The following is a 57,671-nucleotide window of genomic DNA, read 5'->3' as shown; positions in this document are numbered from 1 at the left end:
CCCTGAACTGACCGCCGAACAGGTCCGACGACAGGCCGGAAAAAAAGCCGGCCGGCGCGCCGAGCCGGCCAAGCGCGATGGCCGTGTTGAACACCGCGCCGCCGACATAGGGGGCAAAGGCCGGCTCGCCCGCCGTCGTGGTGCGCGGCAGCATGTCGATCAGGGCTTCGCCGCAGCAGAGGATCATGGTTTCCTGGTCTCCGGCGGATAGATCACGCCCTTACGGATGATGATGTTGGCGTAGAGCCGCGGCTCGCTGGTCGCGACGATGGCATGCGCTGATTTGACCCGTGCATAGAAGTCGGCACCTGCCAGCGCAACCACCTTGCGGCCCGGAGCGTGTTTTGCGCATAGCGCCTCGATCTCGTGGTGCACGGGATCGGCAAGCGAGGGGTCGCCCTTGACCGAGGCACGAAACAGCGCCTCTGGTACGGCATCGTCGACCGGCAGCACGCTCAAGATCGCGTCGAGCACCGGCAGGAGATGATGGCCATCGGCTCGGACGAGCCGGTTGGCCTGTTGCTCTGCCGGATAATTTCCGTCGACAAGGGCGATCTCGTCGCCATGGCCCATGGCGCGCAATATCGCCAGAAGTTCCGGACCAAGCAGTGCCGGGATTCCGATCAGCATCAGGCGCTCCTGGAAATCGTCGTCGAACCGATCAGGAAGCGTTCGGAAAGCGGCAGGCTGGCGCCGCCGAGGGCGCGGGCATGGATGCCGACGGTTCCCTCGCGAACGGCGGGAAGTTTCAGCCCTTCGCCGTCGATCGTGGCGATGGCCTCGATGACGGCGTCAACCAGCCGGCGGCGCACGGCCTTCGGCATCCATCCGTCGATCACCGCCGCTTCGAAATCGATGACCGACGATGCGGCGACGATGGCATAGGCGAGCGCCTGCGAGGCGCTGGCGATCCAGTCATCGAGTTCGGGGCCGATCTCGCCCCAGTCTTCCGGCGATGTCCACAGATGCGAAGCCTCGACGCCGCGCGCATTGAGCGCCCTTTCGAGCATGGCGATGGACGCCACGTCGATCAGCTGGGTCGGCATGCCATCCGGCCCCGGCACAGGCATAGAGCCGAGTGCTCCGGCATTGCCGGTTGGCCCGCCAAAAAGCCGGCCATTCAGCACGATGCCACCGCCGGCAAAGGCCCCGATGTAGAAATAGACGAAGTCACGCGCGGCACCGGTCTGGCCGAAGACGAGTTCGGCGCCACAAGCCGAAGTCGCATCGTTCTGCAGGTAGACCGGAAAATCGCACTGCGCCTGGATGTCGGCCCTGATGTCGCGGTGACGCCATTCGTCCATGACGTCGCGCGGGGCGCCGGCGGTATCGGCCCAGTTCCACAATTCGAACGGCATGGCGATGCCGAGGCCGGCAATGCGTTTGTCTTGCGCAGCCGTCAGCTCGCCGCGCATCTGCCGCATGCCGTTGCTGACGAAGTCCACCGTCTCGCGCGGTGCAGGATAACGATAGGAATGCTGCAGCATCGAGCGGACATGGCCAAGGAAGTCGATCAGCACGAGTTCGGCGCTGCGGCGGCCGATCTTCAGGCCGATGAAATAGGCGCCGTCGGGATTGAGCGCCATTGGGATGGAGGGTTGGCCGATCTTGCCGCGCAACGGCGCCTGACGCAGCAGAAGGCCTTCTTCCTCCAGTTCGCGCATGATGACCGAAACCGTCTGCGCCGAAAGCCCGGTCATGCGGGCGATGTCGGACTTCGCCAGGCTGCCGTGCTGGCGCACCAGCGAGAGCACCAACCGCTCGTTGTGGTCCCGCATGCCGCTCTGGTTGGTGCCGCGGTGAATGAGACTGTCATTCACCTCGGGCGAACCGTGCCTCGCAATGGCGGTCTCCACCCTGTTCCTCCCGTCGTTTCCCCGCAATGCTTTTGGGCTAGAATGGGTGAACGAAGCAAGGCTGTCAATAATAAATAAGAGTGATTTAATTATTGACAGAGACTTCGCTCTGGTGTCTGTTGAGGCAGCGTCCACGCTGGGAGAAATTCGTTGGATGCGCTGCAGATGCCGGTTGGCCGGCATCCGGATAGTTCCATTGGGAGGAAAATCGTGACCAATATTAAACTGTTGAAATCGACCGTGTTTGCCGCCGCTGCTCTGGGTCTGATGGCGTTTGCGTCGTCTGCATCCGCGGCCGGTGTCGGCGCCTGCCTGATCACCAAGACCGACACCAACCCCTTCTTCGTCAAGATGAAGGAAGGCGCCACGGCAAAGGCCAAGGAACTCGGCGTCGACCTCAAGACCTACGCCGGCAAGATCGACGGCGACAGCGAGAGCCAGGTGGCGGCAATCGAAAGCTGCATCGCCGACGGCGCCAAGGGCATCCTGATCACCGCATCCGACACCAAGGGCATCGTGCCGACGGTGAAGAAGGCGCGTGATGCCGGGCTGCTGGTGATCGCGCTCGACACGCCGCTCGATCCGATCGACGCCGCCGACGCGACCTTCGCCACGGACAATCTCGAAGCCGGCAAGCTGATCGGCGCCTGGGCTGCCGCCACGCTCGGCGACAAGGCCAAGGACGCCAAGATCGGCTTCCTCGACCTGACGCCGTCGCAGCCGACCGTGGACGTGCTGCGCGACCAGGGCTTCATGATGGGCTACGGCATCGACGTGAAGGACCCCAACAAGATCGGCGACGAGACCGATCCGCGCATCGTCGGCCACGACGTCACCAACGGCAACGAGGAGGGCGGCCGCAAGGCGATGGAAAACCTTCTGCAGAAGGACAACACCATCAACGTCATCCACACCATCAACGAGCCCGCCGCTGTCGGCGCCTACCAGGCGCTCAAGGCCGTCGGCCTCGAAAAACAGGTGCTGATCGTCTCCGTCGATGGTGGCTGCCCAGGCGTGAAGTCGGTGACCGAAGGTGTCATCGGTGCAACATCGCAGCAATATCCGCTGCAGATGGCTGCGCTCGGCATCGAGGCGATCGCTGCTTTCGCCAAGGACGGAACCAAGCCGAAGCCGACCGAAGGCAAGAATTTCTTCGATACCGGCGTCAACCTGGTGACCGACAAGCCGGCCACTGGCGTGAAGTCCATCGACACCAAGGAAGGCCTCGCCAAGTGCTGGGGCTGATGCCGGTCTGACAGGCATCTACGGAACCTGAGCGGTTGGGGCTTGATCCCCGACCGCTTCGGGTGGACGATGGGTCGCGTGACCGCGAACAATCCCGGCAGCAGACCGGAAAGGCGTGGACGGGCGTCAGCGTTTGGCTGAAGTCTACGGGGAGGAAACATGGCTCAAGCTCAGGAATTCGAAAAGGTTCTCTCAGGCAGCGACACAAGCGTTGCCGCGTTCGACGAGCACAAATCGGCCGTCAAGCGCATCCAGCATTTCCTGCATTCAACGCCGGCCGCGGTGCCGCTGATCGTGCTGGTTCTGGCGATCATCGTCTTCGGCATCACCATCGGCGGGCGATTCTTTTCGTCCTACACGCTGACTCTGATCCTGCAGCAGATCGCCATCGTCGGCATTCTGGGCGCTGCCCAGACGCTGGTCATCCTGACTGCCGGCATCGACCTGTCGATTGGCGTGATCATGGTGATTTCAGCCGTGATCATGGGCAATTGCGCGGTCAACTACGGTATGCCGGCAATTCTCGCCGTGGCGATCGGGCTTGCCGCCGGCGCGGCCTGCGGGCTGCTTAACGGCGTGCTGGTCGCCTACATGAAACTGCCGCCCTTCATCGTGACGCTTGGCACCTGGAACATCGTCATGGCCACGAACTTTATCTATTCGGCCAATGAGACGATCCGCGACACCGACGTCGACACCCAGGCGCCGCTGCTGCATCTCTTTGCAATGAGCTTCAAGATCGGCACGGCGGTGCTGACGCTCGGCGTCATTGCCACGGTCGTGCTCGTCTTAATCCTCTGGTACGTGCTCAATCACACAGCATGGGGCCGCCATGTCTACGCCGTTGGCGATGATCAGGAGGCGGCGAAGCTGTCGGGCATCCAGACCAAGAAGGTGCTGATGACGGTCTACACCCTTGCTGGGCTGATCGCCGCCTTCGCTGCCTGGGTCTCCGTCGGCCGAAACGGCTCGATCTCGCCGTCAGCCGCCGTCACCGACTACAATCTCCAGGCGATCACCGCGACGGTGATCGGCGGTATTTCTCTGTTCGGCGGACGCGGCTCGATCCTGGGCACGTTGTTTGGGGCGATGATCGTCGGCGTCGTCTCCATGGGTCTCAACATGCTGGGCGCCGACCCGCAATGGAAGGTGCTGCTCACCGGTGTGCTGATCATCGGCGCCGTGGCGATCGACCAATGGATCAGAAAGGTTTCGGCATAGTCATGACCCAGGAACCCATCCTTACCGCGCGCGGTCTGATCAAGCGCTATGGCCGCGTCACCGCTCTCGACAATGCCGACTTCGATCTTTATCCGGGCGAAATCCTTGCCGTCATCGGCGACAACGGCGCCGGCAAGTCGTCGCTCATCAAGGCGATTTCGGGCGCGGCCGCGCCCGACGAAGGCGAGATCCGGCTTGAAGGCAAACCCGTCGCCTTCAAATCGCCGATGGAGGCCCGCGAAGCCGGCATCGAAACCGTCTACCAGAACCTGGCGCTATCGCCGGCACTGTCGATTGCCGACAACATGTTCCTCGGCCGCGAGATACGCAAACCCGGCTTCCTCGGCCAATGGCTGCGCATGCTCGACCGGCCGGCGATGGAAAAGCGCGCCCGTGACAAGCTCACCGAACTTGGACTGATGACCATCCAGAACATCAGCCAGGCGGTGGAGACGCTCTCGGGCGGCCAGCGCCAGGGCGTCGCCGTGGCGCGCGCCGCCGCCTTCGGCAGTCGCGTGGTGATCATGGACGAACCGACTGCCGCCCTTGGCGTCAAGGAGAGCCGCCGCGTGCTCGAACTGATCCTCGACGTCAAGAAACGCGGCCTGCCGATCGTGCTCATCTCGCACAACATGCCGCATGTCTTCGAAGTCGCCGACCGCATTCACATCCACCGGCTGGGTCGTCGCCTCTGCGTCATCGATCCCAAGCAATATACGATGTCGGATGCCGTGGCCTTCATGACGGGAGCCAAGGTTCCGCCGGAGGCGGCACTGGCGGCCTGAACTGTCAAATTGCCGCAGGGTAACTCCGCGCGGGTTCATCTAAATCGATTGAACATGTGGGAGTATCGGCTAGCATGGGCTGGGAGGAACGATGAAAGCCGGTATGATCATGGCAACCGCACGAGAGGCAGCATGACGCGCGCTATGACATCCGAACCCCTCCCGCCACTGCTCAAAAATCCTGACCCGGAGACGCTCGCAAGGGAAGTCTTGATGGCCCTCAAATACAGGGTCGGCAAGGATACCACCGTCGCGACCCAGTACGACTGGCTCACCGCCTCGATCAAGGTCGTGCGCGACCGCATTGTCGATCACTGGATGCAGGCGACGAAAGAGGCCTACGACCAGAAGGAAAAGCGCGTCTACTATCTGTCGCTGGAGTTCCTCATCGGCCGTCTGATGCGCGACGCCTTCTCCAATCTCGGCCTGATGGACAATATGCGAGAGGCCTTGTCCTCGCTTGGCGTCGATCTCGACCTCATCGCCGCACTCGAGCCGGATGCCGCACTTGGCAATGGCGGCCTTGGCCGGCTCGCTGCCTGCTTCATGGAAAGCATGGCGACCGTCGATATTCCCGCGCATGGCTACGGCATTCGGTACGCCAATGGCATGTTCCGCCAGGAGATTCACGACGGCTGGCAGGTCGAACTGCCCGAGACCTGGCTCGATCACGGCAACCCCTGGGAGTTCGAACGGCGCGAACGCTCCTTCGAGGTCGGGTTCGGCGGTTCGGTGGAATCGATCACCTCGAAGGACGGCCGGCTCGAGCGCCATGTCTGGAAGCCGACCGAGCATGTTCTGGCCGTCGCCTATGACACGCCCGTCGTCGGCTGGCGGGCCAACCGCGTCAACACGCTGCGGCTGTGGTCGGGCATGCCGGTCGATCCGATCCTGCTCGACAAGTTCAATGCCGGCGACCATATCGGCGCGCTTGCCGAAAGCAACAAGGCCGATGCCCTGTCACGCGTGCTCTATCCCGCGGATTCGCACAAGGCCGGGCAGGAGCTGCGGCTCAGGCAAGAGTACTTCTTCTCCACCGCCTCGCTGCAGGACATCGTCCAGCGCCATCTCAGCCAGTATGGCGATCTGAAGTCGCTGCCCGACAAGGCTGCGATCCATCTCAATGACACCCATCCGGCCATCGCTGTGCCCGAGTTGATGCGCCTGTTGATGGACGTCCACGGCATGGATTTCGATCTTGCCTGGAGCATCACCAAGCGTACCTTCGGCTACACCAACCACACGCTGCTTCCCGAAGCGCTGGAAAGCTGGCCGGTGCCGCTGTTCGAGCGGCTGCTGCCGCGCCACATGCAGATCGTCTACGCCATCAACGCCGAAGTGCTTCTGGAGGCGCGTGCCTCCGACCAGTTCTCGGACGAACAGATCAGCCGCATCTCGCTGATCCAGGAAAATGGCGACCGCCGGGTGCGCATGGGCAATCTGGCCTTTGTTGGCTCGCATTCCATCAACGGCGTTTCGGCTCTTCACACCGATCTGATGAAGGAGACGGTGTTCGCCGACCTGCACAAGCTCTATCCCGATCGCATCAACAACAAGACCAACGGCATCACGCCGCGGCGCTGGCTGATCCAGTGCAATCCCGGGCTGACGTCGCTCGCCCGCGAGGCGATCGGCGACCGCTTTCTCGATGACATCGACGCCATCAAGGATCTTGATGCCTTCGCCGACGATGCCGCCTTTCGCGACAAGTTCGCCGCCGTCAAGCGCGCCAACAAGACGCGGCTGGCCAATCTCGTCGCCGACCGGCTCGGCATCAAGGTCGATCCCTCGGCGCTGTTCGATATCCAGATCAAGCGCATCCACGAATACAAGCGCCAGCTCCTGAACATCCTCGAAGCGATCGCGCTCTACGACCAGATCCGCTCGCACCCGGAACGCGAGTGGATGCCGCGCGTGAAATTCTTCGGCGGCAAGGCGGCGCCCAGCTATCACAACGCCAAGCTGATCATCAAACTCGCCAACGACGTCGCCAAGGTCATCAACCGCGACCCGGCCGTGCGCGGTTTGCTGAAGGTGGTGTTCGTGCCGAACTACAATGTCAGCCTGGCCGAGATCATGATGCCGGCTGCCGACTTGTCCGAGCAGATATCAACCGCCGGCATGGAAGCATCGGGCACCGGCAACATGAAGTTCGCGCTGAATGGCGCGCTGACCATCGGCACGCTCGACGGCGCCAATGTCGAGATCAAGGAGTGTGTCGGCGACGACAACATCTTCATCTTCGGCCTCACCACCGCCGAGGTCGCCGAGCGGCGCAACAATGGCTACAACCCGCGCGCCGTCATCGAGGCTTCACCGGAACTGTCGCAGGCGGTGGCCGCTGTTTCGTCGGGCGTCTTCTCGCCGGACGATCCGGAGCGTTACCGTGAGTTGATCAACGGTCTCTACACCAGCGACTGGTTCATGGTCGCCGCCGATTTCGATGCCTACGCCGCCGGGCAGCGCGAAGTCGACGCCGTCTGGCGCAACAGTCCCGACTGGTACGCCAGGGCAATCCGCAACGTTGCGCGTGTCGGCTGGTTCTCCTCCGATCGCACGATACGCCAATATGCGAAAGAAATCTGGAACGTGCCCGTCTGATGTGATTGCATGGGACCGCGACCAATGTGGTCCAGGTTCATGTCGCCCAAAAGTGTGTAGCGGTTTTGGGACAACGACATGAACAAAAACAAAGCGTCGTGCCCGGGGAGGGACACTGCCTGATGAAGAAGCCGCGCGTGACCGCTGCGACAAGCGGGCCGGACGGACTGGCGACAGCCGGCGATGTCGCGGCGATTGTTGCCGGCACGCATGGCGATCCGTTCGCGGTCCTTGGCGTCCATGAGGTCGGCAAGAGCCTGTTTGCCCGCTGCTTCGTTCCGCATGCGGAGTTCGTCACCGCCTACACGCTGACCGGCATCATCGCCGGCGAACTATCTAGGCGCGACGATGGCGGTTTTTTCGAAGGCAAGCTCTCGATCAGGAAGCGGCAGCCGCTGCGCTATCACGCGCGCAATGCCGGCGGCGACTGGTGGCTGACCGATCCCTATTCGTTCGGTCCGGTGCTTGGCCCGATGGACGACTACTACATCGCCCAAGGCTCACACCTCAGGCTGTTCGACAAGCTCGGCGCCCATGTTGTCGAGCACGAGGGTGCCACGGGCGTGCATTTTGCTGTCTGGGCGCCCAATGCACGTCGCGTCTCGGTGGTCGGCGACTTCAATGAATGGGACGGTCGCAGGCACACGATGCGCGATCGCCGCGACACCGGCATCTGGGAACTGTTCGTGCCCGACATCGGTGCCGGACGGCCCTACAAATACGAGATCATCGGCCCCGATGGCGTCAGGCTGCCGCTGAAGGCCGACCCGTTCGCCTTCAAATCTGAATTGCGTCCGGCCACCGCTTCGGTCGTTGCCGTGCCACCGGCGCATGAGTGGGGCGACGAGGCGCACCGCAATTTCTGGCGCAATGCCGATCACCGGCGCGAAGCCATCTCGGTCTACGAGGTCCATGCCGGTTCGTGGCAGCTTCGCGACGACGGGACCTTCCTGTCATGGGACGAGATGGCCGACCGGCTGATCCCCTATGTCGTCGAGACGGGCTTCACGCATATCGAATTCATGCCCATCTCCGAACACCCCTATGACCCGTCCTGGGGCTATCAGACGACTGGGCTCTACGCGCCGTCGGCCCGATTCGGTGATCCGGACGGCTTTGCTCGTTTCGTCGATGGCGCCCACCGCGCCGGCGTCAGTGTCATTCTCGACTGGGTCCCGGCGCATTTTCCGGTCGACGCGCATGGCCTGGCCAATTTCGACGGAACCGCACTCTATGAGCATGCCGATCCGCGCAAGGGCTTTCATCCCGACTGGAACACCGCGATCTACAATTTCGGTCGCCGCGAGGTGGTGTCGTTCCTCGTCAACAATGCGTTGTTCTGGGCCGAAAAATATCATGTCGACGGTTTGCGCGTCGATGCGGTCGCCTCGATGCTTTACCTCGACTATTCGCGCAAGCAGGGCGAATGGATCCCGAACGAAAAGGGTGGTCGCGAAAACCTCGAGGCGGTCAGCTTCCTGCAGAAGATGAACAAGGAGGTCTACGGTCACCATCCGGGTGTGATGACCATCGCCGAGGAATCGACCTCATGGCCGAAGGTCTCGGCACCGGTGCATGAAGGTGGGCTGGGCTTCGGCTTCAAGTGGAACATGGGCTTCATGCACGACACGCTGGAATATTTCTCCAAGGAGCCGATCTTTCGCAAGCACCACCACAACGATCTCACCTTCGGCCTGACCTACGCCTTCTCGGAGAATTTCGTGCTGCCGCTCTCGCATGACGAGGTCGTGCACGGCAAAGGCACGCTGCTTGGCAAGATGGCCGGCGACGACTGGCAGAAATTCGCGACCTTGCGGGCCTACTACGCCTTCATGTGGGGGTATCCCGGCAAGAAGCTGCTGTTCATGGGGCAGGAGTTCGCGCAGCGCCGCGAATGGAGCGAGGCACGCGCGCTCGACTGGAACCTGCTCGAGTTCCGCCCGCATCGTGGCGTCTGGCAGACGGTGCGCGATCTCAACTATCTCTACCGTTCGCGCCCGGCGCTGCATGGCCGCGATTGCGAACCGGAAGGGTTTTCCTGGCTGATCGTCGACGACAGCCAGAATTCGGTTTTTGCCTGGCTGCGCAGCGCGCCGGGAGGCAGCCCGGTGGCCGTCATCTCCAATTTCACGCCGGTGCCACGCGACAATTATCGCGTGCCGTTGCCGAAGGCCGGAAACTGGCGCGAAATCATCAACACCGACGCTTCGGAATATGGCGGTTCCGGCAAGGGCAATGGCGGCCTGGTCGAGGCGCGGGCGGAGGGAGGAAGCATCTTCGCGACGATGCTTTTGCCGCCGTTGTCGACGATCATGCTCGAGCTTGTCGCAGACTGAGTAACTTGGGAGGGTAGAAATGGCAGACTTGAAACGGACCCAGCCGCTGGCGCGCGATGCCATGGCCTACGTATTGGCCGGCGGCCGTGGCAGCCGCCTCAAGGAACTGACCGACCGGCGCGCCAAGCCGGCTGTCTATTTCGGCGGCAAGACGCGCATCATCGACTTCGCGCTCTCCAACGCGCTCAATTCGGGCATTCGCCGCCTCGGCGTCGCCACCCAGTACAAGGCGCATTCGCTGATCAGACATCTGCAGCGCGGCTGGAACTTCCTGCGGCCCGAGCGAAACGAGAGTTTCGACATCCTGCCGGCCAGCCAGCGTGTCTCGGAAACGCAGTGGTATGAAGGCACGGCCGACGCCGTCTACCAGAACATCGACATCATCGAGGCCTACGGGCCCGAATACATGGTCATCCTCGCTGGCGACCACATCTACAAGATGGACTACGAGCTGATGCTTCGCCAGCACGTCGACGCCAATGCCGACGTCACCGTCGGCTGCCTCGAAGTGCCACGGATGGAGGCCACCGGCTTCGGCGTCATGCATGTCGATGCCAAGGACAACATCATCGCCTTCGTTGAAAAGCCCGCCGATCCGCCTGGCATTCCTGACAAGCCGGAGTTCGCCCTGGCCTCGATGGGCATCTATGTGTTCAAGACCAAGTTCCTGATGGAGCAACTGCGCCGCGATGCCGCCGAGCCGGGCTCGAGCCGCGACTTCGGCAAGGACATCATTCCCTATATCGTCCAGCACGGTAAGGCGATCGCCCACCGCTTCGCCAAATCCTGCGTGCGTTCGACCGCCGAGAACGAAGCCTACTGGCGCGATGTCGGTACGGTCGACGCCTATTGGGAAGCCAATATCGATCTCACCGATATCACGCCGGAGCTCGACCTCTACGACCGCGACTGGCCGATCTGGACCTATGCCGAATTGAAGCCGCCGGCAAAGTTCGTCCATGACGAGGATGGCCGCCGTGGCTCCGCCGTCTCCTCGCTCGTCTCGGGCGACTGCATCGTCTCGGGCGCCTCACTGAAAAGAAGCCTGATCTTTACCGGCGCGCGCATCAATTCCTATTCGACCCTCGAAGAAGTCGTCATGCTGCCCGACGTTCATGTCGGCCGGAACGCAAAGTTGAAGCGCGTCGTCATCGACCACGGTGTTAGGATACCGGAAGGGCTGGTGGTCGGCGAAGACCCCGTCCTCGACGCCAAGCGTTTCCGCGTTTCCGAAAAGGGCATCTGCCTGGTCACACAGGACATGATCGACAAGCTGAAGCTTTAGAGCAATTCCAGGCAAGGTCTGAAACGGTTTTCCGTCCGGAATTGTGCCAAACAAAGAACTCTAGAACGGACAGGATCGGATTGTAGGCGCATGCAGGTTCTGTCGGTCACGCCCGAGATCTTCCCGCTGATCAAGACCGGCGGGCTTGCCGACGTGACCGGCGCGCTGCCCATCGCGCTGGCGGCCAAGGGCGTGACCATGCGCACGCTCATCCCCGGCTTTCCGACCGTGATGGCCGCCTTCAAGAAAAAGAGGGCGGTTCTGCAATACCCCTTGTTGCAGGGCGGCAAGGCTTCCGTCCATTCTGTCCAGCTCGCCGGGCTCGAACTCTTCGTGCTCGACGCGCCGCATCTGTTCGACCGTCCCGGCGGCCCCTATGGCAATGCGACCGGCGTCGACTGGCCGGACAACTGGCGGCGCTTCGCGGCGCTGAGCCAGGTCGGCGGCGACATCGCCGGCGGTGCCATCTCGGGCTACCAGCCTGACATCGTCCATGCCCATGACTGGCAGTCGGCGATGACCCTGGCCTATATGCGCTACGGCAAGGCGGTCGGCATCCCGTCGATGATGACCGTCCACAACCTCGCCTTCCAGGGCCAGTTCGGCGCCGGCATCTTCGGCGAGCTTGGCTTGCCGGCGGTGGCGATGGCGCTCGACGGCGTCGAATATTACGGCGGTGTCGGCTTCCTCAAGGCCGGGCTGCAGGCGGCCTGGGCGATCACCACCGTCAGCCCGACCTACGCGCAGGAGATCCGCTCGGCGGAATTCGGCATGGGCCTCGACGGCCTCATCAACATGCGCTCCAGCGATCTCTATGGCATCGTCAACGGCATCGACACCGGCATTTGGGATCCGGAAACCGACAAGCATCTGGTCTCCGCCTACTCAGCCGGGACGCTGAAGGCGCGCGCACCCAACAGGGCTGCCGTCGAGGACCGTTTCAGCCTCGATCGCGACGACAGCCCGATCGTCTGCGTCGTCAGCCGCCTGACCTGGCAGAAGGGCATGGACATACTGGCGCTGGTGATCGACGGCATCGTCGCGACGGGCGCGCGTCTGGCCATCCTGGGCTCGGGCGATGCCGGCCTCGAAGGCGCGCTGCTTGCGGCCGCGGCGCGGCATCGCGGCCGCATCGGGGTCGTCGTCGGTTACGACGAGGGGCTCTCGCACATCATGCAAGGCGGATGCGACGCCATCGTGGTTCCCTCGCGCTTCGAGCCCTGCGGCCTGACGCAGCTTTACGGCCTGCGCTATGGCTGCGTGCCAGTGGTCGCCCGCACCGGTGGCCTGGCCGATACCGTCATCGACGCCAACGAGGCTGCCGTCTCGGCCGGTGTCGCCACCGGCTTCCAGTTCGCGCCCAACAATGGCGGCGCCTTGCTGCACGCCATGCGCCGCCTCGTCGATGCCCATGCCAGTCCGGCGGTCTGGGAATCGCTGCAGCGCCAGGGCATGAAAGCCGATGTGTCGTGGGACAAGAGTGCCGAAAAATACGTTGAACTCTATCGCTCGCTGCTTTCGAAAAGGGTTGCCTGAAGCATGATACGGACCGTCCCCACCAAGCCCTATTCCGATCAGAAACCCGGCACGTCGGGCCTGCGCAAGAAGGTGCCGGTGTTCCAGCAGGAGCACTACGCCGAGAACTTCATCCAGTCGATCTTCGACGCCCTGGACGGTTTCAAGGGCAAGACCCTGGTGATCGGCGGCGACGGCCGCTTCTACAACCGCGAGGTCATCCAGAAGGCGATCGCCATGGCCGCGGCCAACGGCTTCGGCAAGGTGATGGTCGGGCAGGGCGGCATCCTGTCGACGCCGGCCGCCTCCCACGTCATCCGCAAATACAAGACCTTTGGCGGCATCATCCTGTCGGCAAGCCACAATCCGGGCGGCCCGCACGAGGATTTCGGTATCAAGTACAATGCCGGCAATGGCGGCCCGGCGCCGGAAAAGCTGACCGACGCGATCTTCGAAAAGACCAAGACGATTGCGAACTTCAAGACCACTGACATCGCAGCGATAGACATCGACAAGATCGGCACGGTCGAGGCCGGCGGCATGACGGTCGAGATCATCGATCCGGTCGCCGATTATGCCGAACTGATGGAAAGCCTGTTCGATTTCGACGCCATCCGCGCCAATTTCAAATACGGCTTTCGCATGCGCTTCGACGCCATGCATGCGGTGACCGGCCCCTACGCCAAGGAGATCCTGGAAAACCGGCTTGGCGCGCCCAACGGCACCTGCCGTAATTTCAAGCCGCTGCCGGATTTCGGCGGCCACCATCCGGACCCGAACCTCGTCCATGCAAAGCATCTCTATGACGAGATGATGGGCCCGGACGCGCCGGACTTCGGCGCCGCCTCCGACGGCGACGGCGACCGCAACCTGATCATCGGCAAGGGTATCTTCGTCACCCCGTCGGATTCGGTCGCCATGCTTGCCGCCAACGCCCGTCTGGCGCCCGGCTACAAGGAAGGCCTGAAGGGCATCGCCCGCTCGATGCCGACCAGCGGCGCGGCCGACCGTGTCGCCGAAAAGCTCGGCATCGGCATCTATGAAACGCCGACCGGCTGGAAGTTCTTCGGCAACCTGCTCGACGCCGACATGGCGACGATCTGCGGTGAGGAAAGCGCCGGCACCGGCTCCAACCACGTCCGCGAAAAAGACGGTCTTTGGGCGGTGCTGCTGTGGCTCAACATCCTCGCCGCGCGCGGCAAAAGCTGCAAGCAGATCGTCACCGAGCATTGGGCGACCTATGGCCGCAATTACTATTCGCGCCACGACTATGAGGAGGTCGAGAGTGACCGCGCCAATGCGCTGGTCGACGAACTCCGCGCCAAGCTTGGCGCGCTGCCCGGCACCAGCGTGCGCGGCATGACCATCGCCAGTGCCGATGACTTCGCCTATCACGATCCGGTCGATGGTTCGACCAGCGAACACCAGGGCATCAGGGTGTTGTTCGAGGGCGGCTCGCGCGTCGTCTTCAGGCTTTCGGGCACCGGCACGTCTGGGGCTACGCTGCGCGTCTACATCGAACGCTACGAGCCGGACAAGTCGAGGCACGATCTCGACACCCAGGTCGCTCTTGCCGATCTGATATCGGCGGCCGATGATATTGCCGGGATTCGCAGCCATACCGGCCGCTCCAAGCCGAGTGTCATCACTTAATGAAATCTGCGATGCCGGCCGATCAGCGGCCGCGATTTGGCGGACTTGTTTCGGAGGGCGGCATTCGCTTTGCCGCATGGTCGCAGGCCGCCCGTCGGTTGTGGGTCTCGATTTTTGACGAGCAGGGCAACCGGGAAATCGAACGGCTTGAGCTGCAGGCGGAAGGCGAGGGCGTGCATGCGCGGTTCGTCGCTGGCCTTGGCCCGGGCACTCGATACGGGTTTCGCGCCGATGGCGACTACGCACCGGAGCGCGGGCTGTGGTTCGATCCCGACAAGCTCCTGATCGATCCCTATGCCGTCGGGATCGACAGGCCCTACGCCTATGACTGGCGGCTGGCCCAGCGCCGGGGCGAGGGGGCCAATACCGCGCCGCTGATGCCGAAGGCGATTGCCGCTGCCTTGCCGAACCCTGTGCAGGCTGCGCCGCCGCTCTTCCGAACCGGTGGTCTGATCTACGAAATCCCGGTGCGCGCCTTTACCATGCTGCATCCGGACGTTCCCGAAAAGCTGCGCGGTACGGTCGCTACGATCGCTCATCCGGTGGTTATCGAACACTTGAAAAAACTCGGCGTCGGTGCTGTCGAACTGATGCCGGTGACGGCGTCGATCGATGAGCGGCATCTGCCGCCGCTCGGACTGCGCAACGCCTGGGGCTACAATCCCGTCACCTTCATGGCGCTTGATCCTCGCCTTGCGCCGGGCGGCATCATGGACTTGCGAAACGCGGTCGCCGCGCTGCGCGAGGCCGGCATCGGCGTCATCCTCGACCTCGTCTTCAACCACACCGGCGAGAGCGACCGGCTCGGGCCGACGCTGTCGTTGCGTGGCTTCGACAGCCAGGCCTATTACCGGCACACACCGGACGGCAGGCTGGCCAACGACACCGGCACCGGCAACACGGTGGCTTGCGACCACCCAATCGTCCAGGAAATGGTTCTCGACACGCTCCGCCATTTTGTCCGGGATGCCGGCGTCGATGGCTTCCGCTTCGACCTGGCACCCATTTTGGGGCGGGTCGAAGGGACATTCGACGCCGAGGCGCCGTTGCTGAAAGCGATGCGCGAGGACGCGCTGCTGGGCGATCGCGTGTTGATCGCCGAGCCCTGGGACATTGGCCCGGACGGCTATCAGCTCGGCAATTTTCCACCGCCTTTCCTCGAATGGAACGACAAGTACCGCGACGATGTCAGGCGCTTCTGGCGCGGCGACGCCGGCAAGATCGGCGCGTTGGCAACCCGGCTTGCCGGTTCGTCCGATGTGTTTGCCACGAAGCGACAAAGCGCCAGCCGCACGGTCAATTTCATCGCCGCCCATGACGGCATGACGCTGGCCGACATCGTGCGCTATGAGCGCAAGCACAACGAGGCCAATGGCGAGCAGAACCGCGACGGCCACAACGAGAACCTGTCCTGGAACAATGGTGTCGAGGGCGATGCGGGCGACCCGGCCGTGGTGGCGGCTCGCCGGATTGATCAGCACGCGCTGCTCGCCACGCTGTTTGCCTCGCGCGGCACCATCATGCTGACTGCCGGCGACGAATTCGGCCGCACCCAGAAGGGCAACAACAACGCCTATGCGCAGGACAACGAGATCACCTGGCTCGACTGGGCAGCGCGCGACCAGGCGCTGGAGCAGTACACGGCGCGGCTCTCGACGCTGCGCCATGCGGTGCCGGCGCTCTCCGGCACGCGCTTCCTCACTGGCCTGCCACCAGTTGGTGCCGACATGCCTGATGTCGCATGGCTGACCGAGACAGGCGCGCCGCTCGACGAGCAGAGCTGGCAGGATCCGCAGCGGCACCGCCTTGTCATGATTCTGGGCGCCGCCAGCGATGATCAGCCCCGTCTTGCGGTGCTCATCAACGGTGATCGACGAGCCTGCATGTTCTCCTTGCCCGAGCGCGATGGGTCTTTTTGGGCGCCAGCCCTCGAAACAGGCGAGACGATGGACATAGCGCGGCCGGTGCCGGGGCGGACGGTGATCTTCATGATCGAACGGATAGCCACGCAGGCCGGCACAAGGGAGAAGCGCAATGGCGGCAGCTGACAAGGCCGGATGGTGGCGCGGCTGCGTCATCTACCAGATCTATCCGCGCTCTTTCCAGGATACGACCGGTGACGGCAGCGGCGATCTGCGCGGCATCACGTCGAGGCTGGCTCATGTCGCCTCGCTCGGTGTCGACGCCATCTGGCTGTCGCCCTTCTTCAGGTCGCCGATGGCCGACATGGGCTACGACGTGTCGGACTATCAGGATGTCGATCCGATGTTCGGCACCATTGCGGACTTTGATGCGCTGGTGGCCGAGGCGCACCGGCTCGGCCTGAAGATCATCATCGACCAGGTGCTGTCGCACTCATCCGACAAGCACGACTGGTTCGTCGAGAGCCGCGCCAGCCGCGACAACCCCAAGGCCGACTGGTATGTCTGGGCCGACACGAAGCCCGATGGCGGCGCGCCCAACAACTGGCTGTCCGTCTTCGGCGGCCCGGCCTGGGAATGGGATTCGACCCGCCGGCAATATTACATGCACAATTTCCTTGCCTCGCAGCCGGACCTGAACTTCCACAATCCGGAGGTCCAGGACGCACTTCTGGAAACGGTGCGGTTCTGGCTCGAGCGTGGCGTCGACGGTTTCCGGCTCGATACGGTCAACTACTATGTCCACGACCGCTGGCTGCGCAGCAATCCACCCCTGGCGTCAAGCGTCGCCGGCACCAACAGCGAGACCAACACCTACCTCTATCAGGAACATCTGTTCGACAAGACGCAGCCGGAAAACCTGGCGTTCCTCAAGCGTTTCAGGGCGTTGCTCGACGAATACGAGGACCGCGCCGCCGTCGGCGAGATCGGCGATGAAGGCCGCTCGCTGCAGACGCTCGCCGCCTACACCACCGGCGGCGACAAGCTCCATATGTGTTACACCTTCGATCTGCTTGGCGCACAATTCTCGGCGGCGCATGTGCGTGGCTGCATCGAAGCCTTCGAGGCAGCCGTGTCCGACGGCTGGGTCTGCTGGGCGTTCTCCAACCATGACGTGGTGCGCCATGTCAGCCGCTGGACAAGGTCGGGCAGCGATCCCGACACGGTCGCAAGATTCTCGATCGTGCTGCTCTCCTGCCTGCGTGGATCGATCTGCCTTTACGAGGGCGAGGAACTCGGCCTGGAGGAGGCGGAACTCGCCTTCGAGGATCTGCGCGATCCCTTTGGCATCCGCTTCTGGCCGGGCGTCAAGGGCAGGGATGGCTGTCGCACGCCAATGGTCTGGGAGGCCGGCGCCGACAATGCAGGCTTCTCCACGGCCAAGCCGTGGCTGCCGATACCTGCCAGCCAACGCGCCCGCGCGGTCGACGTCCAGAACACTGACGACGCCTCGGTGCTCGCGTCCTATCGGGCCGCGCTGGCGTTGCGCAGGGAGCATCCGGCGCTGGTCAGCGGTTCGATCCGGTTTCTCGATGCAGAGGGCGAAATTCTCGCCTTCATCCGGGAAGGCGGCGGCGAGAGGCTGCTCTGCGTCTTCAACTTCGCCGAGGAGCCGGGGAATTGGCCATTGCCGGCGGCTATCGGAGCTGTCGCTTCCATTGTCGGCGGCACGGCGGTTGGTGAAGAGAGCAAGCTCGCGCTGCCCGAGCTCGGGTTTTTCCTTGGTCAGCTCGGTTGAATCAGTGCTTCGGCCGCGGCTTGCAGGCAAGTGATCCCACTTGGCTGCAAGTGCCCTATTGAACGAGAACCGAGCGTCCACAGGTCGCGCCGGTGACACGCACATCGGCTTGGCCGACGCCGACTCCCAGCGCCGAAAGCACGTTATAGAGCAGGTCGTCGACCGGCGCCGATACGCCGTTCAGCACCGCCACGACTGCTGGCTTGACCGTTCCGAGCAGGGCGGTCAGATCGATCCCGAGACCAAGCGCATTGACCGATAGCGACAGGTTGTTGACCAGCGATGTGGTGAGCGACTGCGAGATGTTGCGCGTCGAAACGGTCTTGATCGTCTTGTTGGCGATGTCGGTCGCATCGAAGGTCAGCGTCGTCGGGCTGTTGTTGGTGATCGCGGTCGCGGCGGAACCCATCACCTGTATCAGCGGAATGTTGATCAGCAGCAGTCTGAGGCTGACATCCGCGATCTCCGCGTCGGTGAAGGTCTGCGGCTGGCTGAAGTCGGCGAAGCCTGAACTGTTGCTGTTGGCCAGATGCAGTGAGGCAATGCCTGGATGCGCGGCGATGGAAACCTTGATGCTGGAGGGCCCGGTCGGACAGGTGATGTCGGTCAGTTTGGCTTCGGCATACGCGACTTCGACATTGAGTGGCAGATTGACGGCCAAAAGGCTGATACCGCCGCCGAGACCGGGCGAGCCGACACCGACGGTGGCTACCAGCTTGATGCGCGTCTGGGCGGTGCGCACCACGGTTCCGATGCCATCGACCGCGAGCCACGGCGAAGATTGCATAGGCTCGCCAATGGCAATGGTAAGTGCGGTGGACAGAAGCCCGGGTACGGTGGCTCCGAGATTGACCTGAGCCTGGCTGGTACCGTTCGCCAGCACGGCGGCAGCGGTCAGCATGCCCATGGCGCTGGCGTCCACTCCAAGGCCGGCTGGTCTTTGCCCAAGCGCCAGGCTGCCGACGGAGCCGAGATCGACGAGTTTGTTGAGCGGGATCTTGAAAGTGCTGGTCGACTTGGACGCGATCGACTGCAGCGCCACCTTGGCCGTATTGCCAAGCCCGGGCACGTTGGCCATGGCCGTGGCGATCTGGCCGACGGTCGCCTTCGATGCCAGCACATCCGAATAAGTGACGCCGGTCAGGCTCAATTGTGTGGCAAGGCCGTCTATAAACGAGAACACGCTGACATCGGCCGAGATCAACCCGTTGTAATCCATGACACTAAGCGAGATGTTGCCGCCGAGAAGTCCACTGAGCAGCGCGTTGAGAATGCCGCCATTGACGCTGGCGAGCCTCGACCCGACCGAGAACGTCGCCTGCGGTGTCATGCTGGCGGTGGCATCGGTGCCGATCACGGGAGAGGGGATCAGCGAACTCGCAAAATAGCGGACGGGGATCTTTTTCAGCGTGACATGCACGGCATTGTAGGGTGTCACGCCGGCCTGGAAGCGCTGGCTGACATTGGCGCCGGATGCTGCGTAGCGCCCGCGCGTGACCGACACGACCGTTTTGCCGACGGCTGGCGCGATCGTCTGTCCCGAGCCCTGCACGACAACCCCCGGCATGCCGTTGTCGGTCAGCGTGGTCACGACAGCGGTCTCGACGTTGGTGATGTTCGAGGCAGCGGTGATCGCGGCCAGGTCCACCATGGCCTGTGCTTCGCGGCGCTCGGTGTAGATCGAGGCTTCGTCGATGGCCACTGCGGCCAGCGCCAGCGCGACCGGCGCGCTCAATGCCGTCATGACGGTGAAATTCGCTCGTCTGTCGCCCAGCATCAACCGGGCGAGCCGGCCGATCCCATCGCGCGCCCGCAGCAGCATTCAGATGCCCCCGACCCGTATCGTTGACTGGCGCTTGATCGTGCTTCCCGGCATGGCTATGCCCGGGAAGAGGTTCCAGATCGGCAGGTTGCGGGCATCGTACTGGATGGACACCACGAACTGGCTTCCGTCGGCCGTGCTGTCATTGGCCTGGTAGGTCAACTTGCTGACATCCACGAAGGGATATCCGCCGGCATTGTTGGTGACGAAGCTGGCTACGAGCGTCTGGCGCTCGGTCTGGTTCAGTCCGGCAATTGCAGTGCGGGCTGCATCGGCCGCGATCTGCTGGACCGAGTTGGCGGCGCCGAAATATATACCGTATGCAACCATTCCGAGCAGAAGGACGACGAAAACGGGAGAGAGCAGGGCGAATTCGACAGCCGAAGTTCCTGATTCTTCTTGAAATTTCTGCGTTGCTTGGCGAATTTTGGACAATTTACTTGCCTTGTTACTCATGACCGCCATGCGTCTGAGATAGAAGCGTATAGAAGGTAGTCGTAATGTAACCTATGGTTGCTTAAGAACGCATTAACACATTCCGGCAAACTGGCGCGGCCACGGATTCTCGCCGCAAAATGGCGTCGAGGTGAGGAAACCAAGTCAAGCTTCTGGTTTCGGCTGGTATTTCGGCCGTCACGGCACAGCTTTCGTCCCGCCTTACTTTGGGTGACCCAGAGAGTCTGTTGAAATAAAAATTCTCCGCGTTAGTGTTTGGCCACCAGCCGCGGGAAGGGAACCGGCGGCGCGCTCAAAGGGGTCAGATATCGGCTCCGGGGCGTCAACACGTAAAGGCGCGCCGACGGCTGCGCCAACAGGGAGAACTTCATGCTGAAAAACATGCTGAAGGCGACGGTGTTCGCCACCACCATGACGCTGGCCGCCGGCACGTTCTACACGCAGGCTTTCGCCGAGACCGTCTACAACCGTGGCACCGCCGCCGAATCGGAGTCCGTCGATCCGCACAAGACCTCGACGGTCTACGAAGCCAATGTCTTGCGCGACCTGTTCCAGGGCCTGGTCATGCAGGATGAGAAGGCCAACCTCATTCCAGGTGCCGCCGAGAGCTGGACAGTATCGGATGATGGCACCGTCTATACGTTCAAGCTGCGCAAGGACGGCGTGTGGTCGGATGGCAGCCCGGTGACGGCAGAAGACTTCGTCTACGCATTCCACCGACTGGAAGATCCGGCGACCGGTGCCGAATACGCCTCCATGCTCTATCCCGTGAAGAACGCCGAGGAAGTCAACACCAAGAAGGGCAAGCCGGAGGATATGGGCGTCAAGGCGATTGACGCAAATACTCTCGAAGTCACGCTGAAGGCACCGACGCCATACTTCCTGGAGATGCTGACCCACCAGGCGACCTATCCGGTCAACAAGGCCTCCATCGAAAAGCTTGGCGCCGACTGGATCAAGCCGGGCAAACTGGTCTCCAACGGCGCCTATACGCTCGCCGAGTGGGTCCCCAACGACCACATGAAACTGGTCAAGAATCCGAAATTCTGGGACGCCGCGAGCGTCAAGTTCGACGTGGTCAACTACATTCCGACCGAAGATCGCTCATCGGCGATGAAGCGCTTCGAGGCCGGCGAACTCGACAGCTATGACGATCTCCCGACGGAACAGCTCGCCGACCTCAAGACCAAGTTCGGCGATCAGATCCACGTCGGACCGTATCTCGGCACCTACTATTATGCGATCAAGACCGACAAGGCGCCTTGGGATAATGTCGAGCTGCGCAATGCCATCTCAATGGCGATCGATCGCGACTTCCTGGCCGAAAAAGTCTGGCAGAATTCGATGCTGCCCGGCTATTCGATGGTGCCTCCCGGCATCGAAGGCTACACGCCGGCACTGGCCAAATATGCCGACATGCCGCAGATCGACCGCGAGGACGCAGCCAAGAAGATCCTCGAGAAACTCGGCTATACGCCCGAGCATCCTTTGAAGATGGAGATCCGCTACAACACCTCGGAAAACCACAAGAACACCGCCGTGGCCATCCAGGAACAGTTGAAGCCGCTCGGCGTCGACGTCACCTTGCTCAACACCGACACCAAGACCCACTATTCCTTCCTCGAGCAGAAGGGCGACTATGACGTGGCGCGTGCCGCCTGGATCGCCGACTACAAGGATCCCGAGACCTTCCTCGGCATCTCCCGCAAGGCCAGCGGCAACAACTATTCGGACTACAACAGCCCGAAATACGAAGCGGCCATGGACAAGGCTGCCGCCGCCGGCGGCAAGCCCGAAGAGCGCATGAAGGAGCTCGCCGAGGCCGAGCGCATTCTCGTCGACGATGTCGGCCAGATCCCGCTTCTCTACTACAGCTACCACGATATCGTTTCCTCGAAGCTGCATGGCTTCGTCGACAATGTGATGGACGTGCATCCGTCGCGCTTCGTCAGCAAGGACTGATCCCTGGCCAAGCCGCCGCGCACTGAGTGCGCGGCGGCGCTGGTTTGCCATCGCATCGGCCCGGGAAGCGGAATCGATTTTCGGAAAGTTCGGTGCGAAGATTTGAAGGCTAGAGCGCAATCGTCCAGCTGGACGCGCGCTGCTCTGGATCAAGCGGGGCACCGATGCTGCGATATGTATTAAGGCGGCTTCTGACCGCCATTCCGACGCTGTTCGTCATCGTGACCATGGCGTTTTTCCTGATGCGCGTCGCGCCAGGCGGCCCATTCAACCAGGAGCGGGGGCTGAGTCCCGAGATCAGGGCCAATCTCGAAGCCCAGTTCGGGCTCAACGACCCGCTCTGGCTGCAATTCGTTCACTATCTCGGCAATCTGCTGCGCGGCAATTTCGGTCCGAGCTACAACATGCCGGATTTCACCGTCACCGAACTGTTCGCCAAGGGCCTGCCCATTTCGGTCCAGCTCGGCGCCTCGGCACTCGTCCTTGCACTTCTGCTCGGTTCCGTGCTCGGCACCATAGCCGCGCTCAACCAGAACAAGCTGGGCGACTATACGGTGATTGCGCTGGCGACCGCCGGCAGCACCATCCCCACCTTCGTGATCGCGCCGGTGATCCAGCTCCTGTTCGGGCTGACCTGGAAACTGTTGCCGATCGGTGGCTGGGGTGATGGCGCCTTCATCAACAAGGTCGGTCCGGTGCTGACGCTTGCCTTGCCGCAGATCGCCATCGTCGCCCGGCTGATGCGTGGCTCGATGATCGAATCCTTGCGATCCCACCATATCCGCACGGCACGCGCACTCGGCCTCTCCGACTGGTCGGTGGTGGTCAAGCACGCGTTGCGCGGCGCCATCCTGCCGATCGTCTCCTTCACCGGCCCGGCGGCGGCGGCACTGCTGACCGGCTCGGTCATCGTCGAGACCATCTTCTCCATACCTGGCGTCGGCCGCTATTTCGTCGATGCCGCGCTCAACCGCGACTACACGCTGGTGATGGGAACGGTGGTGGTGATCGCCATCTTCACCATCGTCTTCAACCTGATCGTCGACGTCATGTACGCGGTCGTCGACCCGAGGGTGCGCTATGACTGACATTGCAGCCACAGCTCCCGCCGTCGTCGGCCGCTCGCTCTGGGGTGATGCCTGGGCGCGCCTCAAGGCCAACCGCGCCGCCATGTTCAGCCTCTATTACCTCGCCCTGATCGGTATCGTCAGCGTGTTCGGGCCATGGTTCGTGCCGCATCAATACACGACCATCTATGCAGATTATGTGCGCATGCCGCCAAGCTTTTCGGCATACCCAAAACCCGACATGATCGAGACGGCGCTCACCGAAGCGATCAAGCGCATGCGGGTCGACATCAAGGAGTGGCGGCAGGAAGGCAATCAGGTCTTCGTCACCGTCAAGTCGACCAAACCGATCGACGACCGCAATATCCGCTATCTCGACCGTTCCGACGCCTTCGACGACACCAAGATCGAGAGCAAGTCGCCCGACGGCCTCGAAGTGACGATGAGCGCTTCGGTCAAGCAGCAGTATTTTCTGTTCGGCACCGACAACACCGGCCGCGATCTGCTCTCGCGCACGTTGATGGCCGGGCGCATCTCACTGGCCATCGGCCTGCTTGCCGGCGTCGTGGCGGTGGTCATCGGCGTGGTCTATGGCGCCGCCGCCGGCTTTTCTGGAGGCAAGATCGACGAGGTGATGATGCGCATCGTCGACGTGCTCTATTCCTTGCCCTTCATCTTCTTCGTCATCATGCTGGTGGTGTTCTTCGGCCGCAACTTCGTGCTGATGTTCCTGGCCGTCGGCGCCGTGCTGTGGCTCGACATGGCGCGCATCGTGCGCGGCCAGGCGCTGTCGATCCGCCGCCAGGAATATGTCCAGGCGGCGGAAGCCATGGGTGTCGGCCAGCGCGGCATCCTGCTGCGCCACGTCATTCCCAACCTGCTCGGCCCGGTGGTGATCTACATGACGCTGCTGGTGCCGCAGGTCATCATCCTCGAGAGTTTCCTGTCGTTCCTCGGGCTGGGCGTGCAGGAGCCGATGACCAGCTGGGGTGTGCTGATCTCAGTCGGCGCCAAGAACATCGGCACCGCCAACTGGCTGCTGCTGTTCCCCGCCTTCTTCCTCGTCTCGACGCTGTTCGCCCTGAATTTCGTTGGCGACGGCCTGCGCGACGCGCTCGACCCGAGAGATCGATAAAGATGGGAATCGCTAAGATGGCTGCTTCCGAAACGATCCTCAGCGTCAAGGACCTGCGCGTCCGCTTCCGCACGCTCGACGGCGCAGTCGAGGCGGTGAAAGGCATCAACATCCACGTCAACGCGGGCGAGACCGTCGCCGTCGTCGGCGAATCCGGGTCCGGCAAGAGCCAGACCATGATGGCGGCGATGAGCCTGCTTGCATCGAATGGTGAAGCCACCGGCAGTGTCGACTATCGCGGCCGCAACCTCCTGACATTGAGCAAATCCGACTTGAACAAGGTCCGTGGCGCCAAGATCAGCATGATCTTCCAGGAGCCGATGACCTCGCTCGATCCGCTCTATTCGATCGGCAACCAGTTGATCGAACCGATCCGCCGGCATCAAGGCTTGAATGCCGCCGCGGCGCACGAAGAGGCGCTCAAGCTGCTGCGCCTCGTGCATATCCCCGATCCCGAGCGGCGGATGAAATCCTATCCGCACGAAATGTCGGGTGGCCAGCGGCAGCGCGTCATGATCGCCATGGCGCTCGCCAACGACCCCGACATATTGATCGCCGACGAGCCGACGACGGCGCTCGACGTCACCATCCAGGCGCAGATCCTGATGCTGTTGGCCGAACTGCAACGCAAGCTCGGCATGGCGATCGTGTTCATTACCCACGATCTCGGAATTGTCCGGCGTTTCGCCGACCGCGTCTATGTCATGCGCCAGGGCGAGGTTGTCGAAGAGGGAGAGGCGGAATCCATCTTCGTCAACCCGCAGCACGCCTATACGAAAATGCTGCTGGCGGCCGAGCCGACCGGCAGCAAGGCGCCACCGCCTGCCAATGCCCCCGTTCTGCTCGAAGGCAAGAATGTCGAAGTGACATTCAGGATCGGCGGCGGGTTTCTCGCTGGCGAGCCGCTGGTGCTGCGCGCCGTCGACCACATTTCGATCAGGCTGCAACGCAACCAGACCATCGGCATTGTCGGTGAATCCGGCTCGGGCAAATCGACGCTCGGCCGCGCTTTGTTGCGGCTGTTGCCGAGTGACGGGCTCATTCGTTTTGGTGATCGCGACATTTCCCAGGCCGACCGACAGGCGATGAGGCCGCTGCGGCGCCAGATGCAGCTCGTCTTCCAGGACCCGTTCGGCTCGCTGTCGCCGCGCATGACCGTCGGCCAGGTCATTACCGAAGGGCTTTTGGTGCATGAGCCGGACCTTTCGGGCAAGCAGCGCGATCAACGCGCGGTCGAGGCCTTGAACGAAGTCGGCCTCGATCCCAACGCACGCAACCGCTACCCGCACGAATTTTCCGGCGGGCAACGGCAGCGCATCGCCATTGCACGGGCCATGATCCTGAAGCCCAAGCTGGTGGTGCTGGATGAGCCGACCTCCGCGCTCGACCGCTCGGTGCAGAAACAGATCGTCGAATTGCTGCGCAAGCTGCAGGCCGACCACGAACTGTCCTACCTGTTCATCAGCCACGATCTGTCGGTCGTGCGCGCCATGGCCGACTACATCATCGTCATGAAGCAAGGCAAGATCGTCGAGGAGGGGCCGACCGAAGCGATTTTCAGCAACCCGCAGCACGCCTACACACAGACGCTGATGGCCGCTGCGATCGACGTCACGCGTTTTCGCCTGAGCGCCTGAGCGCCTCTATCGGGTTGAGATGAGGCTCATTGCGACAGCGACGTGCATCTGCGCGCTCTTGTGCTGGCAATAGCCTCTTCCTGCTGTTTCAGCCGCTCGATCCTGGCCGTTTCACGGTCGGTGACCGCGCCCTTCACGCGCGAGCCGCCTAGCAGCCAGCGCGGTACGTTGGTGCTCGCGACCTTGCCGCGGGTGATCGCGGTTTGCGAAATGTTACGGGCGATGTCTCCCAGCGCGCTGTTGAGCTCGGTGCAGCTCATGCTGTCGTATTTGGCCGGATCGACGGTTCTGCCGATCGATGAACAGCCGGCGACGAGAAACAGCGCGATCACAAGAGCCGGTAGCGAGGCTGCCGTTGAATTCAAATTCATGTCCACACTCCGGCATCGCCGTTTCACTGGCTCTATCATATGCATCGACCTACCTAGAGCCGACGGCCACCTTCGTCAAAGTTTCCGATCGCTCCGGAACCCATGAGACGAGCCCATGGTCGCATCAACTGACGCCGGGTTTCCTGCCCAGCGGGAACGCTCTCGATCATTCGTAGTTAGTGTCCGTCGAGTGCTTCAAATCAACCACTGGCAAACGGAGAGAGCCCGTCTCAGCTGACGCCGGGGCGGGCTTTTCCTTTGCTGGTCTGCGACTTGGAGAAGGTCGTTCAGTGGTCCGCCGCGGTCTGCTGGTCCACGAGGCCCGACTCCCAGGAGCCAGGCCGGCGGTCGGCGATCAGTAACCGTCGTTTTCGATCACCACGGGGTGGTGGCGGTGGTAACGATGAGTGGAAACGGAGCCTGTCACGACGACGGTGTCTCGGCGATGATGCCGGCTTACGACGACGGTGTCTTGACGATGATGCCGGCGCCCATGGTCATAGAACGCAATTGCGCCGTGGCGGCGGTGGTGCAAGCGCTGGCCGTCCTCGTTGATGATCTTGACGTTGTTGTGGTGTCGATGGTGGGTTCTGATGACCACATCGGCTTCGGCGGCCGAAGCCATGGCCGGCAATCCCATGGAAAGCGCCAACGCGCACATGACCATTGTTTTCATTGCAGTTTCTCCATTTTCTCAATTTGCCCTTCGTCTGGATAACTGCCTCTGGTCACTTTGGTTCCGGTCCTCCCATGGCCAGCCAGAACACTTTTCGCAAGTCGAAGAACGCGCGATCGCACCGCCTAGGGCTGGGCAGGGGCTGCCTCTCGCTTGTGGTATTTGCAAAGAACGATGCGTCTAGACGCATCGTTCTCGCTCACATCAGGCAGCACAACGATCTGCCCCCAAAAATCGCAATATCTGGCTACTGCATCCGGCAGTTCTTTGCTGCTCATGCCAGAGATAGCAGCGACATCGCCTTCGCTACAGTTGGTCTTTCCAGAGAGCTGCGCTGCCGCCGCCACTATTTTGCATGAACGCTCGTCGTCCGCCTGGGAGGGCGCGCAGGTGCAGGCAAGCGCAACTGCTGTTGTGAGAACCAATTTATGCATGATGCTCCGGGCGTGGCCGGCATTCCTGTTACCGCCGTCGGCATAAGCATGCGCCGCAGCTAATACAAAGGCAAATCACCAGGCCATCTCTTGATCTCGCCAACCCGTGGAACATTAGGCCTGCCTAACGGTTCTATTCCTCACAGGCGACATCATGGCTTGATGTCCGCTGAAGATCAGCCGGCAAAGGCTGGTCGGGCTCGCATTCTCCGCCGGAGGCGCGGGCTTTCTCAAGGCAACAGGAGATAGATCATGAACAATATCATTTGGCTTGTTGGCGCGGTGGTCATCGTGATAGCGATATTGAGCTTTTTCGGACTCCGATAAGCGCGACGCGAACTCTGACCCGAAGCGACACCACGAAAGCGCCGCGGGGGTGTCGGCCGAAGATGGACACGGTGGCAGGAAGATCACTGCTGCTGTGGCAATGCGTAGCGTTCTCAAGCTCGTCGGCAACGGATATGTGCGTCACAAGACAACGGCTAGGCCTGTGTCACCGGGAAAGTCATCTCACGATTGTTTCAGGTGGGGGCGCCAAAGTCGGGATGCGCTAACACATTGTTTTTTCTGGTCGGAGTGGCAGGATTTGAACCTGCGACCCCCTCGTCCCGAACGAGGTGCGCTACCAGGCTGCGCTACACTCCGTGACCAGACCGCGGGCTTATAGCCGCCGTACTTCGTTCCTGCAAGCGGCAATGGCAGCACTTCTGTCGCATTTCATCAGCTTTCGCCGCGCGCCTTGCCGGCGGCCGGATTTTCTTTAGGGATAAACACGACTTAAAGGCTTGTGTGGTAACCACCGTTCCGACAAACCGTGTTCCAGCCGCTTGGAGTTTTCAGTCTTGACCCCCAGGATCGTTGGCGAGGCCCGACCCAACAGCTTCGAGTTTGAAACCTCGGCGCTGATCAAACAGTCCGGGTTCCGCGAATATGATGCGCGCTGGTGGTTCGGCCATCCGGGCTCGGAGATACCACCCGAACTCAACCTGATCGGCGTCCAGGCGCTCGGCATGGGGCTCGGCACGCTGATCCGCCGCCTTGGCGTTGGGCCGGATATCGTCACCGGACATGACTTCCGTTCCTATTCGCTGTCGATCAAGCTGGCGCTGGTGTCCGGGCTGATGGCGGTCGGCGCGCGAGTTAGGGATATCGGCCTGGCGCTGTCGCCGATGGCCTACTTCGCCCAGTTCGCGCTGGATACGCCGTCCGTCGCCATGGTCACCGCCTCGCACAACGAGAATGGCTGGACCGGCGTCAAGATGGGCGCGGCGCGGCCGCTGACCTTTGGCCCGGAAGAGATGAGCGCGTTGAAGGCGATCGTGCTGGCCGGCGACTTCGATCTGGCCGGCGGCGGCTCCTATGATTTCGTCCGCGATTTTCGCGCGACCTATCTCGACGACCTGACCCGCGAAAAGCGCATCACCCGAAAGCTGAAAGTGGTCGCCGCTTGCGGAAACGGCACCGCCGGCGCCTTTGCCCCGGAAGCGCTGCAGCGCATCGGCTGCGAGGTGATCCCGCTCGATGTCGAGCTCGACCATACCTTTCCGCGCTACAATCCCAACCCCGAGGACATGCGGATGCTGCATGCGATCAGGGACAAGGTGCTGGAAACCGGGGCCGATGTCGGGCTCGGATTCGACGGCGATGGCGACCGTTGCGGCGTTGTCGACAATGAAGGCAACGAAATCTTCGCCGACAAGGTCGGTGTCATGCTCGCGCGTGATATTTCGCTGCTGCATCCCGGCTCGACCTTCGTCGTCGACGTCAAGTCGACCGGCCTGTTCAACACCGATGCAGTGCTGCGCGCCAACGGCGCCGTCACCGACTATTGGAAGACCGGCCACTCCTACATCAAGCGCCGCGTCGCCGAGCTCGGCGCCGTCGCCGGTTTCGAAAAGTCAGGCCATTTCTTCTTCAACCCGCCGATCGGGCGTGGCTATGACGACGGTCTGGTCACCGCCATCGCCATCTGCCAGATGCTGGATCGCAGTCCCGGCAGCTCGATGGCCGATCTCTACCGCGCCCTGCCGCTGACTTTCGGCACGCCGACCATGTCGCCGCACTGCGCCGACGATGTGAAGTATGGCGTGGTCGAACGGGTGGTCACCGATTTTCAGGCGATGAAACGGGACGGCGCAAGCTTCGCCGGCCAGAAGATCATCGATCTGATCACCGTCAATGGCGTGCGCGTCGTCGCCGAGGACGGCACCTGGGGGCTGGTGCGCGCCTCGTCGAACAAGCCGGAGCTTGTCGTCGTCGTCGAAAGCCCGGTGTCGTCGCAGCGCCGCCGGCAGATGTTCGACGCCGTCGATGCGGTGCTGCGCCGCAGTCCCGAAGTCGGCACCTACAACCAGACGTTCTAGAGCATCCCGAAAAACGGTTTCGGAACAGATCATGCTCGAACAATAAGAAAGGACCCCATCCCAATTCCATCGGGATGGCGCAGGCTCTCGCTTCAGCGGTCGCCCGCCGAAGCTGTTTGTTTCATGGCGCTCCAGTTGAACGCTCGCGCCCAGTCGGCAAAACCGTGCCAGCGGACCTCAGGAAAATCCCTGCGCAAGCCGGCGATATCGACGTCGTAGCCGACGCGGTCGAACCATTCGAACATCAGTGCCGCATCCTCGCTTTGCTGGCGGGCCACGGCGATCGGGATTTCCTGGTAGCCAATCGGGCGGCCGATGGCCTCGGACAGGATTTTCGCCTGCTCTTCGCCGGACACTTCGTCCCCGGCGAAATCGAAGCGCTTGCCGAACACCTGTTCTCGCCGCTCGGCCAAGGCGGCGACGAAGCCGCCAATGTCTGCAAGGGAGACCAGCTGGAGGACGCGCTTGGGAGGCACCGCGAAGGCAAGGGTGCCCTGGCTGAGCGCGCCGATCGACCATGGCGCGACGATATTCTCCATGAACGCGACGGGCGCGCTGATTGTGTAGGGGATGCCCAGCCCGACGACATGTTTCTCGACGAGATATTTGCTTTCGAAATGCGGGATGCCGGTCATCTTGTCGGCATCGGCAACGGATGAATAGATCAGATGTCCGACGCCGGCAGCCTTCGCCGCATCGGCGGCGATGATGCCCTGGCGGGTTTCCTCCTGCAGGCCGGCTTCATAGCTGTTGCCCATGAGGAACATGGTGTCGACGCCTTTTGCGGCCGTCACGACGGAGCCTGCGTCAGCGAGATCGCCGGCCACGAGATCGGCGCCCGCTGATGCCAGTTGCCGTGCCGCCTCGCTGTCCGGTTTGCGCGTTAAAGCCTTGACGCGGTGTCCCTTCGACAACAGCGCGCGCGCAACTGCGCCGCCCTGCTGGCCCGTAGCGCCGGTCACTAGAATGCTTCGTTTGCTGGTCATGGGTATCTGCTCCTTGTTTCTCTGCAGCAAAGTTAGGAGCTTTTATATTGATGCATAATTGGCTATAATCGGGAAACGTCGTCCCAATTTTGGATACAATGCTCGACCTCAATGATATCGTCGTGTTTGCTCGCGTCGTCGAAGCCGGCAGCTTCACCGCAGCCGCGCGCCTGCTCGCCATGCCCAAGACGACGGTCAGCCGCCGCATCGCGGTGCTTGAGCGCGAGGTCGGCGTCCGGCTGCTGCAGCGCACGACACGTAGCCTCAGCATGACGGCTGCCGGGCGCCTCTACTATGAGCAGAGCAGCCAGGGGCTGCGGGCCATCGAGGATGCTAATCTGCGCCTCGCGGAGGCGAGGGCGGAGCCGTCGGGCACGATACGCATTTCTGCCCCGGTTGGCTTTGGCGGCCATTTCCTTATCCGCGCCGTGGTCGACTTTCTGGCACTGTATCCAAAAACCAATGTCGAGTTGCGTCTCACAGACGACAGGCTCAACCTGGTCGAGGACGGCATAGACCTCGCTTTTCGCACCGGGATCCTTCAGGATTCGACCCTGATCGCCCGCAAGCTCGGCTCCACGCACAGGCTGCTCTGCGCCAGCCCGGATTATCTCGCTCGGCACGGCATGCCGGAAAGCCCCGCGGACCTGACAAACCACCAATGCGCCATCGCGGGCCCTTCGGCCTCAGGGGCTCATTGGGTGCTGGACGGGCCGCACGGCGAGGAAACGGTCATGGTGGCCGGGCGCTTTGCCGCCAATGAAATGCAGGCGGTCGTTGCCGCCGCGCTCGCCGGCTTCGGCATCGCCCAGGTGCCGCAGGCAATCGCCGAAGGGCTGATCAATGACGGGCGGCTGCGGCGCGTTCTTGGGGACTACAGGACACCGGCCGGCGGCCTGCATGTGCTCTATCCGAGCAGCCGCCACCTTTCGCCCCTCGTCCGGGCATTCATCGAGCTTGCATCCGAGCGCAATTCCAATGGGATTAACACCGCTTAAGGCTTGTGTGATAGCAACCGGCCATTACCTACTGGGCGTGAGACGTGAATGACCGAGCGGATCGTTAGTTTTGTCATGAGCGGCGGCATCGGCTCGCGGCTGTGGCCGCTGTCGCGCGAGGACAATCCCAAGCAGTTCCACGATCTGTCGGGTGACGGCTCGATGCTGGCCAAGACCTTGCGCCGGCTGACGGCGAGGCCGGAAGGCGAAACGCCGATCTTCCTGATCGCCTCGGAACGCCATGCCGAACGCGTCCGTGCCGATCTCGCCGGCCTCGATCTCGCCGGCGGCGGGCCGCTGTTCGAGCCGGCCGGCCGCAACACTGCCGCCGCCGTCGCGCTGGCGACGCTGCGCACGCTGTCCGAGTTCGGCGACAGCCTGGTGCTGGTGGTGCCGTCCGACCATGAGATATCAACCCCGCGCAAATTCTGGCAGAGTGTCGAAGCCGGCATCGAGGCGTCGCGCGCCGGCCGGCTGGTGGTGTTCGGCGTCAAGCCGACACAGCCCGAGACCGGCTATGGCTACATAGAAGTCGCAGCCGAAGGCGGCGGGACCTTCGACGTGTCCCGTTTCGTCGAAAAGCCGGACCTTGCGACTGCGCAGAACTATCTCCAGGCCGGAAATTTCTATTGGAACACCGGCATCTTCCTGTTTCGCGCCGGCGCCATGCGCGACGCCTTCGCGGCGTTCCAGCCTGATATCTGGCAGGCCACCGAGGCGGCCTACAAGGCGGCAACATCGGATTTGTCCGGCCTCTACATGCCGCTGGAACTCTACGCCGCCATCCCGTCGAATTCGATCGACTACGCCATCATGGAGCGGGCAAAAGACATCGCCATGGTGCCGGCTGGCTTCCGCTGGAACGATCTCGGCTCCTGGCAGTCGCTGCTCGATGTCGGCCCTGCTGACGACCAGGGCAATGTTGTCATCGGCGATGTCGTCGCCATCGACTGCGAGAACTCCTACATCCGCGGCGAGGGTCGCCTGCTGTCGGCGATCGGCATGAAAGATGTCGCCATCGTCTCGACATCAGACGCCACCTTCGTCGCCCCGGTCAGCCACAGCCAGCACGTCAAGAAGATCGTCGAGCAGCTCGAAAAATCGGGCCGGCTGGAAACCCGGTTCACACCGGCGCATGACCGTGTCATCGAAAGTGGTGCCTGGCGGCGGCGCGTGCATCACTGGCTGTTTCAGGAGACCTTGCCGCTATGGTCGACATCAGGCGTCGACGAGCGCCATGGCGGGTTTCACGAAGCGCTCGGCCTCGATGCCTCGCCGCTGATGAAGCCCAAGCGCATGCGCACCATGGCAAGGCAGGTCTATGCCTTCGCCGTCGCCAAGGCGCGCGGCTGGGACGGTCCGGCCGACCGGCTGATCGGCCATGGCATCGACTTCATGGCCGGGAAGGGCCGCACCGACAAAGGCGGCTGGGTGCGCACGCTGAATGTCGACGGCAGCGTCGCCGATGCCACCGAGGATGCCTACGATCATTCCTGTGTGCTGCTGGCGTTGGCGCATGCGCATATGTCGGGCAATCCCGACGCCTTGCGGCTCGGCGAGGAGACCTTCGCCTTTCTCGATGCGCATCTCGAGGACAGCCGTATGACCGGCTTCCTCGAGACGTCGGACGGGGAGGGCGAGCGGCGCTCCAACCCGCATATGCATCTGCTCGAAGCCTTCATGGCCTGGCATCAGGCGACCGGCGAGCGTGCCCATCTGCGCCGCGCGGCGCGCATCATCGACCTGTTCCGCAGCCATTTCTTCGACGCCGAAAGCTGGACGCTGGGCGAGTATTTCGATGCCGAGTGGAAACCGTCCGCCGCCGAGAAAGGCTCATGGACCGAGCCCGGCCATCACTTCGAATGGGCCTCGCTGCTGGTCGATTTCGCCGGGCGCAGCGGCCAGGCCGAGCTGAGCGGCTTTGCCAGGAAACTTTATGCCTCGGCCATCGCCAATGGCCTCAACCGCGCCACCGGCCTTGCCTATGGCGCCGTCTCACGCCAAGGCCTCCCGCTCGACCTTGTCTCACGCAGCTGGCCGCAGGCCGAAGCGGTCAAGGCAGCGATTGCGCTGGATGGTTCAGGCGGGCCGGATCTCAAGCCGGAGATCGAGGCACGCGTCGGCCGGCTGTTCCGCTGGCACATCGACCCGGCGCCGCTCGGCCTGTGGATCGACCGCATCGACGAACGCGGCCGCTCGTTGGCCACCGATGTGCCGGCCAGCATTTTCTATCATCTGGTCTGCGCGTTGACGCAGTATCTGGACAGCACGGCTGAGAAGGGCGGCTGAGGGCGGGCTCAGTAGGGACTGGCCACATCCCCGGTCTCGACGTAAATCGACTTCAGCTGCGAATAGAGCGCCAGCGCCGCCAGCGAATTCTCGCGTCCGATGCCGGACTGCTTGAAGCCGCCGAACGGAATCTCGACCGGCGTCAGATTGTAGGCGTTGATCCAGCAGGTACCGGCCTGCAACTCGGCGATGACGCGATGGGCACGCGGCAGGTCGCGCGTGAAGACGCCCGCCGCAAGGCCGAACTCTGTGTCGTTGGCGCGGTCGATCACCTCGTCCTCGCCGTCGAATTTCAGCACGCTCATCACCGGCCCGAAAATCTCTTCGCGCGCGATGCGCATCGTGTCGGTGACGCCGGTGAAGACCGTCGGCTCGACGAAGAAACCGCCATCAAAGCCCTGCAGCGAGGGCACCTTGCCCCCGCAGGCGAGAACAGCACCATCCTGCTTGCCGACCTCGATATAGCCGACCACCCTCTCGTGCTGCGCCTTGGAGACCAGCGGCCCCATCTGGGTTTCGGGGTCGAGCGGATCGCCGATGCGGATCTTCTTCGTCCGCTCGATCAAACGATCTACAAAGCGGTCGTGGATGCCGCTCTGCACGAAGACCCGCGTGCCGTTGGAGCAGATCTGGCCGGTCGAATAGAAATTGCCGAGCATGGCGCCACCAATGGCATTTTCGAGATCGGCATCGTCGAAGACGATCAGCGGCGACTTGCCGCCAAGCTCCATCGTCGCGTGCTTCATCTTCGAACCGGCAAGCGACAGCACCTTGCGCCCGGTCGGCACCGAGCCCGTCACCGAAACCTTGGCGACGACATCGTGGCCGACGAGCCCGGCGCCGACATCGCCATAGCCCTGCACGACGTTGAACAGCCCATCGGGCAGGCCGGCTTCGCTGTAGATTTCGGCCAGCGCCAGCGCCGAAAGCGGCGTGTTTTCCGACGGCTTGAACACCATTGCGTTGCCCATGGCGAGCGCAGGCGCTGATTTCCAGCCGGCGATCTGGATCGGATAGTTCCAGGCGCCGATGCCGACACAGACGCCGAGCGCTTCGCGCCGGGTGTAGGCGAAGGGCCCGCCGAGGTAGACGGACTCGCCATTGTAGGCGGCGACCGCGCCGCCGAAATATTCCAGGCAGTCCGCGGCGGACGGCGCGTCCGCCACCAGCGTTTCCTGGATCGCCTTGCCGGTGTCGAGCGTCTCGATGCGGGCGAGATCGGCGTTGCGGGCGCGCAAGATGTCGGCGGCACGGCGCAGGATCCGTCCGCGCTCGACCGGCTTCAGCCGTGCCCAGGCAGGCTGCGCGGCACGTGCGGCCTCGACGGCGAGTTCCAGCACGTTCGGCGTCGCCGAACGCAGCATGGCGATGGTCTCGCCGGTTGCCGGATAGATGACCGGCAGCGGCGCGCCTTGCTCATCGTCGATGTAGCGTCCGTTGACATAGTGCGATGCCGTGGGCTGGGCGCGCATGGGAGGTCTCCAAATCGTCTTCGCCCAGGCGGGCGGCTCAATCTATCGGACGGCTCAATCTGTTGGGCGGATCATGCTCTATCTGTCCGACGCCTGCCAGCGCGGATTGATCCATGGTTCCTGGTTGGACGGCGCCAGCGGCGTGCGGCCGAGAATATGGTCGGAAGCCTTCTCGCCGGTCATGATCGACGGCGCATTGAGGTTGCCGTTGGTGACGCGCGGGAAGATCGAGGAATCGGCGACCCGCAAGCCGTCGACGCCGATGACCCGGCATTCCGGATCGACGACGCTCATCATGTCGTCGGCGCGGCCCATCTTGCAGGTGCCACAAGGATGGTAGGCGCTCTCGGCGTGATCCCTGATGAAGACATCGAGATCGTCGTCCGACTGGACGTGCGAACCCGGCGAGATTTCCTTGCCGCGATAGGAGTCGAACGCCGACTGGCCGAAGATCTCGCGGGTCAGCCGGATGCAGTGACGGAACTCCGTCCAGTCGTCCGGATGCGACATGTAGTTGAAGCGGATAACCGGCTTCGATTTCGGGTCCGGCGAGCGCAGCGTCACCGAGCCGCGCGACTTCGACCGCATCGGCCCGACATGCGCCTGGAAGCCGTGCGACTTGGCCGCCGCCTTGCCGTCATAGCGGACCGCCGCCGGGATGAAGTGGTACTGGATATCGGGGTAGTCGACGCCGGCGCGCGAGCGCACGAAGGCGGCTGCCTCGAAATGGTTGGTGGCGCCAAGCCCCGTCTTGAAGAACAGCCACTGCGCCCCGATCAGCGCCTTCGAGAACGGGTTGAGCACCGAGTTCAGCGTGATCGGCAGCAATGATTCCTGCTGGATGTAGAGCTCCATATGGTCTTGTAAATTGCGGCCGACGCCGGGCCTGTCGGCCACCACTTCTATGCCGTTTTCCCTCAGATGCTCGGCCGGACCGATGCCCGACAGCATCAGGATCTTCGGCGAATTGATCGACGAGGCGGCGACGATCACCTCGCGTCGTGCCTTAACGACCTGAATCTGTTTGTGAGCTTCGATCTCGACGCCGATGGCGCGTTGATTCTCGATGATCACCCGCCGGGCAAAGCCCTTGACCAGACTCACATTTTTCCGCCCGAGCGCCGGTTTGAGATAGGCGCTCGCCGCCGACCAGCGGCGGCCGCCGCGGATGGTCTGCTCCATCGGCCCGAAGCCTTCCTGCTTGGAGCCATTGTAATCGTCGGTCAGTTCGAACCCGGCCTGGCGGCCGGCATCGACGAAGGCGCCGTAGAGCGGATTGCGCCGCGAGCCGCGCTGTACATGCAACGGGCCACCGTGGCCGCGCCAGCCATCCTCGCCGCCGTCATTGTTCTCCATGCGCTTGAAGTAGGGCAGCACGTCGGCAAAGCCCCAGCCGGTAGCCCCTTCTTCGGCCCAATGGTCGAAGTCGCGGGCGTGGCCGCGCACATAGACCATGCCGTTGATCGAAGACGAACCGCCGATGACCTTGCCGCGCGGCGTCGCCAGCACTCGGCCGCCCAGATGCGGTTCCGGCTCGCTGGCAAAGCCCCAGTCGTAGAGGCTCATGTTGAGCGGGATGGAAAGGGCCGACGGCATCTGGATCAGCGGCCCGATATCGGTGCCGCCGAATTCGATGACGATGACCGAATGCTTGCCGTCCTCGGACAGGCGATAGGCCATGGCCGAGCCGGCCGAGCCGGAGCCGATGATGACGAAATCCGCTTCAAGCATGGTTCATATGCGCCATGAAATCGGCGAGCGAAACGTTGCCGCCAGTTGCCATCACGAGCACGGTCTTGCCCTGCACATCCACCTTGCCGCCGAGCAGTGCCGCCAGCGAGGCGGCCCCCGACGGTTCGAGCACCAGCTTCATGCGCTCGAAGGCGATCCGCATGGCGCGCCGCACCGATTGATCGTCGACGGTGATGCCGCGAACGCCGGCGGCCTTGACCGCCGCGAACGGTGCGTCGCCCGGCCGTCGCGACATTAGCCCGTCGCAGATCGACTTCGGGCCGATCGGCATCGTCTCGATGCTGCCATGCGCCAGCGACGAGCCCATGCCATTGAAGCCTTCCGGCTCGACGCCGATGATCTCGGTGGCGGGCGACAGATAGTGGAAAGCGAGCGAAACGCCGCCGATCAGTCCACCGCCGCCGACCGAGCAGAACAAGAGATCGGCGCTGGCGTCCTTGGCGGCAAGCTGGTCGAGCGCTTCGAGGCCGGCGCCCGCCTGGCCGGCGACGATCTCCGGATCGTCGAACGGATGCAGCAAAGCCAGCCCCTCGGTCTCGGCGATGTCGCGCGCCTTGGCGGCGGCGACTTCCTCACGCGCACGCTCGCCATGATCGGTCAGCACGACGCGGGCGCCATAGCCCGCCGTGGCGTCGCGCTTGGCAGCCGGTGCGTCGATCGGCATGACGATGGTCACCGGAATGCCGAGCGCCTGGCCGGCCGCCGCCAGCCCTTGCGCGAAATTGCCTGAGGAATAGGCGACAACGCCCTTCTTCGCCTCGTCGGCCGAAAGCTGCTTCAGCCGCCAATAGGCGCCGCGTATCTTAAAGGATCCGGCCCATTGCAGCGATTCCGGCTTGATGAAAACGCGGGCAGCGCCGGTCTCTCTGGCAAGGGCTGCCGATTCCAACAGCGGCGTGATCTGCGTCGCCTTGGCGGTGACGGCATAGGCCTGCTTGAGATGGTCGAGGGTGGGGACGAGGGTCATCATCATTCGCCGCGCGGATACCTTTTGCTCTCTTCGAGATTGTCGAGGTTCATGTGGTTGCGCATGTAGCGCTCGGACGCCTTCTGCAGGGGCTGGAAATCCCAGGGGTAATAGGCGCCGTTGCGCAGCGCCGGGTAGACGACCCAGCGCCGCGCCTGGCTTTCGCGCACCGCGGCGTCGAAGCCGGCCATGTCCCAGCGCGCCCGGACCTTGCCCATGAATGCCGCCACCAGGCTCGCATTGACGGGATCGTCGGCCAAATTGTGTCGCTCGAGCGGATCGGCTTCGAGATCGAACAGTTGCGGCGGGTCGAGCTCGCAATGGACGAATTTGTATCTGCCGTCGCGGATTGCAACGAGTGGCGCGCAGGAGCCTTCCGCTGCATATTCCATCAACACAGGCGCGGTGCGCTCACTGCCCTCGGTGAGCGGCAGCAGCGACTGGCCGTCGGTCCACGGGGCTATCGCCCCGATGTCGATGCCGGCGAGGTCGCAAAGCGTCGGCGTCACATCGAGATTGGAGACCGGCGCCTCGATCAACCCCCCGCGAACGCCTTTGCCGGCAACCATCAGCGGCACCCGTGCCGAACCCTCGAAGAAGCTCATCTTGAACCACAGGCCGCGCTCGCCGAGCATGTCGCCGTGGTCCGAGCAGAACAGGATGACGGTGTCGTCGAGCATGCGCGTTCGCCGCAAAACGTCCAGAAGCTCGCCGAGCTTGTCGTCGACATAGGAGATGTTGGCGAAATAGCCGCGCCGGGAACGACGCACCTGCTCAGCGGTGATCTCGAAAGAGGCATAGTCGCTGGCGTGGTACAGCCGCTGGGAATGCGTATCCTGCTCGTCATGCGCAATGAACCCGGTTTCCGGGTCGAGCGCCTGGCAATGCTCATAGAGATCCCAATACTGCTTGCGCGCGACATAGGGGTCGTGCGGGTGCGACAGGGAGACGGTGAGACACCAGGGCCGATGGCTCGTATCGTCCTGCTCGCGCGAAAGCTGATAGAGCTTCTGCGTGGCCAGAAAGACGACCTCGTCATCATACTCCATCTGGTTGGTGGTCTCGGCGATGCCGGCGCCGGTCACCGAGCCCAGATTGTGATACCACCATTCGATGCGCTCGCCGGGCTTGCGATAGTCTGGCGTCCAACCGAAATCGGCCGGATAGATGTCGGTGGTCAGCCGCTCCTCGAAACCGTGCAATTGGTCCGGTCCGACGAAATGCATCTTGCCTGACAGGCAGGTGTAGTAGCCGGCGGCGCGCAGATGGTGCGCGAAAGTCGGGATCGACGAGACGAATTCGGCCGCATTGTCATAAACACCGGTGCGCGACGGCAACTGCCCGCTCATGAACGAGGCGCGGCCCGGCGCGCAGAGCGGCGAGGCGGTGTAGTTGTTGGCAAACCGTGCCGAACGTGCGGCCAACGCTTTCAGATGCGGTGCATGGAGAAACGCGGCCGGCCCGTCCGGAAACAGGGTCCCGTTGAGCTGATCGACCATGACGATCAGGAAGTTGGATCGCTTCGTTGTCACTGTTTGCGCCGCTCGCCGAGTTTGGTTTCGAGATAGTCCTCGACCAGCGCGATCGCGGTCGCGGCGTCGGGCACGCCGTCCTTCAGCGCGCGCCTGATGTAGAGCCCGTCGATCAGCGCTGCGGTCGCTTCGGCGACGCGATCGGCTTCGGCTCTCGGCAAGATGCCGGTCAGCCCGCTCAACAGGTTGGAGTGCAGGCGCCGCGCATAGACCTTGAGCAGCCGGCGCAGCGCCGCCGATTTCTGCGCCTCGACATAGAAGGCGAGCCATGCGGCAATGGTTTCCGGCTGGAACTGGAGGTCGGAAAAGTTGACAGCTACGACCGCCGAAACGCGCTTGCGCGGGCTGCTGGCTGCACCAAGCGCGCGCCGCATGTCGATGGTGAGTTCGGCCAGGATGTGGCGCATCGTCGCCAGCAGCAGTTCGTCCTTGGCGCCGAAGTAATGATGGGCAAGGGCCGAGGACACGCCCGCGCGTCCGGCGATCTCGGACATGGTCACGTCGAGCGAACCGCGCTCGCCGATCGCCGAGATCGTCGCATCGATGAGCGCCTTGCGGCGCAGGGGTTCCATTCCGACTTTCGGCATCTCGCTACTGTCCTTTGAAGCAGGATTATTTTTTATTGACGGGTCAATCAACAAAAAAATCGACACCGGCTCGGCCTGTGCCAAGCGATTGTCTGGTTCCGGCTCTTCCCGGAGCGGGGATGATTGTTTATATTTGAACAATAAAGGCGAAGTGCGCCATGAGCCACATGATAGGCTGGCGCCAAGGATGGAGACCGCCATGACCGCATGCATCGTTGGCTGGGCGCATTCGCGTTTCGGCAAGCTTGAGGGCGAGACGCTTGAAAACCTGATCGTCAAGGTGGCAACGGACGCGCTCGACCATACCGGCATCGGTCCGGACGAGGTCGACGAGATCGTGCTCGGCCACTTCAACGCCGGCTTTTCGGCGCAGGATTTCACCGCCAGCCTGGTGCTGCAGGCTGACGACCGGCTGCGCTTCAAGCCGGCGACGCGCGTCGAGAACGCTTGCGCCACGGGGTCGGCAGCAGTCAGGCAGGGCATCCGTGCCATTGACGCCAATGCCGCCCGCATCGTGCTGGTGGTCGGCGCCGAGCAGATGACGACGACGCCCGGCCCAGAGATCGGCAAGAACCTGCTCAAGGCCTCCTATCTGCCCGAGGATGGCGACACCCCGGCGGGCTTCGCCGGCGTCTTCGGCAAGATCGCCCAGGCCTATTTCCAGCGCTATGGCGACCAGTCGGACGCGCTGGCGATGATCGCCGCCAAGAACCACAAGAACGGCGTCGACAATCCCTATGCGCAGATGCGCAAGGATTTCGGCTATGAGTTCTGCCGCCAGGAAAGCGAAAAGAACCCCTTTGTTGCCGGTCCGCTGAAGCGCACCGACTGCTCGCTGGTCTCCGATGGCGCCGCCGCCCTTGTCCTTGCCGACACCGCGACGGCACTCAAGATGCGCCGCGCCGTAGCCTTCCGTGCCAACGAGCATGTGCAGGATTTCCTGCCGATGTCGAAGCGCGACATCCTGACCTTCGAAGGCTGCGAACAGGCCTGGACCCGGGCGCTGAAATCGGCCGGCGTGACGCTGGACGATCTGTCCTTTGTCGAGACGCATGACTGCTTCACCATCGCCGAACTGATCGAATACGAGGCGATGGGTCTGGCCAGGCCGGGCGAGGGGGCGAAGCTCGCCATGAGCGGCGAGACCGCCAGGGATGGCCGGCTGCCGGTCAATCCGTCCGGAGGGCTGAAGTCCAAGGGCCACCCGATCGGTGCCACCGGCGTATCGATGCATGTTTTGACCGCCATGCAGCTTGTCGGCGAAGGCGGCGGCATCCAGGTGCCGGGTGCGAAACTCGGCGGCATCTTCAACATGGGTGGCGCGGCCGTCGCCAACTACGTTTCCATTCTCGACCGGATCAGATAAACCGCCCGCATTGCAGCGCCGCGCGCCTTTTGAGGCGCGCAAAGGACGCTGTAACACTTTGATTTTGCGCATGATCCTTTTCGAAGACCGATTCTTCGAGGTCATGCGCTAGGGAGGTGACATGACAAATCCGGTTCTGATCGAAGTCTTGCGCGGCGCGATCGTCGAGAGCGCGCACCGTGGCGCTGTCGCGGTCTTCGATGCCGACGGCAAGCCGGTCTGGGAAATCGGCGACACGTCGAGGCCGGTGTTCCCGCGCTCGGCGGTCAAGGCCATCCAGGCATTGCCGCTGGTCGAAAGCGGCACGGCGGATGCCTATGGATTTGGCAATCGCGAACTGGCGCTTGCCTGTGCGTCCCATTCGAGCGAGCCGGCGCATGTCGAACTGGCGCGGGCCATGCTGGCCAAGGCCGGGCTAGACGGCTCAGCACTCGAATGCGGCGGGCATTGGCCCTCCAATCACGACGCGGAAATTTCGCTTGCCCGCGCCGGCGGTTCGCCGAACGCGTTGCACAACAATTGCTCCGGCAAGCATTCCGGCTTCCTCTGCACCTGCGTCCACGCGGGCATTGCACACCGTGGATATGTTCGGCCGGAGCACGCCTTGCAGGAGATGGTACGCGACGCCATGCAGGCGGTCACGGGCGCTGTCCATGGTGCCGACGAACGGGCAACCGATGGCTGCTCGATCCCGACCTACGCGGTGCCGCTCAGGAGCTTCGCCCTCGGCTTTGCCCGCATGGCCACGACAAATGGTTTTGGTCCCGAGCGGGCCAAGGCCGCGAGGCAGTTGCTGGCCGCTTGCATGGCAGAACCGTTCTTCGTCGCCGGTACCGGCCGCGCCGATGTCGCCTTGATGGAGGCTGCACCCGGGCGGATTTTTGCGAAGGGCGGCGCCGAAGGCGTCTATTGCGCGGCGCTGCCGGAGCTTGGCCTCGGCATTGCGCTGAAATGCGATGACGGTGCCCCCCGCGCTGGCGAAGCCATGGTCGCCGCCGTCATTGCCAGGCTGCTGCACGCCGACGAGGCCTTGGCGGCGAAGCTGCTCGAACTGGCCAACGCTCCGATTGAAAGCCGGAACGGCGCCAAGGTCGGGGCGCTCAGGCCCACCGTGGCTTTAACTAGAAGTCCGGCACTCAACTGACGTGATTGCGCTCGACAGTCAGATGGGCATAGCCGCTCTTGTCCGACGATGACAGGTCGCCTGTCGCCGGCTCGGCCCAGCGTTGGCCGACGACGGCGCCGTTGAGCGCGCCGTCGATGACGTTGTCTGATATGACGGCCGTACCGGCGCCCTCGACCACGCTGACGACGATGCCGGTTCCAGCCTTGCGGATGATGTTGCCCGCGGCCACGACATTGCGCAGGTACGGCCCCCAGCCGATCTGCATGCCATAGAGCGGCGCGTTCTCAATGACATTGTTTGAAACGGTCGTGTCGGCCTCGACGCCGATGCCGACGCCAAAGCCGGGCGGGTCGGCGGGGTAGGGGCCGCTGGTCGACAGATTGCGGACGATGTTGCCCGAGCAGACACCCATGCGGCCGCCTTCGTTGAAGTTGACGATCGAGATGCCGTTGGCGGCGCCGTCAACGATGTTGTTGCTGATGACCGCGCCTTCGAAGGAGAATTCGGAATAGACCGCGGTCTCACCCGAGCGTGAGCAGGTGTTGCCTGATATCTGCAGATTGCTGGCGCTGTTGGCGCGGATCGCCGAAAAGGCGCAATCGGACACGATGTTGCCCGAGATAACGACATTGCCGGCCCGGAAGGCGTTGATGCCGTTGCCGTTCTGCCCGGTTCCGCCACTGCGCGCCTGGATGCGCTCGACGCGGTTGCCGGTGACCATGGTGCCGTCTTCCGCCGCCTGCCATCGGTGCACCAGAATGCCGCCATTGGCGCAGTCTGAAATAGTATTGCCCGTGATCGCCAGCCCGCCGGCCTCGACCGAATAGATGCCAGCATCGGCAGCCCCCGATATCTCCGAGCGCTCGACCCGACCCGCCGCGTGTTCCAGCGCCAATCCGTTCTTGCCGCTGCCGGTTATCTGGCAATTGTCGACGACGAGGTGCGCGACCCGACGCAGATCGAGCAGCCCTTGCGCGTAGTCGCCCATCGAGCGGTTGCTGCCGTCGAAGACCAGCCCGCTCAGTTCGATATGGTCGGCCTGTTCGGCCATGAACAGGTGGCCATCACCGCCATAGACGATCCGCGTGGCGCCCGGCACGCCGGAAAGACGCACGCGGCCAGGCAGCGAGAGGTTGGACACCACATAGGTGCCTGGTGGCAGAAACACCGGCATGTCGCGGTCGTTTGCGCCGCGCAGCAGCTTGGCGAAGGCCTTGCTCTGATCATCAAAGGTGCCAGGTGACACGCCAAGTTCGGTCGCGTTGATCGAACCCCGCATCGAGGCTTTCTCGATGCCGGTCAGGCTGGCGGCCGCCGCTCTGCCAAGCGAAAGGCCCATGACGGCAAAGCCGGCGGTTCCGGTTAGCAGCGTTCGTCTGTTCAACATCGGCACAGGGTCCTGGCGTTCAACCCCGACACCGCAGGAATCGTGCCAGACGTACTGGCGCTCCTCACCGGCGCAGCGACAATGGCTTGTCGAGCAGCCTCTCCGCGCCTAAGTTCAAGAAATGAGCAGAGCTTTCACCCGCGAGGAAGACAGCGAAAACGCCATTGCCGGCGTCGGCGAGCGGCCGATCAGCCACCACCGCAACCTAGTGACGGAGCGCGGCCTGGCGATGATCGAGGAGAATCTGGCCGATCTGCGCGATATACTGGCCAAAGCCGAAAGGAAGGCGGACCGCGAGCGCATCGCGGTGGTGTCGCGCGACCTGCGCTATTGGACCGCCCGGCGCGAAAGCGCCGAGTTGTCGGTGCCGGAACCGGGCAGCGACCTTGTGCGCTTCGGCATGGGCGCTACGCTTGAGGCCGATGACGGCAGGAAGGTGCACTGGAAAATCGTCGGCGAGGATGAGGCCGATCCGGCCAAGGGCACGATTTCCCACGTGTCGCCGATGGCCGTCGCCCTGTTCGGCAAGAAGGTCGGCGACGTAGCGGTGGTCAACGGCAAGGAATGGGAAATCGTCAAGCTGTCGGACAGCTAATCTTCGAGCTTGGCGACATGGTCGCGGAAGAAAGCTGCGGCTCCGGCTTCATCGATTTGGCCTGAAGCGACCGCCATGACGAATTCATAAAGCGTGCCGTTGTCGGCTGTCAGGACATGGCCGTTCACAATCAAAAATGCGCCGGCCGCCACGATGGCAGTGCGCTTGTTACCGTCAACGAAGGCATGATTTCTGGCAATGCCAAAGACATAGGCGGCGGCGAAATCCTCGACCGATGGGTCTCCATAGTTCGCCTTGTTTTCAGCGCGCGCGAGCGCCGGTTCGAGGGCGTTTTCATCTCTCAAACCTTGTGCTCCGCCATGCCTGCGCAGTTGCTCCGCATGCATCGCCTCGACCACGCGACGTGACAGAAACTCCCAGCTCATTCGGCGAGTTTCTGAAGTGCGACCTTGTACTTGTCCATGACCTTACGAGCAGCTTCCATCTGCCGCTCGAAACTGTCGTCTACCGGCTCAAGAGCAATACCCTTGTCCGTTTCGATAATCTGGAGTCGATCGCCTGTCTTCATGTTCAGACGGTCAAGGAGATCCTTGGGCAGGATCACACCTTCGGAATTCCCGATCTTGCGTATGGTGGTGTTCATGACGGGAATCCTGTTGCAACGCTGATTATAACGCAATCAGCGTTCGTTGCAACAGATATTATAACAGAGGCTTGTCAGGCCGATAGCAGCCGGTCCAGCAAGCGATCCGCTGCTTCCGGAATGACGGTGCCCGGCGGGAAGATTTCCGCCGCACCTGCTTGCAGCACCGCGTCATAGTCCTGTGGCGGGATGACGCCGCCGGCGACGATCAGCATATCGCCGTGGCCGAGCTTTTTCAGCGCGTCGCGCAGCTCGGGAATGAGCGTCAGGTGCCCCGCCGCCAATGACGAGGCACCGATGACATGGACGTCCTGCGCGACCGCCAGCCTGGCGATTTCGTCCGGTGTCTGGAACATTGCTCCGACGGTGACGTCGAAGCCGAGATCGGCGAAGGCCGTGGCGATGACTTTCTGGCCACGGTCGTGGCCGTCCTGTCCCATCTTGGCAACGAGAATGCGCGGTTTGCCGCCGGATTTCCTCTCAAAGGCTTCGAGCTTGTCCTGCAGTCCGTCGACCACGGAATTGTCGCCGAGTGCCTTTCGATAGACGCCGGAAATGGTCTGAACCGTCGCGACATGGCGACCAAAGGTTCTTTCCAACGCGAACGAGATCTCGCCGACCGTGGCATTGGCGCGCGCGGCGCGGATGGCGAACTCCAGCAGGTTTTCATTGCCTTGCGCGGCACGGGTCAGCGCATCGAGCGCGCTCTCGACCGCGCCGACATCGCGTGTGCCTTTCAGGCTTTGCAGCTTCGACAATTGCCGCGCCCTGACTTCGGCATTGTCGATCTTCAGCACGTCGACCTCGATGTCGGTCCCGGGACGATGCGCATTGACGCCGACCAGCATCTGCTCGCCGGAATCGATCCGCGCCTGCGTGCGGGCAGCGGCTTCCTCGATGCGCAGCTTGGGAATGCCTTGTTCGGTCGCGGCGGCCATGCCGCCGAGAGCCTCGATCTCCTCGATATGGGCAAGCGCGCGCGCCGCCAGGTCATGCGTCAGCCGCTCGAGATAGGCCGAACCGCCCCACGGGTCGATGATGCGCGTGGTGCCGGATTCCTTCTGCAGGATCAACTGCGTGTTGCGGGCGATGCGCGCCGAATGGTCGGTCGGCAGCGCCATCGCCTCGTCGAAGGAATTGGTGTGCAGCGACTGCGTGTGGCCCTGCGTCGCCGCCATCGCCTCGATCATGGTGCGGATGATGTTGTTGTAGGGGTCCTGCGCCGTCAGCGACCAGCCCGAGGTCTGGCAATGGGTGCGCAGCGACAGCGAGCGCTCGTCCTTGGGCGAAAAATTCTTTTTCATCAGGGTCGCCCACAACAGGCGCGCGGCTCTCAGTTTGGCGACTTCCATGAAGAAGTTCATGCCGATCGCCCAGAAGAAGGACAGGCGCGGCGCGAAGCGGTCGATATCGAGGCCCGCCGCAACGCCGGCGCGAGCATATTCGATGCCGTCGGCGATCGTATAGGCGAGCTCCAGGTCGGCCGTCGCGCCGGCCTCCTGCATGTGGTAGCCGGAGATCGATATCGAATTGAACTTCGGCATGTTCTTCGACGTGTAGGAGAAGATGTCCGAGACGATCCGCATCGAGGGCTTCGGCGGATAGATGTACGTGTTGCGGACCATGAACTCCTTCAGAATGTCGTTCTGAATGGTCCCGGCGAGATCCTGCTGCGCAACGCCCTGTTCTTCCGCCGCGACGATGTAAAGCGCCATGATCGGCAGCACCGCCCCGTTCATCGTCATCGAGACCGTCATGTCGCCGAGCGGAATGCCGTCGAACAACTGCCGCATGTCGAGGATGGAATCGATGGCGACGCCCGCCATGCCGACGTCGCCGGCGACGCGCGGATGGTCGCTGTCATAGCCGCGATGCGTGGCGAGATCGAAGGCGACCGACAGCCCCTTCTGGCCCGCGGCAAGATTGCGCCGGTAGAAAGCGTTGGACTCCTCGGCCGTCGAGAAGCCGGCATATTGCCGGATCGTCCAGGGCTGCTGGACATACATGGTCGGGTACGGGCCGCGCACGAAAGGCGGCAGGCCCGGATAGGTGTCGAGATACGGCAACCCCTTGAGGTCGCTTTGATTGTAAAGATGCTTGGCGACAAGCCCTTCCGGCGTCGTCCGCTGGCCTTTGACCTCGACGGAAGTGCGGCGTGGCGGCACCCAGCCGATCTGGCTGAAATCAGGGATCAAGAGGCGGCTCCGATCGATTGGTCGATGCGGACCGGAAACAGGGGTTCGCAGACGGCAACGCCATCGGTGAAGGCAGGCCGCGGTTCCGCTGCCAGCGTCTCGACCGGGCGTTCGCTCTTCGACGGGTAGAGCGTGGTGCCGATGATGGTCCGCTCGCCAGCCAGGTAGGTTGCGTGGCGCCGCGCCGCCGCGGCGTGAACGCGCTTCTGGATGTGTCCGTCGCGAAGGCTGGACAAGACGCCGCCCTCGGCCTCGATTGTCTGCAATTCCGCCCAGGCCATCTCGCACAGTTCCGCGGTCAGCGATTCGACCGCGCCGGACCCATAGGCAGGATCGGCGACATGATCGATATGGCTTTCATGGGCCATGATCAGCTGCGCATTGCGGGCAACGCGACGCGCAAAATCCGCCGGCAAGCCATGTGCGATCGTATGCGGCAGGATGGAGATCGAATCGGCGCCGCCAGATGCCGCGGCAAAGCAGGCAATTGTGGTGCGCAGAATGTTGGTCTCCGGGTCCATGGCCGTCATCATGCGAAACGACGTCTCGGCATGGATATTGGCCGTGGTATTGGGGATCGAGCAGGCCTCCTGCAGCCGTGCCCAGAGCCTGCGCAGCGCCCTGACCTTGGCTACCGACAGGAACTGGTCCTGGTCGACGCTGAGCGCGAAGCCGATATGCGGTGCGGCATAGACGAGCGGCTGCCGTGCCGTCTCGAACATTCTGAGATAGGAGACAGCCGAGGCCAGCATGATGCCAAGCTCCTGCGCTTCCGTGGCGCCGGCGTTGTGGAACACACGCCCGTCCGCCTCCAGCAGCACGCCCGGAACGCCCATCGAGAAGAAATGCGCCAACGACTGCGGCATCGACGCCTGCAGTGCCTCGATCGACATGCGCAGCCGGCCGGTTCCGGCGAAGATCGCCGCCGGATCGATGCCGAAGGAGAGGTTGAGCTTCGCCGGGTCCGAACGGCGCTTGCTCAGGAACGCCACCAGCCAGTCAGCCACGGCGCGGCTCCAGGGATGGGCGTCGATACGGACCTGGATACGGTTGAGCGGCACACCGTCCAGCACCGTCTCCAGCGCCTGCGCCGTCCTCGGCAGGCCGTAGCCGAACGCGTTTGGCGCTCCTTCGAAGACAAGCGACAATCCCGTCGCGCCTTGCGCCACGTCCTCTAGGGCCTGGGCCCTGGCGCGGTCGATATCTGGATCATCGATGCGCTGGCTGACGATCCAGGGCGATTTCGGGTTTGCGCGCACCGTCGGTTCGGCTGCGATGCTGCGCTCGTAAAGCGGTTCGATTCGGATGTTGTCGTCGGTATGGGAGACCAGCTTTTCCTCGAAGGATGCGCCGGCCAACGCCTTTTCCGCCAGGGCCAGCCATCGCTGGCGCTCGGCATTCTCTGGTTCAACGTCCTGGATCAAGGCTCCGGCGCCCATCCGTCTTCCTCGTTTCATGCGACCGCACCAGCCTGGAGCAGTTCAGTCTACGGTTCCCGGTCCGATATCGCAATGCAATGCGCTTTCAGGGTCGGAATTCAATCCATCAGATATAGGTAGCCTGCATGGACGAACCATGAACGATTGCCAAACACCGGCAAAATCCGCAAGTTCCAAAAAACCGATTTTGACGATTGGCCCGATCTGAACGATTGGCCCCGTTTTGGACGATTGGCCCCGTTTTGGACAATTGCATTGTCGCTGTGCAACGGCCTCACTATACCTGCGGCAAGGCCACTGGCTTTAAACACATCAGTTTGCGGAGACCGGACATATGGCTGACGAAACCAGTATTTTCATCGGCGCCAGCCGCAAGCCGGACGACAGCTATCAGCGTGCCGAGCACCTGTTGCTGCAATATGGCAATCGTCACGGACTGGTGACCGGCGCCACCGGCACCGGCAAGACCGTCAGCTTGCAGATTCTGGCCGAAGGTTTTTCCAACGCCGGCGTGCCGGTGTTCTGCGCCGACATCAAGGGCGATCTGTCCGGCATCGCCATGATGGGCACGGCGCAGGATTTCCTGGTCAAGCGGGCCGAACAGGTCAAGCTCGACCCCTACGACTTCCAGGAATTCCCGGTCATCTTCTGGGATCTGTTCGGCGAGCAGGGCCATCCGATCCGCGCCACCGTTTCCGAAATGGGACCGTTGCTTTTGTCGCGTCTGATGAACCTGACCGAGGCCCAGGAAGGGATCATGAACATCGCCTTCCGCCTGGCGGACGAGGAAGGCCTGCTGCTGCTCGACATGAAGGACCTGCAGGCGCTGCTGTCCAACATCGCCGAGCGCGCCGACGAGTTGGGCTCGCGCTATGGCAATGTGACGAAACCGTCCGTGGGAGCCATCCAGCGCACGCTGCTGGTTTTGGAGCAGCAAGGTGCGGCGCATTTCTTCGGCGAGCCGGCGCTGCGCATCGCCGACATCATGCGCACCACCCGTGACGGGCGAGGCGCCATCAGCGTGCTTGCCGCCGACAAGCTGATGATGAATCCGCGGCTCTACGCGACCTTCCTGTTGTGGCTTATGTCGGAGCTGTTCGAGGTGCTGCCGGAAGTCGGCGATCCCGACAAGCCGAAGCTGGTGTTCTTCTTCGATGAGGCGCATCTGCTGTTCGAGGACGCGCCGAAGGTGCTGATCGACCGCGTCGAGCAGGTTGTCCGCCTGATCCGTTCAAAGGGCGTCGGCGTCTATTTCGTCACGCAAAACCCGCTGGATGTTCCCGAAACCGTTCTCGCCCAGCTCGGCAACCGGGTGCAGCACGCGTTGCGCGCCTATACGCCGCGCGAGCAGAAGGCGGTGAAGACCGCGGCCGAAACCTTCAGGCCGAATCCCGACTTCGATTGCGCCACCGCCATCACCCAGCTGGGCACCGGTGAGGCACTGGTCTCCACGCTCGAAACCAAGGGTGTGCCGTCCATGGTGCAGCGGACGCTGATCCGCCCGCCATCCTCGCGCCTCGGGCCGATCACGCCTGACGAGCGCCGCAAGCTGATCCAGGAAAGCCCGGTCGCCGGCCAGTACGATCAGGTCGTCGATCGCGAATCGGCTTTCGAGATGCTGCAGAAAAAGGCCAGGGAGGCGCAGGACGCCGAAGAACAGGCGCAGCAGGCGGGCAGTGGCGGCTCGCGCTGGACCATTCCCGGCTTCGGCAATGACGATCCGGCACCGCAACCAGGTGGCAGGCGTGCGCCGGCACCGCGCCCGTCCAATCGCCAGACGGTGGCCGAGGCGGCGATCAAGTCGGTGGTTCGATCGGTCGGCTCGTCGGTCGGCCGCGCCATCGTGCGCGGTATTCTCGGCAGTCTGTCGAGAGGGCGGTAAGGCTGGAGGCAGCGGCGCTGCCGCGGCCTCGCAGATCAGAAGATCGAGTTGGTGACCTCGTTCAACGGCCCGAGCAGGATCGATCCGTCCGGCACGCCGGCGTCGATCGGGATAGCCCGGCGATTGGCCGTCGCCGCCACCATCGGCTGATTGATATCGGCGGTAACGATGACCGGGCTTTTCGAGGGCACCCGATCATAGAGATCGATGATGTCCTGGTTCATGAAGCGAACACAGCCCGACGAGACCGACTTGCCGATCGACTGCCATTCCGGCGAACCGTGCAAGCGGTAGAGCGTGTCCACATTGCCCTGGAACAAATAGAGAGCGCGCGCGCCGAGGGGGTTCTTCAGTCCGCCGGGCATGCCGCCATTGTCGGCGCTGTATGGCTTCAGTTCCGGCTGCCGGGCGACCATTTCATCCGGCGGCGTCCACTTCGGCCACTTCTGCTTCCACTGGACGACGGCGTCGCCGGACCATTCGAAGCCGGCGCGGCCGAGGCCGACGCCGTAGCGGATGGCCTGGCCGCCCTGGCGCACGAGATAGAGGTGGTGCCCCGTCGTATCGACGACGAGGGTGCCGGGCTTCTGGCCCGTCGGATCGGGAACGATCTGGCGCAGGAACTGCGGATCGATCTTCTCGAACGGTATGGCCGGAAGGTCGAAGCCGCCATCGCTGACGGCCGCGTACATGGTCGCATAGTCGGGCAGGGGCGGCTCGACATAGGTTGGCGGCGGCGGCTCGACCGGTTCCGGTCCGGTGGTGGCACACGCGGAAACCGCAATCGAAGCGGCGCCCAATGCAGCGGCGTTGAGAAAGCCGCGACGGCTCAGGCGATAGGATTCGATTTCGGTTATGGACATGGTTGCCTTCTTTAGGTCTCAAATCGCAACAAAGCGTGAAACGCCGACCGCCGCGTGGATGTCTGACAACACCCGGCGCGATAGGCGGTTCCGATTCTGGCTCGAACGTGGACAAACAAAGGCGAAGCTGTGACTGCGCGGCCACTGTGGCGCCAGAGACACAGGTGCAGCCTAGCTGCCGGGCACCAGTGCTTCGAGCGACGGCAGGATCAGGGCCGGGGGGAAGTCCCGGTACTCTTCTGGCTGGTTGGCACGGTTGATCCAGACCGTGCGGAAGCCGAATTTGGTCGCACCGGCAATGTCCCAGCGATTGGAGGACTGGAAGGAAACCGCACTGGGGTAGAGGCGCCACCCAGTTGTGGCCATGTCGTAGACCGCCGGATCGGTCTTGAAGCGCCGCACCGTATCGACGGAATAGATGTCGTCCAGAACCTGGTCGAGCGCGGCGGATTTGACCGCTGCCTGCAGCATTTCGGGCGAACCGTTGGACAGGATCGCCAGTTTCGCTCCCGAAGCCTTGAGCGCCTTGAGCACAGCTGGCACTTCCGGATAGCAATCCAGCCGCCAATATGCGTCCAGCAATTTCGCCTTGAGGCCGGGATCGGCCGAGGGCACCTTGCGCAAGGCGAAATCGAGCGCCTGTTCGGTCAGTTGCCAGAAATCGGCATAGGCGCCCATCAGCGTGCGCACCCACGAATATTCGAGCTGTTTGGCGCGCCAGATTTCGGACAGCAATTGGCCGTCCGGCCCGATCTGATCGGCATGACGGCGCACGGCGGCATGCACGTCGAACAACGTGCCATAGGCGTCGAAAACATAGGCGGCGTATTGCATGGCAACAGTTTTGAGGCGAGGCGCAACAAGGTGCAAGCTTTGATTGCACCGCACTCGCCGCTGGCCTCAACAAAACTCCTCGATGCCGGTTGACGGCGCCCGCCAAAGCATCTTCCAATGCCGTGACACGAGATCGATTGAAACGGGACAACGCGATGACACTGGCGGCTGCGGCACTATCCGCGACATGGACTTTCGTCGATGGTGACTGGCACGAGGGCAATGTCGCCATTTTGGGGCCGCGCAGCCACGCCATGTGGCTTGGCACCAGCGTGTTCGACGGCGGCCGCTGGTTCGAAGGCGTCGCACCCGACCTCGCTCTTCATGCCGCCAGGGTGAATTCTTCGGCGATTGCGCTCGGCCTCAAGCCGTCGATGACCGCCGACAAGATCGTCGGGCTGACCTGGGACGGGTTGAAGAAGTTCGACGGCAAGACCGCCGTCTACATCAGGCCGATGTATTGGGCCGAGCATGGCGGCTATATGGGCGTGCCGGCCGATCCCGCGTCGACCCGTTTTTGCCTTTGCCTCTATGAATCGCCGATGATCCCGCCGACCGGTTTTTCGGTGACCGTGTCGCCGTTCCGGCGCCCGACCATCGAAACCATGCCGACCAACGCCAAGGCCGGCTGCCTTTACCCCAACAACGGCCGCGCCATTCTCGAAGCCAAGATGCGCGGGTTCGACAACGCGCTGGTGCTCGACATGCTGGGCAACGTCGCCGAGACCGGAACGTCGAACATCTTCCTGGTCAAGGATGGCCATGTGATGACGCCCGCGCCAAACGGCACTTTCCTGTCCGGCATCACCCGCTCGCGCACCATGACGCTGCTGGGTGAGTATGGCTTCAAAACCACCGAAAAGACGCTGTCGATACGGGATTTCCTCGAAGCGGACGAGATCTTTTCGACCGGAAACCATTCCAAGGTGGTGCCGATCACGCGCATCGAGGATCGCAATCTGCAACCAGGGCCGGTGGCCAAGAAGGCACGCGAGCTCTATTGGGATTGGGCGCATTCGACGTCGGCCGGCTGACGCGCCCCCCATTGGCCTTTTGTCGCTGCAAGGGTCGTTGCCGGAAAACCGTGTGACAGTTTTCCGCAACCCGCTTAGAAAGGGAACTGGCGCTTCATTCCGGAGTTGTTCCAGCTCAATCCAGACCTATCTTAATCCGGTATCGACACCGGATTTTCCACGAGGGAGTACTACCCATGGCTTTTGAATTGCCCGCTCTGCCTTACGACTATGAGGCCTTGCAGCCTTACATGTCGAAAGAGACGCTGGAATATCACCACGACAAGCACCACAAGGCCTATGTCGACAACGGCAACAAGCTGGCCGCCGAGGCTGGCTTGGGCGATCTGTCGGTCGAAGAGGTGGTCAAGCAGTCGTTCGGCAAGAATGCCGGCCTCTTCAACAACGCTGCCCAGCACTACAACCACATCCATTTCTGGAAGTGGATGAAGAAGGGCGGCGGCGGCAACAAGTTGCCGGGCGCCCTGCAGAAGGCGTTCGACAGCGATCTCGGCGGCTACGACAAGTTCAAGGCCGATTTCATCGCCGCCGGCACGACGCAGTTCGGCTCCGGCTGGGCCTGGGTCTCGGTCAAGGATGGCAAGCTGGCGATCTCGAAGACGCCGAATGGCGAGAACCCGCTCGTCCATGGCGCGTCGCCGATCCTTGGCGTCGACGTCTGGGAGCACTCCTATTACATCGACTATCGCAACGCCCGGCCGAAATATCTCGAGGCTTTCGTCGACAGCCTGATCAACTGGGATCACGTTCTCGAATTGTACGAAAAGGCCTGATGCATGTCGCCCAAAAGTGCGCAGCAGTTTTGGGACGACGACATGCACGAAAACAAAGACTCAAACCGCGTCGTTCGAGTCCGTTTGGACACGACGCGTTTGATGTCCTGATCGATCTGCAGAAAGCCCCGGCATCCCCGGGGTTTTTTCTTATTCCGCGTCGGGGCCTCGTACCGGTGAAAGTCCGGAAAATTCTTCCGGGGAGAAAGGAATATTCCCCCCGCCGCATCCGTTAACGTCCAGTCCCGAAATGCGTTCATCCCCCAAATGCCTTCATCCCCCCAAATGCCTTCATGGAGCCAAATGAATGAGAAAGCTTGTCATCGCCATCTCAATGCTCGCACTCGCTGGTTCGGCGGCTTTTGCCGACCCTATCCTCGATCGGCAGGCTCTGATGAAGGAGCGTGGAAAGATCGTCGGCGGCCTGTCGAAAGCGGTCAAGGGCGAGGACCCCTTTGATGCCGCCGCTGTGCTCACCGCTCTGCAGGCATTGCAGGCGAATGCCGAGAAAATCGACGTCGACGCGTTGTTCCCGGCGGGCAGCGACACGGGCGATACCACGGCGTCGCCGAAGATCTGGGAAGACATGGCCGGCTTCAAGGCGGCCAACGCCAAATATCTCGCCGACGTCAAGGCAGCGACTGCTGCCGCTCCCGCGGACATCGATACGTTGAAGACGCAATTTGGCGCCATCGCGTCCAATTGCGGCACCTGCCACCAGACCTACCGGGTGAAGAAAGGCTGATAGCGGGCAATGCCTTGGCTGAAAAAACTCGTCGTCGCCCTCGTCGTTCTGGGCGGCGTCGGCGCGGTTGCCGGGTGGGTCCTGTCAGCGCCGGTAAAGCTCGACAGTGAAACCCTGGCCAAGCTCGGCCCTGGCGACGCGGCCAGGGGCAAGCGTATTTTCTATGCCGGCGGCTGCACCTCCTGCCATGCAAAGCCGGGTTCGCAGGGCGAGGCGCGGCTCGCGCTTGTCGGCGGCCTCCAGCTCAAGACGCCGTTCGGTACCTTCGTGCCGCCCAACATTTCGCAAGACCCCAAGGACGGCATTGGCGCATGGTCGGTCGAGGACCTCGCCAACGCCATGCTGAAGGGGGTGTCGCCCTCCGGCGAGCATTTTTATCCTGCATTTCCCTATGCGTCCTACGCACGCATGAAACCGGCCGACATTGCCGATCTCTATGCCTTCCTGAAGACGCTGCCGGCCGTCGCCGGCAAGGCGCCTGGCAATTCACTGACGTTCCCGTTCAACATCCGCCGCGGCATCGGTCTTTGGAAACTGCTCTATCTCAGCGATCAGCCGGTTGTGTCGCTCGCCGAAGGGACGGCTGACCCGGTGATCGCCGGCCGCTATCTGGTCGAAGGTCCGGGTCACTGCGGCGAATGCCACACGCCGCGCGACTTTGCGGGAGGTGCCAAGAAGAGCGTGTGGCTGGCGGGTGCCGTGGCCGCCGAAGGCAGCGGCATCGTGCCGAACATCACATCGGGCGAGGGCGGCCTTGGCAACTGGTCTGAAGCCGACATCGCCAATTACCTCGAAACCGGCTTCACGCCCGATTTCGATTCCGTCGGCGGCGCGATGGTCGACGTGCAGAGGAACATGGCCGAACTGACAGCAGGGGATCGCGCGGCGATCGCGGCCTATCTCAAGGCGGTACCGCCGCATCCAAACGGCTATCCGGCGCGCAAGAAGACGGCGAACTAGTCAGGCGAGACGCGCTCTAGTTGTCGGATGGCGGATGGCGGTCGCCCAGGAAGTCGAATCCCGTCTCGAAGAAATGGTTGTAGTCGCAGGTCAGCTCTTCGCCGGGTGCGATGTCGCGCAGCGCAAAGGTCTCCTCGGGTGAGGAGATGTCGCAATTCGGCTCGTCGGCGTGGTTCATGTAGCGGGCATCGTCGGCTTCGAACACGATGTAGTTCGGGTCACGGCGGTCGGGATAGGAGTAACGGTCGAGATAGCTCTTCACCGGTCCGGTCTCGCCCTCATAGGTCTCGACATTGATGAGCCGGTCGAACCTTGGATCCAGCTTCCAGATCAGCGTGCCGCGGGGAATGTAGTTCTTGGCAAAGACGCCGATGCCCTGGATGGGCGATTTGTCGAGATAGACGTCGACGAGCAGCATAGTGGACCTTTACGCGATTGGGGCTGTGGTGGCCTCTCAGAAGCCGCGCACTGGGTAGCGCGCAGCCATTGCAATTGCGAGCGGAAAATCCACTTCACATAGCTAGAACAGAAGCGTCGGAAGGGACCATGCGCAAATCAAAAAGTGATGATCGTGGGCGACCGGCGGCGCAGTGCCGACACTCGCTTCGGGTCAGCGCTGCTGCAATGCCAGTCGGACGCCCAAAGCACAGTAGATGCCGCCGACAATTTTGCCTTGCCACTTGAGCACCCTCGGATTTCGGCGCAGGAAAGTGCCAAGCCGACCGGCGCTCACGGCAAAGACGACGGTACTGAGAAGACCCAGCATGACGAAGATGACCCCTAGTATGGTCAACTGAAGCATCACCGACCCGATTTCAGGCCGCACGAACTGAGGCAGGAATGCAAGGAAGAAAAGCGCGGTCTTGGGGTTGAGCACTTCGGTCAGGATAGCCTGTCGAAACGCCTTGCCGGCGGAGATGGCAAGCGCGCCGGCAGCCGGGTTGGCCGGTGTTTTTTCGATGATGGCGCGAATACCGAGATAAACCAGGTAGGCGGCGCCGATGTACTTTACGATGCTGAACAGCGCCGCCGAAGTGGCGATGATCGCCGATATGCCGACCATGGTCATGACGGTGTGAACCACGTCGCCGGCCGCGATCCCGGCACCAGTCGCAATGCCCACCTTCGTCCCGGAACTCGTTGCCCGCGCGACGGTAAGGAGGGTGGCTGGGCCTGGAATGAAGACAAAACCGAGCACAACCGCG

General features: G+C 62.8%; 48 protein-coding genes and 1 tRNA gene (2 of these 49 running past the window's edge). 25 read left to right on the top strand and 24 right to left on the bottom strand.

Features of this window, described 5'->3' with window-relative positions; all coding sequences use genetic code 11:
* The 3 genes in view from AC1RZR_RS27690 to AC1RZR_RS27680 are tightly spaced (each overlapping or abutting the next) and all read right to left on the bottom strand, a layout consistent with a single transcriptional unit that may run on beyond the window.
* Window positions 1-187, bottom strand: partial view of a carbohydrate kinase family protein gene (locus tag AC1RZR_RS27690; RefSeq protein ID WP_477275901.1) — the 5' end (the start) only. The gene continues 737 nt to the left of window position 1, outside the view; 187 of the gene's 924 nt are visible here — the first part of the coding sequence; it begins with the start codon at window positions 185-187; its stop codon lies beyond the left edge, outside the window.
* On the bottom strand, window positions 184-630 hold the full coding sequence (locus AC1RZR_RS27685) for an RbsD/FucU family protein (protein ID WP_477275903.1): 447 nt from the start codon (window positions 628-630) through the stop codon (window positions 184-186). Before AC1RZR_RS27685 ends, AC1RZR_RS27690 begins: the two co-directional genes overlap by 4 nt.
* Window positions 630-1,856: an ROK family transcriptional regulator gene (locus AC1RZR_RS27680; RefSeq protein ID WP_481826602.1), complete on the bottom strand. Its 1,227-nt coding sequence runs from the start codon at window positions 1,854-1,856 to the stop codon at window positions 630-632. Before AC1RZR_RS27680 ends, AC1RZR_RS27685 begins: the two co-directional genes overlap by 1 nt.
* 267 nt (window positions 1,857-2,123) lie before the next feature.
* Here AC1RZR_RS27680 and AC1RZR_RS27675 point away from each other — a divergent pair, with 267 nt between their 5' ends.
* From AC1RZR_RS27675 to bglA, 10 genes are all read left to right on the top strand, one after another.
* On the top strand, window positions 2,124-3,101 hold the full coding sequence (locus AC1RZR_RS27675) for a sugar ABC transporter substrate-binding protein (RefSeq protein ID WP_379106630.1): 978 nt from the start codon (window positions 2,124-2,126) through the stop codon (window positions 3,099-3,101).
* Between the two features lie 159 nt (window positions 3,102-3,260).
* Complete coding sequence (locus AC1RZR_RS27670) at window positions 3,261-4,322, top strand: ABC transporter permease (protein WP_477275907.1); 1,062 nt, start codon at window positions 3,261-3,263, stop codon at window positions 4,320-4,322.
* 2 nt (window positions 4,323-4,324) lie between these two features.
* Entirely contained in the window at window positions 4,325-5,107 is a 783-nt protein-coding gene (locus AC1RZR_RS27665) for an ATP-binding cassette domain-containing protein (protein ID WP_477275909.1), read from the top strand.
* 132 nt (window positions 5,108-5,239) lie between these two features.
* A complete protein-coding gene (locus AC1RZR_RS27660; RefSeq protein WP_481826601.1) occupies window positions 5,240-7,708 on the top strand; it encodes a glycogen/starch/alpha-glucan phosphorylase in 2,469 nt (822 codons plus the stop codon).
* Window positions 7,709-7,830: 122 nt separating this feature from the next.
* A complete protein-coding gene (glgB, locus tag AC1RZR_RS27655) occupies window positions 7,831-10,044 on the top strand; it encodes a 1,4-alpha-glucan branching protein GlgB (RefSeq protein ID WP_481826600.1) in 2,214 nt (737 codons plus the stop codon).
* Between the two features lie 19 nt (window positions 10,045-10,063).
* Complete coding sequence (gene glgC, locus AC1RZR_RS27650; RefSeq protein WP_379105902.1) at window positions 10,064-11,329, top strand: glucose-1-phosphate adenylyltransferase; 1,266 nt, start codon at window positions 10,064-10,066, stop codon at window positions 11,327-11,329.
* Between the two features lie 90 nt (window positions 11,330-11,419).
* The gene (gene glgA / locus AC1RZR_RS27645) at window positions 11,420-12,865 is read left to right on the top strand and encodes a glycogen synthase GlgA (protein WP_477275916.1); all 1,446 of its coding nucleotides are present in this window, start codon (window positions 11,420-11,422) and stop codon (window positions 12,863-12,865) included.
* A gap of 3 nt (window positions 12,866-12,868) precedes the next feature.
* Window positions 12,869-14,497 carry an alpha-D-glucose phosphate-specific phosphoglucomutase gene (locus AC1RZR_RS27640; protein WP_481826599.1) on the top strand — a complete coding sequence of 543 codons (1,629 nt, stop codon included), beginning with the start codon at window positions 12,869-12,871 and terminating at the stop codon, window positions 14,495-14,497.
* Between the two features lie 11 nt (window positions 14,498-14,508).
* Window positions 14,509-16,545, top strand: a complete 2,037-nt coding sequence (gene glgX / locus AC1RZR_RS27635) for a glycogen debranching protein GlgX (protein WP_481826598.1) — start codon at window positions 14,509-14,511, stop codon at window positions 16,543-16,545.
* Entirely contained in the window at window positions 16,532-18,157 is a 1,626-nt protein-coding gene (gene bglA / locus AC1RZR_RS27630) for a beta-galactosidase BglA (RefSeq protein ID WP_481826597.1), read from the top strand. The genes glgX and bglA overlap by 14 nt, the downstream gene beginning before the upstream one ends.
* A 55-nt stretch (window positions 18,158-18,212) precedes the next feature.
* Here the strand turns inward: bglA and AC1RZR_RS27625 are convergent, their stop codons facing one another.
* Together AC1RZR_RS27625 and AC1RZR_RS27620 are read right to left on the bottom strand one after the other, a co-directional pair.
* Window positions 18,213-19,979, bottom strand: a complete 1,767-nt coding sequence (locus tag AC1RZR_RS27625; protein ID WP_481826596.1) for a Tad domain-containing protein — start codon at window positions 19,977-19,979, stop codon at window positions 18,213-18,215.
* The gene (locus AC1RZR_RS27620) at window positions 19,980-20,435 is read right to left on the bottom strand and encodes a TadE family protein (protein ID WP_477275926.1); all 456 of its coding nucleotides are present in this window, start codon (window positions 20,433-20,435) and stop codon (window positions 19,980-19,982) included. It abuts the gene before it with no gap.
* A gap of 369 nt (window positions 20,436-20,804) precedes the next feature.
* Here AC1RZR_RS27620 and AC1RZR_RS27615 point away from each other — a divergent pair, with 369 nt between their 5' ends.
* From AC1RZR_RS27615 to AC1RZR_RS27600, 4 genes are all read left to right on the top strand, one after another.
* Window positions 20,805-22,397, top strand: a complete 1,593-nt coding sequence (locus tag AC1RZR_RS27615) for a peptide ABC transporter substrate-binding protein (protein ID WP_477275928.1) — start codon at window positions 20,805-20,807, stop codon at window positions 22,395-22,397.
* Window positions 22,398-22,561: 164 nt separating this feature from the next.
* Window positions 22,562-23,485 (top strand): ABC transporter permease subunit, encoded by a 924-nt coding sequence (locus tag AC1RZR_RS27610; RefSeq protein ID WP_056580795.1) that lies wholly within the window; start codon window positions 22,562-22,564, stop codon window positions 23,483-23,485.
* A complete protein-coding gene (locus AC1RZR_RS27605) occupies window positions 23,478-24,599 on the top strand; it encodes an ABC transporter permease (RefSeq protein ID WP_477275930.1) in 1,122 nt (373 codons plus the stop codon). Before AC1RZR_RS27610 ends, AC1RZR_RS27605 begins: the two co-directional genes overlap by 8 nt.
* A 17-nt stretch (window positions 24,600-24,616) precedes the next feature.
* Entirely contained in the window at window positions 24,617-26,236 is a 1,620-nt protein-coding gene (locus AC1RZR_RS27600) for an ABC transporter ATP-binding protein (protein WP_481826595.1), read from the top strand.
* A gap of 26 nt (window positions 26,237-26,262) precedes the next feature.
* Here AC1RZR_RS27600 and AC1RZR_RS27595 read toward each other — a convergent pair whose 3' ends face one another.
* The 4 genes from AC1RZR_RS27595 to AC1RZR_RS27580 form a co-directional block, all read right to left on the bottom strand.
* Complete coding sequence (locus AC1RZR_RS27595) at window positions 26,263-26,607, bottom strand: hypothetical protein (RefSeq protein ID WP_477275934.1); 345 nt, start codon at window positions 26,605-26,607, stop codon at window positions 26,263-26,265.
* 355 nt (window positions 26,608-26,962) lie between these two features.
* Window positions 26,963-27,283 (bottom strand): hypothetical protein, encoded by a 321-nt coding sequence (locus AC1RZR_RS27590; RefSeq protein WP_477275936.1) that lies wholly within the window; start codon window positions 27,281-27,283, stop codon window positions 26,963-26,965.
* 125 nt (window positions 27,284-27,408) lie between these two features.
* A complete protein-coding gene (locus AC1RZR_RS27585) occupies window positions 27,409-27,717 on the bottom strand; it encodes a hypothetical protein (protein WP_481826594.1) in 309 nt (102 codons plus the stop codon).
* A 568-nt stretch (window positions 27,718-28,285) separates the two neighbouring features.
* Window positions 28,286-28,362, bottom strand: a tRNA-Pro gene (locus AC1RZR_RS27580).
* A gap of 197 nt (window positions 28,363-28,559) precedes the next feature.
* Here AC1RZR_RS27580 and AC1RZR_RS27575 point away from each other — a divergent pair.
* Window positions 28,560-30,080 carry a phosphomannomutase/phosphoglucomutase gene (locus AC1RZR_RS27575; protein ID WP_481826593.1) on the top strand — a complete coding sequence of 507 codons (1,521 nt, stop codon included), beginning with the start codon at window positions 28,560-28,562 and terminating at the stop codon, window positions 30,078-30,080.
* Window positions 30,081-30,172: 92 nt separating this feature from the next.
* Here AC1RZR_RS27575 and AC1RZR_RS27570 read toward each other — a convergent pair whose 3' ends face one another.
* Complete coding sequence (locus AC1RZR_RS27570) at window positions 30,173-31,066, bottom strand: NmrA/HSCARG family protein (RefSeq protein ID WP_481826592.1); 894 nt, start codon at window positions 31,064-31,066, stop codon at window positions 30,173-30,175.
* A gap of 98 nt (window positions 31,067-31,164) precedes the next feature.
* On the opposite strand from AC1RZR_RS27570, the gene AC1RZR_RS27565 reads away from it, so the two are divergent.
* Together AC1RZR_RS27565 and AC1RZR_RS27560 are read left to right on the top strand one after the other, a co-directional pair.
* Window positions 31,165-32,064, top strand: coding sequence for a LysR family transcriptional regulator (locus tag AC1RZR_RS27565; protein ID WP_481826591.1), 900 nt, complete (start codon window positions 31,165-31,167; stop codon window positions 32,062-32,064).
* A 48-nt stretch (window positions 32,065-32,112) separates the two neighbouring features.
* Complete coding sequence (locus tag AC1RZR_RS27560) at window positions 32,113-34,353, top strand: mannose-1-phosphate guanylyltransferase/mannose-6-phosphate isomerase (RefSeq protein ID WP_481826590.1); 2,241 nt, start codon at window positions 32,113-32,115, stop codon at window positions 34,351-34,353.
* An 8-nt stretch (window positions 34,354-34,361) separates the two neighbouring features.
* On the opposite strand, the gene betB is transcribed toward AC1RZR_RS27560, so the two are convergent.
* From betB to betI, 5 genes are all read right to left on the bottom strand, one after another.
* Window positions 34,362-35,825: a betaine-aldehyde dehydrogenase gene (gene betB, locus AC1RZR_RS27555; protein ID WP_481826589.1), complete on the bottom strand. Its 1,464-nt coding sequence runs from the start codon at window positions 35,823-35,825 to the stop codon at window positions 34,362-34,364.
* A 78-nt stretch (window positions 35,826-35,903) separates the two neighbouring features.
* Complete coding sequence (gene betA, locus AC1RZR_RS27550) at window positions 35,904-37,556, bottom strand: choline dehydrogenase (protein WP_481826588.1); 1,653 nt, start codon at window positions 37,554-37,556, stop codon at window positions 35,904-35,906.
* On the bottom strand, window positions 37,549-38,550 hold the full coding sequence (locus tag AC1RZR_RS27545; RefSeq protein WP_481826587.1) for a threonine/serine dehydratase family protein: 1,002 nt from the start codon (window positions 38,548-38,550) through the stop codon (window positions 37,549-37,551). Before AC1RZR_RS27545 ends, betA begins: the two co-directional genes overlap by 8 nt.
* Window positions 38,547-40,076, bottom strand: coding sequence for a choline-sulfatase (gene betC / locus AC1RZR_RS27540; protein WP_481826586.1), 1,530 nt, complete (start codon window positions 40,074-40,076; stop codon window positions 38,547-38,549). The genes AC1RZR_RS27545 and betC overlap by 4 nt, the downstream gene beginning before the upstream one ends.
* Complete coding sequence (gene betI, locus AC1RZR_RS27535) at window positions 40,073-40,663, bottom strand: choline-binding transcriptional repressor BetI (RefSeq protein WP_477275956.1); 591 nt, start codon at window positions 40,661-40,663, stop codon at window positions 40,073-40,075. Before betI ends, betC begins: the two co-directional genes overlap by 4 nt.
* Window positions 40,664-40,862: 199 nt before the next feature.
* Here betI and AC1RZR_RS27530 point away from each other — a divergent pair, with 199 nt between their 5' ends.
* Window positions 40,863-42,029: an acetyl-CoA acetyltransferase gene (locus tag AC1RZR_RS27530; protein WP_477275958.1), complete on the top strand. Its 1,167-nt coding sequence runs from the start codon at window positions 40,863-40,865 to the stop codon at window positions 42,027-42,029.
* Between the two features lie 121 nt (window positions 42,030-42,150).
* The gene (locus tag AC1RZR_RS27525; RefSeq protein WP_481826585.1) at window positions 42,151-43,173 is read left to right on the top strand and encodes an asparaginase; all 1,023 of its coding nucleotides are present in this window, start codon (window positions 42,151-42,153) and stop codon (window positions 43,171-43,173) included.
* Here AC1RZR_RS27525 and AC1RZR_RS27520 read toward each other — a convergent pair.
* Entirely contained in the window at window positions 43,166-44,542 is a 1,377-nt protein-coding gene (locus AC1RZR_RS27520; protein WP_477275962.1) for a TIGR03808 family TAT-translocated repetitive protein, read from the bottom strand. The two genes, AC1RZR_RS27525 and AC1RZR_RS27520, sit on opposite strands and share 8 nt — an antisense overlap.
* A gap of 121 nt (window positions 44,543-44,663) precedes the next feature.
* On the opposite strand from AC1RZR_RS27520, the gene greA reads away from it, so the two are divergent.
* A complete protein-coding gene (greA, locus tag AC1RZR_RS27515; RefSeq protein ID WP_477275964.1) occupies window positions 44,664-45,137 on the top strand; it encodes a transcription elongation factor GreA in 474 nt (157 codons plus the stop codon).
* Here greA and AC1RZR_RS27510 read toward each other — a convergent pair.
* The 4 genes from AC1RZR_RS27510 to AC1RZR_RS27495 all read right to left on the bottom strand — a co-directional run bounded on the left by AC1RZR_RS27510 (window position 45,134) and on the right by AC1RZR_RS27495 (window position 49,375).
* Window positions 45,134-45,523 (bottom strand): type II toxin-antitoxin system death-on-curing family toxin, encoded by a 390-nt coding sequence (locus AC1RZR_RS27510; RefSeq protein WP_477275966.1) that lies wholly within the window; start codon window positions 45,521-45,523, stop codon window positions 45,134-45,136. The two genes, greA and AC1RZR_RS27510, sit on opposite strands and share 4 nt — an antisense overlap.
* Complete coding sequence (locus AC1RZR_RS27505; RefSeq protein WP_477275967.1) at window positions 45,520-45,741, bottom strand: AbrB/MazE/SpoVT family DNA-binding domain-containing protein; 222 nt, start codon at window positions 45,739-45,741, stop codon at window positions 45,520-45,522. The genes AC1RZR_RS27510 and AC1RZR_RS27505 overlap by 4 nt, the downstream gene beginning before the upstream one ends.
* Window positions 45,742-45,815: 74 nt before the next feature.
* On the bottom strand, window positions 45,816-47,936 hold the full coding sequence (scpA, locus tag AC1RZR_RS27500) for a methylmalonyl-CoA mutase (RefSeq protein WP_481826584.1): 2,121 nt from the start codon (window positions 47,934-47,936) through the stop codon (window positions 45,816-45,818).
* The gene (locus AC1RZR_RS27495) at window positions 47,933-49,375 is read right to left on the bottom strand and encodes a methylmalonyl-CoA mutase subunit beta (RefSeq protein ID WP_481826583.1); all 1,443 of its coding nucleotides are present in this window, start codon (window positions 49,373-49,375) and stop codon (window positions 47,933-47,935) included. Before AC1RZR_RS27495 ends, scpA begins: the two co-directional genes overlap by 4 nt.
* A gap of 334 nt (window positions 49,376-49,709) precedes the next feature.
* Between AC1RZR_RS27495 and AC1RZR_RS27490 the strand changes: the two genes are divergently transcribed.
* On the top strand, window positions 49,710-51,257 hold the full coding sequence (locus tag AC1RZR_RS27490; protein ID WP_477275972.1) for a helicase HerA-like C-terminal domain-containing protein: 1,548 nt from the start codon (window positions 49,710-49,712) through the stop codon (window positions 51,255-51,257).
* 35 nt (window positions 51,258-51,292) lie between these two features.
* On the opposite strand, the gene AC1RZR_RS27485 is transcribed toward AC1RZR_RS27490, so the two are convergent.
* The gene (locus AC1RZR_RS27485) at window positions 51,293-52,120 is read right to left on the bottom strand and encodes a L,D-transpeptidase (protein WP_477275974.1); all 828 of its coding nucleotides are present in this window, start codon (window positions 52,118-52,120) and stop codon (window positions 51,293-51,295) included.
* A 171-nt stretch (window positions 52,121-52,291) separates the two neighbouring features.
* Window positions 52,292-52,954: a haloacid dehalogenase type II gene (locus AC1RZR_RS27480; protein WP_379105973.1), complete on the bottom strand. Its 663-nt coding sequence runs from the start codon at window positions 52,952-52,954 to the stop codon at window positions 52,292-52,294.
* Between the two features lie 155 nt (window positions 52,955-53,109).
* On the opposite strand from AC1RZR_RS27480, the gene AC1RZR_RS27475 reads away from it, so the two are divergent.
* The 4 genes from AC1RZR_RS27475 to AC1RZR_RS27460 all read left to right on the top strand — a co-directional run bounded on the left by AC1RZR_RS27475 (window position 53,110) and on the right by AC1RZR_RS27460 (window position 56,466).
* Entirely contained in the window at window positions 53,110-53,988 is an 879-nt protein-coding gene (locus AC1RZR_RS27475) for a branched-chain amino acid aminotransferase (RefSeq protein WP_477276621.1), read from the top strand.
* Window positions 53,989-54,164: 176 nt separating this feature from the next.
* Window positions 54,165-54,761: a superoxide dismutase gene (locus AC1RZR_RS27470; RefSeq protein ID WP_056563640.1), complete on the top strand. Its 597-nt coding sequence runs from the start codon at window positions 54,165-54,167 to the stop codon at window positions 54,759-54,761.
* Between the two features lie 307 nt (window positions 54,762-55,068).
* Complete coding sequence (locus AC1RZR_RS27465; RefSeq protein WP_481826582.1) at window positions 55,069-55,506, top strand: c-type cytochrome; 438 nt, start codon at window positions 55,069-55,071, stop codon at window positions 55,504-55,506.
* Between the two features lie 9 nt (window positions 55,507-55,515).
* A complete protein-coding gene (locus tag AC1RZR_RS27460) occupies window positions 55,516-56,466 on the top strand; it encodes a cytochrome c (RefSeq protein ID WP_477275979.1) in 951 nt (316 codons plus the stop codon).
* A 16-nt stretch (window positions 56,467-56,482) separates the two neighbouring features.
* Here AC1RZR_RS27460 and AC1RZR_RS27455 read toward each other — a convergent pair whose 3' ends face one another.
* Together AC1RZR_RS27455 and AC1RZR_RS27450 are read right to left on the bottom strand one after the other, a co-directional pair.
* Window positions 56,483-56,884 (bottom strand): SET domain-containing protein, encoded by a 402-nt coding sequence (locus tag AC1RZR_RS27455; protein WP_477275981.1) that lies wholly within the window; start codon window positions 56,882-56,884, stop codon window positions 56,483-56,485.
* A 192-nt stretch (window positions 56,885-57,076) separates the two neighbouring features.
* Window positions 57,077-57,671: the 3' portion of a LysE family translocator gene (locus AC1RZR_RS27450; protein WP_481826581.1), read on the bottom strand. The gene runs 32 nt beyond the window's last position; the window shows 595 of its 627 coding nt (coding positions 33-627); the start codon falls outside the window, past its right edge — the gene reads right to left on this strand; the stop codon is at window positions 57,077-57,079.

The organism is Mesorhizobium bavaricum, assembly GCF_056781655.1.
This window is presented reverse-complemented; position numbering and strand designations above follow the sequence as displayed.

What these genes read in the sequence shown, in the direction of transcription:
- AC1RZR_RS27685 (WP_477275903.1), bottom strand. Translation starts at nt 630, where the DNA reads ATGCTGATCGGAATCCCGGCACTGCTTGGTCCGGAACTTCTGGCGATA.
- AC1RZR_RS27675 (WP_379106630.1), top strand. Translation starts at nt 2,124, where the DNA reads ATGGCGTTTGCGTCGTCTGCATCCGCGGCCGGTGTCGGCGCCTGCCTG.
- AC1RZR_RS27670 (WP_477275907.1), top strand. Translation starts at nt 3,261, where the DNA reads ATGGCTCAAGCTCAGGAATTCGAAAAGGTTCTCTCAGGCAGCGACACA.
- AC1RZR_RS27665 (WP_477275909.1), top strand. Translation starts at nt 4,325, where the DNA reads ATGACCCAGGAACCCATCCTTACCGCGCGCGGTCTGATCAAGCGCTAT.
- AC1RZR_RS27660 (WP_481826601.1), top strand. Translation starts at nt 5,240, where the DNA reads ATGACGCGCGCTATGACATCCGAACCCCTCCCGCCACTGCTCAAAAAT.
- glgB (WP_481826600.1), top strand. Translation starts at nt 7,831, where the DNA reads ATGAAGAAGCCGCGCGTGACCGCTGCGACAAGCGGGCCGGACGGACTG.
- glgC (WP_379105902.1), top strand. Translation starts at nt 10,064, where the DNA reads ATGGCAGACTTGAAACGGACCCAGCCGCTGGCGCGCGATGCCATGGCC.
- glgA (WP_477275916.1), top strand. Translation starts at nt 11,420, where the DNA reads ATGCAGGTTCTGTCGGTCACGCCCGAGATCTTCCCGCTGATCAAGACC.
- AC1RZR_RS27640 (WP_481826599.1), top strand. Translation starts at nt 12,869, where the DNA reads ATGATACGGACCGTCCCCACCAAGCCCTATTCCGATCAGAAACCCGGC.
- glgX (WP_481826598.1), top strand. Translation starts at nt 14,509, where the DNA reads ATGCCGGCCGATCAGCGGCCGCGATTTGGCGGACTTGTTTCGGAGGGC.
- bglA (WP_481826597.1), top strand. Translation starts at nt 16,532, where the DNA reads ATGGCGGCAGCTGACAAGGCCGGATGGTGGCGCGGCTGCGTCATCTAC.
- AC1RZR_RS27625 (WP_481826596.1), bottom strand. Translation starts at nt 19,979, where the DNA reads ATGCTGCTGCGGGCGCGCGATGGGATCGGCCGGCTCGCCCGGTTGATG.
- AC1RZR_RS27620 (WP_477275926.1), bottom strand. Translation starts at nt 20,435, where the DNA reads ATGAGTAACAAGGCAAGTAAATTGTCCAAAATTCGCCAAGCAACGCAG.
- AC1RZR_RS27615 (WP_477275928.1), top strand. Translation starts at nt 20,805, where the DNA reads ATGCTGAAAAACATGCTGAAGGCGACGGTGTTCGCCACCACCATGACG.
- AC1RZR_RS27610 (WP_056580795.1), top strand. Translation starts at nt 22,562, where the DNA reads ATGCTGCGATATGTATTAAGGCGGCTTCTGACCGCCATTCCGACGCTG.
- AC1RZR_RS27605 (WP_477275930.1), top strand. Translation starts at nt 23,478, where the DNA reads ATGACTGACATTGCAGCCACAGCTCCCGCCGTCGTCGGCCGCTCGCTC.
- AC1RZR_RS27600 (WP_481826595.1), top strand. Translation starts at nt 24,617, where the DNA reads ATGGCTGCTTCCGAAACGATCCTCAGCGTCAAGGACCTGCGCGTCCGC.
- AC1RZR_RS27595 (WP_477275934.1), bottom strand. Translation starts at nt 26,607, where the DNA reads ATGAATTTGAATTCAACGGCAGCCTCGCTACCGGCTCTTGTGATCGCG.
- AC1RZR_RS27590 (WP_477275936.1), bottom strand. Translation starts at nt 27,283, where the DNA reads ATGAAAACAATGGTCATGTGCGCGTTGGCGCTTTCCATGGGATTGCCG.
- AC1RZR_RS27585 (WP_481826594.1), bottom strand. Translation starts at nt 27,717, where the DNA reads ATGCATAAATTGGTTCTCACAACAGCAGTTGCGCTTGCCTGCACCTGC.
- AC1RZR_RS27570 (WP_481826592.1), bottom strand. Translation starts at nt 31,066, where the DNA reads ATGACCAGCAAACGAAGCATTCTAGTGACCGGCGCTACGGGCCAGCAG.
- AC1RZR_RS27565 (WP_481826591.1), top strand. Translation starts at nt 31,165, where the DNA reads ATGCTCGACCTCAATGATATCGTCGTGTTTGCTCGCGTCGTCGAAGCC.
- AC1RZR_RS27560 (WP_481826590.1), top strand. Translation starts at nt 32,113, where the DNA reads ATGACCGAGCGGATCGTTAGTTTTGTCATGAGCGGCGGCATCGGCTCG.
- betB (WP_481826589.1), bottom strand. Translation starts at nt 35,825, where the DNA reads ATGCGCGCCCAGCCCACGGCATCGCACTATGTCAACGGACGCTACATC.
- betA (WP_481826588.1), bottom strand. Translation starts at nt 37,556, where the DNA reads ATGCTTGAAGCGGATTTCGTCATCATCGGCTCCGGCTCGGCCGGCTCG.
- AC1RZR_RS27545 (WP_481826587.1), bottom strand. Translation starts at nt 38,550, where the DNA reads ATGATGATGACCCTCGTCCCCACCCTCGACCATCTCAAGCAGGCCTAT.
- betI (WP_477275956.1), bottom strand. Translation starts at nt 40,663, where the DNA reads ATGCCGAAAGTCGGAATGGAACCCCTGCGCCGCAAGGCGCTCATCGAT.
- AC1RZR_RS27530 (WP_477275958.1), top strand. Translation starts at nt 40,863, where the DNA reads ATGACCGCATGCATCGTTGGCTGGGCGCATTCGCGTTTCGGCAAGCTT.
- AC1RZR_RS27525 (WP_481826585.1), top strand. Translation starts at nt 42,151, where the DNA reads ATGACAAATCCGGTTCTGATCGAAGTCTTGCGCGGCGCGATCGTCGAG.
- AC1RZR_RS27520 (WP_477275962.1), bottom strand. Translation starts at nt 44,542, where the DNA reads ATGTTGAACAGACGAACGCTGCTAACCGGAACCGCCGGCTTTGCCGTC.
- greA (WP_477275964.1), top strand. Translation starts at nt 44,664, where the DNA reads ATGAGCAGAGCTTTCACCCGCGAGGAAGACAGCGAAAACGCCATTGCC.
- AC1RZR_RS27510 (WP_477275966.1), bottom strand. Translation starts at nt 45,523, where the DNA reads ATGAGCTGGGAGTTTCTGTCACGTCGCGTGGTCGAGGCGATGCATGCG.
- AC1RZR_RS27505 (WP_477275967.1), bottom strand. Translation starts at nt 45,741, where the DNA reads ATGAACACCACCATACGCAAGATCGGGAATTCCGAAGGTGTGATCCTG.
- AC1RZR_RS27495 (WP_481826583.1), bottom strand. Translation starts at nt 49,375, where the DNA reads ATGGGCGCCGGAGCCTTGATCCAGGACGTTGAACCAGAGAATGCCGAG.
- AC1RZR_RS27490 (WP_477275972.1), top strand. Translation starts at nt 49,710, where the DNA reads ATGGCTGACGAAACCAGTATTTTCATCGGCGCCAGCCGCAAGCCGGAC.
- AC1RZR_RS27485 (WP_477275974.1), bottom strand. Translation starts at nt 52,120, where the DNA reads ATGTCCATAACCGAAATCGAATCCTATCGCCTGAGCCGTCGCGGCTTT.
- AC1RZR_RS27480 (WP_379105973.1), bottom strand. Translation starts at nt 52,954, where the DNA reads ATGCAATACGCCGCCTATGTTTTCGACGCCTATGGCACGTTGTTCGAC.
- AC1RZR_RS27475 (WP_477276621.1), top strand. Translation starts at nt 53,110, where the DNA reads ATGACACTGGCGGCTGCGGCACTATCCGCGACATGGACTTTCGTCGAT.
- AC1RZR_RS27470 (WP_056563640.1), top strand. Translation starts at nt 54,165, where the DNA reads ATGGCTTTTGAATTGCCCGCTCTGCCTTACGACTATGAGGCCTTGCAG.
- AC1RZR_RS27465 (WP_481826582.1), top strand. Translation starts at nt 55,069, where the DNA reads ATGAGAAAGCTTGTCATCGCCATCTCAATGCTCGCACTCGCTGGTTCG.
- AC1RZR_RS27460 (WP_477275979.1), top strand. Translation starts at nt 55,516, where the DNA reads ATGCCTTGGCTGAAAAAACTCGTCGTCGCCCTCGTCGTTCTGGGCGGC.
- AC1RZR_RS27455 (WP_477275981.1), bottom strand. Translation starts at nt 56,884, where the DNA reads ATGCTGCTCGTCGACGTCTATCTCGACAAATCGCCCATCCAGGGCATC.